46 protein-coding genes and 1 pseudogene are annotated in these 55,343 nt (G+C 37.8%); 38 read left to right on the top strand and 9 right to left on the bottom strand.

Going from position 1 to position 55,343, the window contains the following annotated elements:
- The 7 genes from IQ236_RS14795 to IQ236_RS14765 form a co-directional block, all read left to right on the top strand.
- Nucleotides 1-990, top strand: a 990-nt coding sequence (locus IQ236_RS14795; protein WP_193869944.1) for a VWD domain-containing protein, incomplete at its 5' end; no start/stop codon positions are given.
- Between the two features lie 262 nt (nucleotides 991-1,252).
- Entirely contained in the window at nucleotides 1,253-1,495 is a 243-nt protein-coding gene (locus IQ236_RS14790; RefSeq protein ID WP_193869943.1) for a DUF4926 domain-containing protein, read from the top strand.
- 87 nt (nucleotides 1,496-1,582) lie between these two features.
- Nucleotides 1,583-2,902 (top strand): DNA cytosine methyltransferase, encoded by a 1,320-nt coding sequence (locus IQ236_RS14785; protein WP_193869942.1) that lies wholly within the window; start codon nucleotides 1,583-1,585, stop codon nucleotides 2,900-2,902.
- 71 nt (nucleotides 2,903-2,973) lie between these two features.
- Complete coding sequence (deoC, locus tag IQ236_RS14780; RefSeq protein ID WP_193869941.1) at nucleotides 2,974-3,660, top strand: deoxyribose-phosphate aldolase; 687 nt, start codon at nucleotides 2,974-2,976, stop codon at nucleotides 3,658-3,660.
- 34 nt (nucleotides 3,661-3,694) lie between these two features.
- Nucleotides 3,695-4,639, top strand: coding sequence for a DNA repair protein RecO (gene recO, locus IQ236_RS14775; protein WP_193869940.1), 945 nt, complete (start codon nucleotides 3,695-3,697; stop codon nucleotides 4,637-4,639).
- 184 nt (nucleotides 4,640-4,823) lie between these two features.
- Nucleotides 4,824-6,341 (top strand): MFS transporter, encoded by a 1,518-nt coding sequence (locus IQ236_RS14770; RefSeq protein WP_228041651.1) that lies wholly within the window; start codon nucleotides 4,824-4,826, stop codon nucleotides 6,339-6,341.
- A 36-nt stretch (nucleotides 6,342-6,377) separates the two neighbouring features.
- A complete protein-coding gene (locus tag IQ236_RS14765) occupies nucleotides 6,378-7,487 on the top strand; it encodes an S-(hydroxymethyl)glutathione dehydrogenase/class III alcohol dehydrogenase (RefSeq protein WP_193869939.1) in 1,110 nt (369 codons plus the stop codon).
- Here the strand turns inward: IQ236_RS14765 and IQ236_RS28345 are convergent.
- Both IQ236_RS28345 and IQ236_RS14755 read right to left on the bottom strand, forming a co-directional pair.
- Nucleotides 7,484-7,609, bottom strand: a complete 126-nt coding sequence (locus tag IQ236_RS28345) for a YnfA family protein (protein WP_407676155.1) — start codon at nucleotides 7,607-7,609, stop codon at nucleotides 7,484-7,486. The two genes, IQ236_RS14765 and IQ236_RS28345, sit on opposite strands and share 4 nt — an antisense overlap.
- Nucleotides 7,610-7,626: 17 nt before the next feature.
- Entirely contained in the window at nucleotides 7,627-8,250 is a 624-nt protein-coding gene (locus tag IQ236_RS14755) for a ribonuclease III domain-containing protein (protein WP_193869938.1), read from the bottom strand.
- Nucleotides 8,251-8,409: 159 nt separating this feature from the next.
- On the opposite strand from IQ236_RS14755, the gene fghA reads away from it, so the two are divergent.
- The 5 genes from fghA to IQ236_RS14730 all read left to right on the top strand — a co-directional run bounded on the left by fghA (nucleotide 8,410) and on the right by IQ236_RS14730 (nucleotide 16,859).
- A complete protein-coding gene (fghA, locus tag IQ236_RS14750) occupies nucleotides 8,410-9,255 on the top strand; it encodes an S-formylglutathione hydrolase (protein WP_193869950.1) in 846 nt (281 codons plus the stop codon).
- Nucleotides 9,256-9,757: 502 nt separating this feature from the next.
- Nucleotides 9,758-12,532 (top strand): response regulator, encoded by a 2,775-nt coding sequence (locus IQ236_RS14745; RefSeq protein WP_193869937.1) that lies wholly within the window; start codon nucleotides 9,758-9,760, stop codon nucleotides 12,530-12,532.
- Nucleotides 12,529-14,385 (top strand): two-component system response regulator, encoded by a 1,857-nt coding sequence (locus tag IQ236_RS14740; protein WP_193869936.1) that lies wholly within the window; start codon nucleotides 12,529-12,531, stop codon nucleotides 14,383-14,385. Before IQ236_RS14745 ends, IQ236_RS14740 begins: the two co-directional genes overlap by 4 nt.
- A gap of 118 nt (nucleotides 14,386-14,503) precedes the next feature.
- Nucleotides 14,504-15,904 carry an ATP-binding protein gene (locus tag IQ236_RS14735; protein ID WP_322744180.1) on the top strand — a complete coding sequence of 467 codons (1,401 nt, stop codon included), beginning with the start codon at nucleotides 14,504-14,506 and terminating at the stop codon, nucleotides 15,902-15,904.
- Nucleotides 15,905-15,986: 82 nt separating this feature from the next.
- Complete coding sequence (locus IQ236_RS14730) at nucleotides 15,987-16,859, top strand: tetratricopeptide repeat protein (protein ID WP_322744179.1); 873 nt, start codon at nucleotides 15,987-15,989, stop codon at nucleotides 16,857-16,859.
- Between the two features lie 65 nt (nucleotides 16,860-16,924).
- Here the strand turns inward: IQ236_RS14730 and IQ236_RS14725 are convergent, their stop codons facing one another.
- The gene (locus tag IQ236_RS14725) at nucleotides 16,925-17,356 is read right to left on the bottom strand and encodes a response regulator (protein ID WP_193869935.1); all 432 of its coding nucleotides are present in this window, start codon (nucleotides 17,354-17,356) and stop codon (nucleotides 16,925-16,927) included.
- 148 nt (nucleotides 17,357-17,504) lie between these two features.
- Nucleotides 17,505-17,642: pseudogene (locus IQ236_RS14720) on the bottom strand (RRXRR domain-containing protein); the annotation flags it as partial.
- A 538-nt stretch (nucleotides 17,643-18,180) separates the two neighbouring features.
- Between IQ236_RS14720 and IQ236_RS14715 the strand changes: the two are divergent.
- The 20 genes from IQ236_RS14715 (at nucleotide 18,181) to IQ236_RS14620 (ending at nucleotide 42,495) form a co-directional block, all read left to right on the top strand.
- Nucleotides 18,181-19,380, top strand: coding sequence for a Fic family protein (locus IQ236_RS14715; protein ID WP_228041650.1), 1,200 nt, complete (start codon nucleotides 18,181-18,183; stop codon nucleotides 19,378-19,380).
- A gap of 244 nt (nucleotides 19,381-19,624) precedes the next feature.
- Nucleotides 19,625-22,174, top strand: a complete 2,550-nt coding sequence (gyrA, locus tag IQ236_RS14710) for a DNA gyrase subunit A (protein WP_193869934.1) — start codon at nucleotides 19,625-19,627, stop codon at nucleotides 22,172-22,174.
- 224 nt (nucleotides 22,175-22,398) lie between these two features.
- Nucleotides 22,399-23,739 (top strand): ABC transporter ATP-binding protein, encoded by a 1,341-nt coding sequence (locus tag IQ236_RS14705; protein WP_193869933.1) that lies wholly within the window; start codon nucleotides 22,399-22,401, stop codon nucleotides 23,737-23,739.
- A 334-nt stretch (nucleotides 23,740-24,073) separates the two neighbouring features.
- Nucleotides 24,074-24,409 carry a cation:proton antiporter subunit C gene (locus IQ236_RS14700; protein ID WP_190517641.1) on the top strand — a complete coding sequence of 112 codons (336 nt, stop codon included), beginning with the start codon at nucleotides 24,074-24,076 and terminating at the stop codon, nucleotides 24,407-24,409.
- The gene (locus tag IQ236_RS14695) at nucleotides 24,406-25,833 is read left to right on the top strand and encodes a cation:proton antiporter (RefSeq protein ID WP_193869932.1); all 1,428 of its coding nucleotides are present in this window, start codon (nucleotides 24,406-24,408) and stop codon (nucleotides 25,831-25,833) included. The genes IQ236_RS14700 and IQ236_RS14695 overlap by 4 nt, the downstream gene beginning before the upstream one ends.
- Entirely contained in the window at nucleotides 25,830-26,219 is a 390-nt protein-coding gene (locus IQ236_RS14690) for a Na+/H+ antiporter subunit E (RefSeq protein WP_193869931.1), read from the top strand. The genes IQ236_RS14695 and IQ236_RS14690 overlap by 4 nt, the downstream gene beginning before the upstream one ends.
- Entirely contained in the window at nucleotides 26,216-26,470 is a 255-nt protein-coding gene (locus tag IQ236_RS14685) for a hypothetical protein (protein ID WP_193869930.1), read from the top strand. The genes IQ236_RS14690 and IQ236_RS14685 overlap by 4 nt, the downstream gene beginning before the upstream one ends.
- Entirely contained in the window at nucleotides 26,467-26,742 is a 276-nt protein-coding gene (locus tag IQ236_RS14680; protein WP_193869929.1) for a monovalent cation/H(+) antiporter subunit G, read from the top strand. The genes IQ236_RS14685 and IQ236_RS14680 overlap by 4 nt, the downstream gene beginning before the upstream one ends.
- A complete protein-coding gene (locus IQ236_RS14675) occupies nucleotides 26,739-27,287 on the top strand; it encodes a DUF4040 domain-containing protein (protein ID WP_193869928.1) in 549 nt (182 codons plus the stop codon). Before IQ236_RS14680 ends, IQ236_RS14675 begins: the two co-directional genes overlap by 4 nt.
- Nucleotides 27,287-27,949 (top strand): Na(+)/H(+) antiporter subunit B, encoded by a 663-nt coding sequence (locus IQ236_RS14670; protein WP_193869927.1) that lies wholly within the window; start codon nucleotides 27,287-27,289, stop codon nucleotides 27,947-27,949. Before IQ236_RS14675 ends, IQ236_RS14670 begins: the two co-directional genes overlap by 1 nt.
- 233 nt (nucleotides 27,950-28,182) lie before the next feature.
- The gene (locus IQ236_RS14665) at nucleotides 28,183-28,365 is read left to right on the top strand and encodes a hypothetical protein (protein WP_193869926.1); all 183 of its coding nucleotides are present in this window, start codon (nucleotides 28,183-28,185) and stop codon (nucleotides 28,363-28,365) included.
- Between the two features lie 453 nt (nucleotides 28,366-28,818).
- Nucleotides 28,819-30,300, top strand: a complete 1,482-nt coding sequence (locus IQ236_RS14660; protein WP_193869925.1) for a hypothetical protein — start codon at nucleotides 28,819-28,821, stop codon at nucleotides 30,298-30,300.
- A gap of 84 nt (nucleotides 30,301-30,384) precedes the next feature.
- Complete coding sequence (locus IQ236_RS14655; RefSeq protein ID WP_193869924.1) at nucleotides 30,385-32,595, top strand: Hsp70 family protein; 2,211 nt, start codon at nucleotides 30,385-30,387, stop codon at nucleotides 32,593-32,595.
- Nucleotides 32,595-33,137 (top strand): LysM peptidoglycan-binding domain-containing protein, encoded by a 543-nt coding sequence (locus IQ236_RS14650; protein ID WP_193869923.1) that lies wholly within the window; start codon nucleotides 32,595-32,597, stop codon nucleotides 33,135-33,137. Before IQ236_RS14655 ends, IQ236_RS14650 begins: the two co-directional genes overlap by 1 nt.
- Entirely contained in the window at nucleotides 33,134-35,893 is a 2,760-nt protein-coding gene (locus IQ236_RS14645; RefSeq protein ID WP_193869922.1) for a tetratricopeptide repeat protein, read from the top strand. The genes IQ236_RS14650 and IQ236_RS14645 overlap by 4 nt, the downstream gene beginning before the upstream one ends.
- Nucleotides 35,894-35,905: 12 nt before the next feature.
- Nucleotides 35,906-36,262 carry a J domain-containing protein gene (locus IQ236_RS14640; protein WP_193869921.1) on the top strand — a complete coding sequence of 119 codons (357 nt, stop codon included), beginning with the start codon at nucleotides 35,906-35,908 and terminating at the stop codon, nucleotides 36,260-36,262.
- A 67-nt stretch (nucleotides 36,263-36,329) separates the two neighbouring features.
- The gene (locus IQ236_RS14635; RefSeq protein ID WP_228041649.1) at nucleotides 36,330-36,824 is read left to right on the top strand and encodes a nucleotide exchange factor GrpE; all 495 of its coding nucleotides are present in this window, start codon (nucleotides 36,330-36,332) and stop codon (nucleotides 36,822-36,824) included.
- Between the two features lie 82 nt (nucleotides 36,825-36,906).
- Nucleotides 36,907-37,089, top strand: a complete 183-nt coding sequence (locus IQ236_RS14630) for a hypothetical protein (RefSeq protein WP_193869920.1) — start codon at nucleotides 36,907-36,909, stop codon at nucleotides 37,087-37,089.
- 390 nt (nucleotides 37,090-37,479) lie between these two features.
- Nucleotides 37,480-41,028: a serine/threonine-protein kinase gene (locus tag IQ236_RS14625; RefSeq protein WP_193869919.1), complete on the top strand. Its 3,549-nt coding sequence runs from the start codon at nucleotides 37,480-37,482 to the stop codon at nucleotides 41,026-41,028.
- An 18-nt stretch (nucleotides 41,029-41,046) separates the two neighbouring features.
- Nucleotides 41,047-42,495: a phospholipase D-like domain-containing protein gene (locus tag IQ236_RS14620; RefSeq protein ID WP_193869918.1), complete on the top strand. Its 1,449-nt coding sequence runs from the start codon at nucleotides 41,047-41,049 to the stop codon at nucleotides 42,493-42,495.
- Between the two features lie 93 nt (nucleotides 42,496-42,588).
- Here IQ236_RS14620 and IQ236_RS14615 read toward each other — a convergent pair whose 3' ends face one another.
- The gene (locus IQ236_RS14615) at nucleotides 42,589-43,056 is read right to left on the bottom strand and encodes an SMI1/KNR4 family protein (protein ID WP_193869917.1); all 468 of its coding nucleotides are present in this window, start codon (nucleotides 43,054-43,056) and stop codon (nucleotides 42,589-42,591) included.
- A gap of 618 nt (nucleotides 43,057-43,674) precedes the next feature.
- On the opposite strand from IQ236_RS14615, the gene IQ236_RS14610 reads away from it, so the two are divergent.
- The 5 genes from IQ236_RS14610 to IQ236_RS14590 all read left to right on the top strand — a co-directional run bounded on the left by IQ236_RS14610 (nucleotide 43,675) and on the right by IQ236_RS14590 (nucleotide 48,939).
- Complete coding sequence (locus tag IQ236_RS14610; protein WP_193869916.1) at nucleotides 43,675-44,259, top strand: hypothetical protein; 585 nt, start codon at nucleotides 43,675-43,677, stop codon at nucleotides 44,257-44,259.
- A 128-nt stretch (nucleotides 44,260-44,387) separates the two neighbouring features.
- Nucleotides 44,388-44,774, top strand: a complete 387-nt coding sequence (locus tag IQ236_RS14605) for a hypothetical protein (protein ID WP_193869915.1) — start codon at nucleotides 44,388-44,390, stop codon at nucleotides 44,772-44,774.
- 27 nt (nucleotides 44,775-44,801) lie between these two features.
- Nucleotides 44,802-46,658 carry a MotA/TolQ/ExbB proton channel family protein gene (locus IQ236_RS14600; RefSeq protein WP_193869914.1) on the top strand — a complete coding sequence of 619 codons (1,857 nt, stop codon included), beginning with the start codon at nucleotides 44,802-44,804 and terminating at the stop codon, nucleotides 46,656-46,658.
- 2 nt (nucleotides 46,659-46,660) lie between these two features.
- Nucleotides 46,661-47,329, top strand: coding sequence for an OmpA family protein (locus IQ236_RS14595; protein WP_193869913.1), 669 nt, complete (start codon nucleotides 46,661-46,663; stop codon nucleotides 47,327-47,329).
- A 125-nt stretch (nucleotides 47,330-47,454) separates the two neighbouring features.
- On the top strand, nucleotides 47,455-48,939 hold the full coding sequence (locus IQ236_RS14590) for an EH signature domain-containing protein (RefSeq protein WP_193869912.1): 1,485 nt from the start codon (nucleotides 47,455-47,457) through the stop codon (nucleotides 48,937-48,939).
- 215 nt (nucleotides 48,940-49,154) lie between these two features.
- Here the strand turns inward: IQ236_RS14590 and IQ236_RS14585 are convergent, their stop codons facing one another.
- Both IQ236_RS14585 and IQ236_RS14580 read right to left on the bottom strand, forming a co-directional pair.
- On the bottom strand, nucleotides 49,155-49,367 hold the full coding sequence (locus IQ236_RS14585) for a type II toxin-antitoxin system HicA family toxin (RefSeq protein WP_193869911.1): 213 nt from the start codon (nucleotides 49,365-49,367) through the stop codon (nucleotides 49,155-49,157).
- Complete coding sequence (locus tag IQ236_RS14580) at nucleotides 49,364-49,621, bottom strand: type II toxin-antitoxin system HicB family antitoxin (protein WP_193869910.1); 258 nt, start codon at nucleotides 49,619-49,621, stop codon at nucleotides 49,364-49,366. The genes IQ236_RS14585 and IQ236_RS14580 overlap by 4 nt, the downstream gene beginning before the upstream one ends.
- 238 nt (nucleotides 49,622-49,859) lie before the next feature.
- On the opposite strand from IQ236_RS14580, the gene IQ236_RS14575 reads away from it, so the two are divergent.
- Nucleotides 49,860-50,045, top strand: a complete 186-nt coding sequence (locus IQ236_RS14575) for a hypothetical protein (RefSeq protein ID WP_190517613.1) — start codon at nucleotides 49,860-49,862, stop codon at nucleotides 50,043-50,045.
- 349 nt (nucleotides 50,046-50,394) lie between these two features.
- Here the strand turns inward: IQ236_RS14575 and rpoD are convergent, their stop codons facing one another.
- On the bottom strand, nucleotides 50,395-51,579 hold the full coding sequence (rpoD, locus tag IQ236_RS14570) for an RNA polymerase sigma factor RpoD (RefSeq protein ID WP_072717087.1): 1,185 nt from the start codon (nucleotides 51,577-51,579) through the stop codon (nucleotides 50,395-50,397).
- 899 nt (nucleotides 51,580-52,478) lie between these two features.
- Entirely contained in the window at nucleotides 52,479-55,097 is a 2,619-nt protein-coding gene (locus IQ236_RS14565; protein ID WP_193869909.1) for a M1 family metallopeptidase, read from the bottom strand.
- Nucleotides 55,098-55,343: the final 246 nt, after the last annotated feature.

Below are 55,343 nucleotides of genomic sequence, written 5' to 3'. Positions count from 1 at the left end.
CCCAGACCACAGGTTGTTCCTGGCGGTGGTGGCTCACACGGAGAGCCTCACCTAATAACTATGGACGGACAAAAATACGATTATCAAGCCGTCGGCGAATTTGTTCTTACCCGCACCAAAAACCGTCAATTTGAAATTCAAGTTCGACAAGCACCCTACAAAAACCGCAACAACGTTTCTATAAACTCCGCAGTCGCTATGAAAGTCGGTGATGCGAGAGTGGGAATTTATGCAACTGGTTTCCCCGATGACCAAACAAAAATTCCTCTGAGAATTGATGGTAAACCCGTTGAGCTTAAGGGCACACAAAACCTTGCGGGTGGAGGTAGTATTACTCAGAATGCAGGTACAAGTTGGACTATTCAATGGCCGACAGGAGAAGTCGCCACCTTTGAAATTGCAGACCCTGGTGGTTCTCCCATGATCGATCTATCGACAGGTTTAACAGAAAATGATCGAGGTCAATTAGAAGGATTACTCGGTAACTTTAATGGCAATCCTTCTGATGACTTTATGACTCGTGATGGTCGTGTTATTCCCCAAAATCAAGAAGCGATGGATACTGCCCGATCTGTATTAAATAACTTTAATATTAATCGCTGGATTCCGATTCCAATTGATCCCTTAACTGAAGCGTTCTTAGATACAATTCATAGTCAATTTGGCAATAGTTGGCGAATTTCTCAAACTGAATCACTGTTTGATTATGCCCCTGGAAAAAATACGGGTAGTTTCACTAATCCTGCCTTTCCCAATGGTTTTGTCATCTTAAGAATGCTGGCTCCTGATGCCGTTGCTAAGGCAGAAGAAGCTTGTCAAAAAGCTGAAGTTCCGAGCGATCGCTTAGAAGGTTGTTTATTTGATGTTGCGGTCACAGGTGAAACAGGTTTTGCCCGTGTTGCGGCTAACTTCCTGAAAAATAAAGTTCGTGAACGAGTCGAACGGGAAATTCGCAACCGAATTCCAATTCCAGTTCCTTTACCGTTCTAATTCTCACAGATAACCGTTATAAACCTTCCCCTACAGGCTTGTAGGGGCGGGTTCGCCGACCCATTTTGTCAACTATCAATAACCTTAATAAACCCGCCCCACCCAAAGAGGATATAGTTGCTTATTTGTCAACTATACAAATGAGCAACTATAAATTATTCTATGATAATAAATATTCTATTTTATCCTTAAAAAAAAATTATTAATAGTGAAACTGCCCAATGGTCATCTTGTTATCCCGTCAAAAAGTGAGGCAAAAACAATGCAAACAATTAAAGACCTAGATATTGTTGCTTTAACAGAAGACATAGAAGCAACCTATTTTGAAACTAAAGAAATAATTAAATTATCTAAAGGGCAAGTAGGAACAGTGGTGATGGAATTTGATGGCAGTGCCTTTGAGGTAGAATTTTCTCATCAAGATGGCACAACTTATGCAATGGAGACGATTCCCGCTACAATGTTAATGCTTTTACATTATGAATTAGTAGAATCTGTAAGTTAGCGCGAACCCTGCTCCTAGACCCTGATTTAATTATTGTTAGATGTAGAGGTGGATTAGTTTATAATAATATTTTGTTTCCCCGTTTGAATGTTAGAACGATTAATTGTGCAGACTCAACACCGACCTATTGCTGTCGATTTATTTGCGGGTGCTGGAGGAATGACCCTAGGCTTTGAACAAGCTGGGTTTGATGTTTTAGCCGCAGTAGAACTTGATCCGATTCATTGTGCAACCCATGAATATAATTTTCCTTTTTGGACGGTTTTATGTGGCAATATTGAACAGATAAAAGGATTAGAAATTAGGAATGATTCTGAAATTGGGGAGCGAGAGATTGATGTTGTATTTGGGGGGCCACCTTGTCAAGGGTTTTCTTTGATTGGGAAACGAGCGTTTGATGATCCTAGAAATAGTTTAATGTTTCACTTTATTCGATTAATTCAGGAATTACAGCCGAAATATTTTGTTTTAGAAAATGTTCCCGGTTTAACCATTGGTAAACATCAGCAATTTATGGCTGAAATTATTGAGACATTGCATAATAATGGGTATCAAGTCGTAGAGCCTTATCAAGTCTTAAATGCTTCTTATTATGGGGTTCCTCAAGATCGATCTCGTTTATTTCTTTTAGGATGTCGGCAAGATTTACCTTTACCGAGTTATCCCCCAGCCATAACTAAACCCCCAAAGGTTAACCCTAAATTAGAGGAGAAATTCAACCATCTTCTTCCCTGTCCGACGGTTTGGGATGCTATTGGAGATTTACCCGAAATTGAACAATATCAAGAGTTAAAATTAAAAGATTATACTTTTGTAGAGTATAAGAAACAGAGCCAATATGCTAAAATATTGCATAATATATATCGATCAAATAATGATTATTCTTATCCTCGAATTTATGATCGAAATTTATTAACTTGTAGTTTGCGATCGCAACATAACCCTACATCAATTGCGCGATTTGAAGCCACAGAATGGGGGAAAATAGAAAAAGTTAGTCGATTTTATAAACTCGATCCCAACGGATTATGTAATACTTTAAGAGCCGGAACACCGAGTAACCGAGGCGCGTTTACTTCCCCTCGTCCTATTCATCCCTATTCTCCCCGTTGTATTACGGTGCGAGAAGCCGCGCGGTTACATTCCTATCCTGACTGGTTTAGATTTCAGGGGACAAAATGGCATGGATTTCGACAGGTTGGAAACTCAGTTCCCCCGTTATTAGCAAAAGCGATAGCGGCTGAGATTATTCGTGTTTTAGGGATTAATTTAACTCCACCAATAGAAGAAAAACGATTAGGAAATGATACGTTACTGTATTTGAATCGATTACAAGCGGCCAAATGGTATAATGTTGATCCTAATATTATAGAACCCCGAAGAAGAGAAAATAAAAATAAAGTTTAAAAAATCAGGTAATCCCTGGTAAAATTAAAGAAGATAAAATAAAATTTAGTTCATCAGTTCCCCTAAATCTTATGGTTAAAACAATTAGTTATAGTGATTTAGATATTGCTCCCTATATTGACCATACCTTACTCAATCAAACCGCAACCCCGGAAGAAATTCAACAGTTTTGTTATCAAGCAGAACGTTATAAATTTGCTTCCGTTTGTGTATTTCCTAGTTATGTTAAACTTGCTAAAGAACTACTGCAAGGAAAACCGCCAAAAGTCTCAACGGTGATCGGGTTTCCAACGGGAGCCACAACCTCTAAAGTTAAACTCTATGAAGCTCAAGAAGCGGTTGAAAATGGAGCAACGGAATTAGATGTTGTGATTAATTTAAGTTGGTTAAAAACCAATAAAACCGAGGAATTATATCAAGAAATTGCTGAAATTTGTGAAGAAACGGGGCAAACGGTAAAAGCTATTATTGAAACGACAATTCTCACAGAAGATGAAAAACGCCTAGCCGTTGAAGTGTTAATGGATGCGGGAATTGCTTATATTAAAACCAGTACGGGTTGGTATGGAGGAGCAACCGTTGCCGATATTCAACTGATTAAATCCATTGCTAAAGGACGAGTAGGAATTAAAGCTTCTGGTGGAATTAGAACCTACCAACAAGCGGTTGATTTAATCATAGCTGGAGCGACTCGTTTAGGCACTTCTCGTGGTGTTGAGATTTTGACTACAAATATCCAAGAAGAAGATAGTTACTGATAACGGATACCCAATAACAGATTATCAAAATTCAATGAATAAAACTTATATTGCTACGGGGATTAATTTAAAAGGGAAACCTTTTGGAGAATCCGATCGCCTTTTAACCATTTTAACGCGAGAATTTGGATTAATTCGAGTGATTGCGCCGGGAGCGAGAAAAGCGAAATCGCGGTTAGGGGGACGCAGTGAATTATTTGTTGTTAATCAATTATTAATTGCTAAAGGGCGATCGCTTGATAAAATAACCCAAGCCGAAACTCTAACCACCTATTCAGGATTAGGCAAAAATTTAGGCAAATTAGCCGCGAGTCAATATTTAGCAGAAGTGGTGCTAAACCAAGCTTTAAGCGACCATCCCCAAGAGGATTTATTTGTTTTACTAAATGAACATTTAAACCGTTTACAAAGTCTCCCCAATTCTCCCTTAATCGCCCATTCTACCCAAATTATTGCTAGTTTAACTCAAGGTATTTTTCATCTTCTCGCCTTAGCCGGGACAGCCCCCCAAGTCCAATTGTGCTGTTTAACTCAACGTCTGCTGCGTCCTAATTTTACCGATGAACAGTGGCGAGTAGGGTTTAGCGTAGATGCGGGAGGAATTATTAACCTGTCTGAGTGGACAAAATTACACCGTCCCTCTTCTCCCCAACCTCAAAAATCGACTCCAGCCACCTCAAAATCCCCCACTGTTGCTGAGTCGGGGAACTCTTACACCATTGAAACAGTTCCTCAACCCAAACTCAAGATTAATACCAAACTCACCGCCCCGCAATTAGCCATTTTGCAACAGTTAGCCCAACCGCAACTCCTGGACACCGGGGCTTTATCTTTTTCTCCCTCAATTTCCGCCTTTGATTGGATGACGGTAGAACGGATATTACGACAATATACAGAATATCATTTAGGCTATCCGATCCGGTCAGGGTTACTGATTGATACCTTTACCCACCAATTTATTGTAGACCCACCGTTTTAAGAATTGGTTCGGATTTCTCTCCTGGGTTTTGCTCAGAGTGACGCGAGTGATCCAATTGATCATTAAACTGTTAAGGAGAGTGTGAAATCATGAGAAGCCCTGAACGGAATTTTCCGCCTCCAGGAATTCCCGTGATTTTTCCCTCAAGCCTGACTCCTTTGAGAATGCTGCTTTAATAGTATGTATGATGCGATCGCAAGATTTAGAAAAACAGTTTAAATTCCATCAACCCTGGGCCACCATGAAAGATTGGGAGACTGACTCCTTGTTAGAAATTCCCGCTTCTACCTCCGTAGAATTAGACCCAGTAAAAAATGGGCATTCAACGCCTTCTTTTCCCCTCGTTTCTCCAGAGGTCGAGGACACTGGAACTAAAAACAATGGGAGTCTTCCTGAGCCGCCCCAAGATGAGGAAAAACGAGGATTTTTACCTGTTCTGAGAAATAAGAATTTTCTGGCGCTTTGGAGTGGACAACTGTTCTCCCAATTGGCCGATAAAGTGTATTTAGTGTTAATGATTGCGATTATTTCCACCCGCTTTCAACAGGCTGATCAAACAATTAGTGGGTGGGTATCAGCCATTATGATAGCATTTACCATCCCGGCGGTTTTATTTGGGGCGGGAGCGGGGGTATTTGTTGATCGATGGTCAAAAAAAGCCGTTTTAGTGATTACTAATTTATTACGAGGGGGGTTAGTTCTGGCTTTACCCGTCGTTTTGTGGCTATTCCAGGGTCAACAATTGGGTCAATTACCCGTTGGGTTTTATATTTTATTAATCACAACTTTTTTAGTTTCTACTTTAACTCAATTTTTTGCACCTGCTGAACAATCAGCGATTCCTTTAGTTGTTGAAAAACGGCATTTATTATCCGCAAATTCTCTTTATACAACAACCATGATGGCTTCCGTCATTGTCGGGTTTGCGGTGGGCGAACCTTTATTAGCTTTGGCTGATTTCATGGGTAATTTACTCGGTTTTGAAGCCATAGGTAAAGAATTGATTGTCGGCGGAGAATATGTCATTGCTGGGTTAATTCTGCTGTTGTTAAATCCAAAAGAACAAAACAATAATTCTCCCCATGAACAACCCCATATTTTAGCAGATTTGCGGGATGGAATTCGATATTTAAGCAATCATACCTTAATTAGGAATGCGTTATTACAATTAATCATTCTATTTTCAATTTTTGCAGCCTTAGCCGTTTTAGCTGTACGTTTAGCGGAAATTATTCCTGAAATTAGTTCCTCCCAATTTGGCTTTTTATTAGCGGCTGGAGGGGCGGGAATGGGGATTGGAGCAACCATTCTCGGTCATCTCGGTCATCGGTTTGCCCATTTCCAACTGGCGTTAATGGGTTCTCTGGGTGTGGCAAGTTCCTTAGTTGGGTTATCCATTTTTAATCAACAATTATGGCCGACTTTGAGCTTGATTTTATGCTTAGGAATTTTTGGGGCTATTGTTGCTATTCCCATGCAAACCACTATTCAAGCTGAAACCCCGGAAGAAATGCGCGGGAAAGTTTTTGGACTTCAGAATAATGCGATTAATATTGCCTTAAGTTTACCTCTCGCCTTAGCGGGATTTGCTGAAACTTTAATAGGATTATCTAATGTGTTTTTAAGTTTAGCAGGATTAGCGATCGCCGGGGGTTTCCTGACTTGGTTAATCTCTCGAAATGCTCCCCATCTTGCTGAATAATGGATAACTAACTGCTCACTTTATTAAAGGTCAATTATGGACGTTAAAGCCGCCGTTGCGTGGGAAGCTGGAAAACCTTTAAGTTTAGAAACGGTTCAACTTGAAGGCCCAAAAGAGGGAGAAGTTTTAGTAGAAATTAAAGCAACCGGAATTTGTCATACCGATGCTTATACCCTTTCCGGTGATGATCCTGAAGGGTTATTTCCGGCTATTTTAGGTCATGAAGGCGCCGGAATTGTTGTTGAAGTGGGTGCTGGCGTTAAAAGTCTGAAACCCGGAGATCATGTGATTCCTTTGTATATTCCCGAATGTCGTCAATGTGAATATTGTTTAAGTTTTAAAACCAATTTGTGTCAAGCCATTCGGGGCACTCAAGGCAAAGGTTTAATGCCGGATGGGAGTAGTCGTTTTTCTAAAAATGGTAAAATTATTCATCATTATATGGGAACGTCTACCTTTTCTAATTATACCGTTTTACCCGAAATTGCCTTAGCCAAAATTCGAGAAGATGCCCCTTTTGATAAGGTTTGTTATATTGGTTGTGGGGTAACAACGGGTCTGGGTGCTGTGATTAATACCGCTAAAGTTGAACCCGGTGCAAATGTGGTGGTTTTTGGCTTAGGGGGGATAGGATTAAATGTGATTCAAGGGGCAAAAATGGTAGGAGCTAATAAAATTATTGGTGTCGATCTTAACCCTGCTAAAAAAGAAATTGCTGAAAAATTTGGGATGACCCATTTTGTTAACCCAACAGAAATTGAAGGGGATTTAGTCTCTTATTTAGTTGAATTAACCCAAGGCGGCGCGGATTATAGTTTTGAATGTATTGGTAACGTTAAGGTGATGCGTCAAGCCTTAGAATGTTGCCATAAAGGTTGGGGCGTGAGTGTGATTATTGGGGTCGCAGGTGCGGGTCAAGAAATTAGTACCCGTCCGTTTCAATTAGTGACGGGAAGAGTTTGGAAAGGAACAGCTTTTGGCGGCGCAAAAGGTCGGACGGATGTGCCTAAAATTGTGGATTGGTATATGGAGGGGAAAATTAATATTGATGATTTAATTACCCATATTATGCCTGTTGAGCGAATTAATGAAGCGTTTGACTTAATGCACCAAGGAGAATCAATTCGGACTGTAGTAACGTTTTAAACGGGATTTCGATGGGGAGCAAACAGAATAATCATAGTACCCACCAGACAAATTGTTGCTCCCAGTAAATCCCATTGATCGGGTTTGACTCCTTCAACTTGAAGCCAAAAATATAAGAGAATATTAACACTTTTATCGGTTATGAGCAGGAAAGAGAATTGGATTTTGAGGATGAGTTTTGAGAAGGACAGGTTAAATGATTAGAACCAAACCAGGGATAAAAATTAGCATCCCACTCCGCAGCCGGGACAAACTCAACAAACAAATCCATTAAAATTTGATTCACCCTTTCTGCCAAAAATTGATTGGCTAACCAATTATAGGTTTTTTCAAAATCTCGATCCCACTCTAAATAAACAGCACCGACCACCGCTTCAAATAGTTCCGCTAATATTTTTTCTTGTTCAAAGTCGGGTTTTAACGGATAATTTTTCCCCAAATCACTTCCCTGATCAAGATTGATTTTTATCGTTAATTGTGCTAAAATAGCAGGACTAACCAAATCACTTTTGAGGAGAATCCGGGTTGCTGATCCTAAATGGGAACAGTGCAGATATAAATAATCATCCACCATCTGACTAAATAAGTTAGAACCTAAACGATTAATTCCCAAATATTCTAAGGTTCTCGACTTTTGTTGTTCCCGGGTTAACTCTACGCTTTCTGCAATAGCATCAGGATGAGTTAAGGCAATTTCTAACAATTCTTGATGATGAAAAGCCTTGATTCCAAGTTGGTGTTTGACAAAATTTGAATTAATCATGATTCGAGAAAAATTTAAAGGTTAATTAAAAGTGATCTACAGGATATTAAAGAGAAGTTACGGAAAACCAGAGTTTGCTTTTCCGATTGATAAAATAAGTTTGGAATTATGCAGAGGGTTATGGTCAACCGCCAACCTCTACCTATTGGGAGTTTACAAATGATTGCTGTCCTGAACCCCATCAGTGAAAGTTTATGCTTTGGCGGTAAAGTAGGCTTCTATCGCCATTTTTCCGCAACTTGTGATAGCGAGATGGGATTTTCCGTCTATCAACCGCCCCAAGCTCAATCTCACCCTGTTCCCGTACTTTACTACCTTTCAGGGTTAACCTGTACGGAAGAAAACTTTACGATTAAAGCCGGTATCCAACGATTAGCTGCAAAATACGGCTTAATGGTGGTTGTACCCGATACCAGCCCCCGCAATACGGGAACCCCAGGGGAAGATGAGGACTGGGACTTAGGAACTGGGGCGGGATTTTATCTCGATGCGACGGTAGAACCCTGGAGTCGTCATTATCAAATGTACAGTTATGTCGTCGAGGAGTTACCCCAACTCATCGCCGAACAGTTTCCAGCTATTCCGAATAAACAGGGGATTTTTGGTCATTCTATGGGGGGACATGGGGCTTTAGTTTGTGCGTTACGCAACCCTGAACAATATTTATCCGTTTCTGCTTTTGCTCCCATTCTGGCGCCGATGCGTTGTCCTTGGGGTCAAAAAGCGTTTAAAGCTTATTTAGGAGCAAATCAAGAAGAGTGGCGTAATTATGACGCCAGTGAATTAGTCCAGCGAGGACAATTTAATCAGCCAATTTTAATTGATATTGGTACGGCTGATCCGTTTTTAACTGAACAATTATTACCGGAAGTCTTTGAAAGAGCTTGTGCAGCCGTTGGGCAGGTTTTAACCTTACGAATGCAGCCCGGATATGATCATAGTTATTATTTTATTGCAACGTTTATCGAGGATCATATTCGTCACCATGCGAGTTCATTAACTTAAATTTCTAAATTAAACCCGAAATAATATTAATACTCATCGCTAAACCAGGAGGGAAGCAGAAACGATGAGATTAAAGAAAATAGAGCCGATAAAAGCAGCCGCGAGCGAATTCTCCATTGGTGGGGAAGTTTCCCTCTCATCAGAGTGGGTGTGGATTTTTCAGGTAAGGTCATCAGCGATAGAATTTATTTAAACCTACCTATTTTCTCTTAAATTTAATTTTTATTCTGTCATAGCAAGTAACAGAACACAGAGGAAAAGATTTTACTGTTTAGGTTGGTTACATCAGCATGAGTTAATCACCGTGTTGGTGGGACTGCTGGCTACTGACTGTACCGTTTAAATCCTTCCTGACTCATCCGTTTGATTCCTCATTGTAACTTTTTAGACTAATAATTGCTGTTTAGCAAAGCTTTTGCTTTATGATCAAACTAAGAGTTAAACCTTGATCAAAATTTTAATAAAAGTTAACAATTCTCCATTTATTTATAAAATTCATTCAATGACTGTTTTATGGCTTAAACTACCTTTACGATGGGTACTAATAGTTCCCTTTATTGTACAACTTTTTACAACCGTTGGGCTGGTTGGGTGGATGTCCTTTCGTTCCAGCCAAGCTTCTGTAGAAGATGTTGTGAATCAAATGCACCGGGAAACTTCAGATCGAATTGAACAAAAATTGAATGAATTTTTAGAAGTTCCCCATCTAATTAATCAACTTAATTTAGATGCGATTAATAACGGTTATATTGATATTAATAATCCCCAACAGTTGTACCATCACTTTTGGCTACAAGTACAACGGTTTAAAACAATCAATTTTGTATTTTTTGCGAGTGAAAAAAATGAATTTATCGGAAGTGGGAGATTTCATCAATCTCCTTTACTGATGATGAAAGCAGGTAAATCTACCCAAGGGGGGATTCAATTTTTTGAATTAGATGGTCAAGGAAAACCTAAAAAATTAGTTCGAGAAACGCCTAATTTTCCCATTCGTCAACGACCTTGGTACAAAGCAGCCATCACCAGTAACCATTCGATTTGGAGCTCGATTTTTACTTATCATGCTTATCCCGAAATCGCCTTATCTGCCAGTGTAATTGTGAAGGATAAACAAGGCAAAATTTTAGGCGTATTAGCAAGTAACGTATTTTTAAATCAATTGAGTGACTTTCTGAAAGATTTAAAAGTTAATAAATCTGGGCAGACTTTTATGATTGACCGTCAAGGATTAATTGTGGCAAGTTCCACCTTACCTCGACCTTTTTTAATTGATCAAAATGGCAAAACTCAACGAATTCAAGCTCTGAATAGCGCCGATCCTCTTTTACAAGCTTCCTGTGAATATTTGCTAAAAACATTTGACAATTTTAAAAGGATTAATGCGGGATATCACTCTAGTTTTATTTATCAAAAAGAACGACAATTTATCCAAGTTATTCCTTACTCAGATCAACGCGGACTAGATTGGTTAATTATTTTGGTCGTTCCCGAATCTAACTTTATGGAACGAATTCAAAAAAATAACTATCAAACTATTTTTCTATGCTTTTTCGCCTTATTTATGGCTCTAATTTTCGGTTTTTTAACAACACGATGGATTATGAAACCGATTTTAGAATTAAATCAAGCCGCTCAAAAAATAGCCCAAGGGGAATTAGAACAAATTCAACAAGAAATTCACTCTCCAGGAATTTATGAGTTAGAAGTGTTATCCCAATCTTTTAATCAAATGGTATCTCAACTCAAAGATTCCTTTGAAACCCTGGAAGTTAAGGTCGAAGAACGAACAACGGAACTCAAACAAGCTAAAGAATCGGCGGAATTAGCCAACCGTGCTAAAAGTATATTTTTAGCCAATATGAGTCATGAATTAAGAACACCCTTACACGCCATTTTAGGCTTTACCCAATTAATGCTGCGTCAGTCCGAGGCTGAGTCTAAACAATTAGAAAATTTAGAAATTATTAATCGTTCTGGCGAACATTTACTCAAGTTAATTAATGAAATTTTAGACTTAACCAAAATTGAATCAGGAAGAACAGTTTTAAACTTAAGTTCTTTTGATCTCTACGCTTGCTTAACGTCCTTAAAGCAACTGTTTGAATTAAAAGCCAAATCTAAAGGAATAGATCTGATTTTTGAATGGGATACAACCTTGCCTCAATATATTCAATCGGATGAAGGAAAACTTCGTCAAGTTTTAATTAATTTATTAGGAAACGCGATTAAATTTACATCCGAAGGACAAGTTATATTAAGAGTAAAAATTCAACCTCCTTTAGAACCAAACATTTTAGTGTTTGACTCTTCTTTTTGGGAGCAAAATGAATCCGAACAAACTTATTTATATTTTGAAATTGAAGATACTGGCCCTGGGATAGCACCGGAGGAACTCACTCAATTATTTGAAGCCTTTATCCAAACCGAAACGGGAAAAAAATCCCAACAAGGAACCGGATTAGGATTAACGATTAGTCAAAAATTTATTCGCTTGATGGGGGGAGAAATTCAAGTAGAAAGTAAGCTCAATCAAGGAACCTTATTTCGGTTTTATATTCATATTTATCCCGTTCATTTTTTGAATTTAAAACCCTTAATTTCTACTAAACAGGTGATCGGAATCGAACCCAATCAACCCAATTATCGAATTTTAATTGTGGATGATCATCTAACAAATCGACAACTGTTACTTCACTTATTATCGCCTTTAGGGTTTGATCTGCGTGAAGCTCAAAATGGTCAAGAAGCTCTAGGAATTTGGAATCATTGGCAACCCCATTTAATCTTCATGGATATGCGAATGCCTGTGATGGATGGTTATGAAGCCACCAAACAAATTAAATCCCATTTAAAAGGTGAAGCAACAGTAATTATTGCCTTAACAGGAAGCGTTTTTGAAGAAGAACGGACTGTTGTTTTATCCGCAGGGTGCGATGATTTCGTCAGAAAACCTTGTCGAGAAGAACAACTTTTAGAAACCATTGGTCACCATTTAGGGGTACGGTACTTATATGCTCCTGAAATTGACTGTTCCGAGTCAGGTCTCAAAATCGACCCTCCTATTTTAACTCCCGATGCTTTGAAAATTATGTCTTCCGACTGGTTAATAGCCCTGCGCTACGGTGCAGCCGCCGCCGATGGAGAGCAGATTTTACAACTCCTGCAACAAATTCCCCCATCCCATCGCCATATTGCTCAGTCTCTCATGGTGCTGGTGAATAATTTTTCGTTTGATCAGATAATAGATTTAGCGCAAACAGCAACCCAGCAATGAATTATTCTTTCCATCGATCTTTTAAAGCAGATATTTTAATCGTAGATGACACCCTAGAAAATCTACGGCTTTTATCTACGACTTTAATGCAGCTAGGATATAAAGTTCGCGGGGTGATGACCGGACAAATGGCAATTATGGCAGTGCAAACCCTACCGCCGGATTTAATTCTCCTGGATATTAAAATGTCGGATATGGATGGGTATACGATTTGTCAACATCTCAAAAGCAATGAGCTATCTCGTGATATTCCGGTGATTTTTTTAAGTGCTCTCAATGAAGTCATTGATAAAGTTAGAGCCTTTGAAGTCGGGGGAGCCGATTATATTACTAAACCTTTTCAATTTGAAGAAGTGATTGCTCGGATTGAAAATCAAATGGCGTTACAAATGGCGAAGGCAGAAATTCGGCAATTGAATGAAGAATTAGAACAACGAGTTCAAGAACGGACTCAAGAATTAGAATCGGCAAATTTGCAATTAAAAACCTTAAACCAACGGTTAGAACAAGAGATAACAGAACATCAAAAAACTCAAAAACGATTACTGCACATGGCTTCCCATGATGCGCTCACCAGTTTACCCAACCGGGTGTTATTTATGAATCGATTGATTCAAGCTTTACAACGAACCCAACAAGAACCCAATTATCAATTTGCGGTGTTATTTTTAGATTGCGATCGCTTTAAAGTGGTCAATGATTCTTTAGGACATTTTGCCGGAGATCGGTTATTAATTGCGATCGCACGTCGTCTTAAAACCCATTTAACCCCTACAGATATGTTGGCTCGATTTGGGGGAGATGAATTCACAATTTTATTAGAAAATATTCAGGGTTCCGAGGATGCCAGCCGTTTAGCTCAAAAAATTCAAACCTCCATGAGTTGGCCGTTTCAATTTGATGATCAAGAATTATTTATTAATGCCAGTATTGGCATTGTTGTCGGGGATCAAACCTATGAACAGCCCGAACATTTGTTAAGAGATGCAGATATTGCCATGTATCAAGCTAAAGCTTTGGGAAAAGCTCGGTATCAAATTTTTGATACTCAAATGCACTATCACGCCCAACAACGCTTAGAATTAGAAACCGATTTAAGACGGGCTTTACATCGTGAAGAATTTCTCTTATATTATCAACCCATTATTTCCTTAACAACGGGCAGAATTAATGGATTTGAAGCTTTAATCCGGTGGTATCATCCCCAAAAAGGGTTAGTTTCTCCGGGGGAATTTATTCCAGCAGCCGAAGAAACCGGATTAATTATTCCCATTGGGTTATGGGTGTTAAAAGAAGCTTGTCAACAGTTAAAAACGTGGCAAGATCAAGGTTTATTTAAAGATAAAATTAAAATGAGTGTTAATCTCTCTGTTAAACAATTTTCTCAAGTTAATTTAATTCAAAATATTGATAAAATTCTTTTAAGGACTCAGTTAAATAGCAGTTATTTAAAATTAGAAATCACCGAAAGTGCGATTATGGATCATCCTGAATCAGCAACGGAACTTTTACAACAACTCCGAGACCGAGATATTCAGTTAAGTATTGATGATTTTGGAACCGGATATTCATCCCTGAGTTATTTACATCGGTTTCCCCTGCATAATTTAAAAATTGATCGCTCCTTTATTAAGCGAATTACTGAAACTCGCCAAAATTTAGAAATTATTCATGCGATTATTACCCTGGCTCATCATTTGAATATGACAATTACCGCCGAAGGGGTAGAAACTGAAGAACAGTTATCCTTACTGAAAAATCTAGGATGTGAAGAAGGACAAGGTTATTATTTTTCTCCGCCAGTAGATGCTAATGCTGCTCAAGCCTTACTCCAGGATAATCCCCATTGGTAATAGAGATAAATGAATTCGTTAAAATTCATTGATTTTTTGGCAATTTTTTTAAACTTAATGTTAGTCTAGGCTATAGGTAACTGTGTAATTCATACTGCGGGAAACTACCTTGACGAGAGTGTCTATACCGTATTTATGGGAAAATCAAACCGGGGGAGATTTAGGTTTAGAGTCTACCCTAGAAGATTTACCGTTGTATGATTTTCAAGTGGTTTTGGGGTGTTCTGTTCGAGATCTAGTTCAACACTTTGAACGACATCCCTTACTTCCGGGTGTGATTATTGTAGATCCAAAAGAAAATGACACTTCAGAATTTTTGGGGATGATTTCTCGGCGAGGTCTTTTGGAATTTTTTTTACGTCCCAAGGGGTTAGAATTGTTTCTGGATCAATCCCTGGATGTGGTTTATAGCTATATCCGAACTCCGGTATTAGTGTTACCTGCACAGACTTCTATTTTAACCGCAACTCAACAATCTTTGAAACGCTCCGCACCGGGATATGCAGACCCAATTGTTGTACAGGGAAATTGGCTTGCTTCTGCGGATTATCCTTGGATGGTGCCCTATCGTCTTTTAAATAGTCATGAACTGAATTTAGCTTATTGGCAAATTCGAGGAATTGAAACCCAAGTTCGTTATGAACGTACCCAAGTTCAATTATTACAAAGTGAAAAAATGGCAAGTTTAGGGCGATTAGTGGATGGGGTCGCCCATGAAATTTTAGATCCCGTTGGATTTATTTGGGGAAATTTAACCCATTTAATTACCTATAGTGATAGTTTAATTGAGCTTTTGGATGCTTATGCAACACATTATCCTCAACCTGTTGTTGCTATTGAAGCGTTGAAAGAAGAGATTGAATTTGATTTTTTACGCCAAGATTTTCCCCGACTTTTATCTAGTATTAAAAGTGGAACCGAACGACTCAGTAAATTAGCCACCAGTTTACAAAACTTTTGCCATATTGATGAAATACATCCCAAACCTGCGGATATACATAGCCATTTAGATAGTATTTTACTCTTGATGAAAAGTCGGATTAATCGGGATATTAAAATTATTAAAAACTATGGTCATTTGCCTCCAATTACCTGTTATATTGGACAATTAAACCAAGTATTTATTAATGTTTTGATTCATGGATTTGATTCTCTTCTCAATCAAGCCATTAAACAAGATTGGGTGGATGAATATGGAAATACTCAAGGAATTGAGCCTTCTGAGCTTCCCCAAATTATAATTACCACTGGAATGATTAATTTAGATTCATCCTCGACGGATCAGGTTAATGCCCCTGAACGTTGGGTTTCAATTTGCATTGCTGATAATAGCCCCGGACTTTCTGCTGAAGAACAACAAAAGATATTAGACTCCTTTTCTAATCCCAAACGCCCTCAAAAAGAAACCAGTTTATCCTTGAGTTATCATATTGTCACCGCTAAACATGGCGGACAGTTAAAATTGCGATCGCAACCGGGAATCGGGACAGAATTCGAGATTTTATTACCCTTTATTTAGTCATTAGCCTGGGGGTGAAGAAGGGATTGTTCGGGTCTGTGGTATAAAAGTAAAGGAAACGCATTGCATTAAGGCTCTTACTGTGCCCAATCGAACTCTGATTCTGTCCGTTGCCGTCACCCTTAGTTTGTGGAATGTCGCTCAACCCGTGATGGGACAAGCGTTAGTTCCCTATACCCCCCCCATAGACTCAGAACAACTTGAACAAACCGGATTAGGATTGCTGGAAGAAGCGGCTCAGTTAACACGATTTCAACAATATCAATTAGCTGTACCCAGGGCTGAACTCGCCACGCAATTGATCCCGGAAAATTATCAAGCTTGGGCGTTATTAGGCAGTTTATATCTGCAATTGGAAGAACTCGATAAAGGAATTGAGTTACTGCAAAAAGCCAGTAACTTAGCCCCCAAGGAAGCCGGGGTTCAGTTTATTTTAGGAGAAGCTTACTTTAAAAAAGGAGACTATCAAAAATCAATTCAATCCCTAGAAACGGCTTTGAAACTTGACCCCAATGTTCCAGGGGCGTTATTTGATTTAGGAAATGCTTATTATAAATTGGGGCGATTTGAGCAGGCAATTTTGCAATATGAGAAAGCCTTTGCTCAAGAAAAAAATCTTTGGCCAGCGATTAATAATGTCGGCTTAGTCAAGTATGAACAGGGAGAAATCGACATCGCCATTGCTAAATGGCGACAAGCTATTAGCGTTGATCCCAAAGCCGCAGAACCCATGTTAGCTTTAGCCGTTGCTCTGTATAAACAAGGTAAAACCGAAGAAGCTTTATCTCTGGGAGAAGCCGCTTTACGTCTCGATAGCCGTTATGCTAATTTTGACTATCTCAAAGAAAATCTTTGGGGCGATCGCTTATTAAACGACACCCAAAAATTCTTAGCCACACCTCAAATGCAAAAAACCTTAACTCAAGTTAAAGACACTCAACCTCAGTCTCCCTAGTTTTCCCTAGAATGCAAGGAAGGGGTAGGCAGTGGAAAAAAAGGTGAGTCTAGTTTATCCTATCCTCATTTATTTCCCAGTTCCCCTGTTGCAGCCTCCTCCTCTGGTGGTAGTAAAGATTTGATTTTATCGACAAACTTTTGATGATCAATAACAGGTTTAGAGATATAGTCATCTGCCCCACTTTGAGCTAGAAAATCTTCACGATCTCCGGCCATGGCGTGGGCTGTTACTAAGATAATGGGAAGTGCCGCTGTTTCGGGGTCAGCTTTCAACAATTGTGTAATTTTAATTCCATCAACTGCTTTACCTTGATAGACACTGCGTGCTAGGGAAACATCCATTAAAATTAAGTCTGCTTCCCGAGTTCGAGCGATTTGCATCACTTCTTCCACATTTTCCGTATGTTTAACGGCTAATCCTCCCCGTTTTGTCAAGATTTTTGAAAAAACACGAGCATTAACTTGATCGTCTTCTACAATTAGAACGGTCTTCATCTTTCTTCCTCCTTAGAGAATTCCAAATTACCTGCGCTCAGATTAGGGGTAAGAGAAAAAGGGGGGCAAAGTTTATACTGGATTGTTGTTCCCATCTTTTTTATCAATAGGGTTGCATTATTTGTGGCTAACTTGATCTCCGAAATCATTCACCTTGTTGATATTCAACACCCGTGATTTCAGGATTTTCAAGTTTTTGCAAGTCTAATCGAACCAACTCTTGAGCCATACTTTTAATCAAAGTTAATCGAATTAATTTATTTACCCAAGTGATTATTGTTTGAACTCATTTAAGATCAGCGTAAAAGGGTACCTCCTCAATATTGCTGCTTGGCCAGAGCTTAATCATTTCCCCGCGATCAAGGAAGGGCTGGGACTTCAGGATCGTTTACTTAAGTTTTCCACCCGATAAACTCTCCCGTACCGAGGTGCTATCATACCATGCCCTTTCAACGGGTTGACAAGAGTAGCGAGATAGAAAAAGCCAAAGGCTTGAAGGATCATCGCTTTTGTTCAACTGTTTTCCAGGGGAAGTTGACAGCAGATTCGGTATGAGTCTGATCTTAGGGTAAAAGACTTTTCCCTTAAAAAACACCGAGAAAATGCTGAATTTTGTTGAGAAACCAGCCTGAACTTTAAGCAAAATGGCTCTAAAATCCCCAATTATCCGTAAAATTACTGAGATTGTAGATCCTTAGCATCCGTCTCTCCTTCTGTACAAGGCTTTAACGGTTTATCGGCAAAAACATCGGCAAAAATCTGTATGTGTAAAACTTGAAAGCTATAGCTTATAATCAATACATAGGGTTTTAGAAAACGGCAAAATGTCTAGTTTCACCGAATTTAGCGAATCGGTTAGTTTGATGGAACCCATGCTCCCATCGGTAGGGAATCAGTTGTTGGACGATTTAGCAACTGAGTTGATTGCTGTCAGCAGGGCACTTAACGCACAGGTAACTCCCAATGTTGCCTTAAGTCTGGGAGAGCTTGTCCGTTCCATGAATTGCTATTACAGCAATTTGATTGAGGGGCACAACACACATCCTAGAGATATAGACCGAGCTTTAGCAAATGACTTTTCCAATGAGCCGAAAAAACGCTCTCTACAACTGGAAGCTAAAGCTCATATCGAAGTTCAACGGATGATTGATAACCGGGAAGAAAAAGATTTTGCAGTAGTCACAACTGATTACTTAATCTGGATTCATCGTGAGTTTTGTCAACGACTTTCTTCTGAGTTGCTCTACGTTGAAGACCCCCAAGGCAACAAACGGGTTGAAGTCAAACCCGGAGAATTACGGACTGGGGATGTCAGTGTTGGTTATCACGTTCCCATTAGTGCTCCAGCAATTCCACGTTTTTTACGGCGTTTTGAAGAAGCCTATAATCCCATACGTTTATCTTTAATTCAGCAAGTCATTGCTGTGGCTGCTTCTCATCATCGGCTGCTGTGGATTCATCCTTTCTTTGATGGTAATGGTCGAGTGACACGGCTGTTTTCTCATGCTTTCTTAAGGCAAATTGGGGTAGGCAGTAGTTTGTGGTCTGTCTCTCGTGGTTTAGCCAGAAATGCTAATTTATATCGAGATTTATTGATGGCAGCCGACAAGCAACGGTGGAACGATTTAGACGGTCGTGGAAATTTAACGGCGGCTGGTTTGCAGAAGTTTTGTCAGTTCTTTTTAGAAACTTGTATCGACCAAGTGACATTCATGCAGTCACTACTAGAACCCTCCCAACTCTTAAATCGTATTGAACTCTATGTTGAGGAGGAAATTCGAGCCGGACGGTTACTTAAAGGTTCTTTTCCTTTACTGAAGGAAGCCCTGTATTCTGGTTCTTTTGAGCGGGGTCAAGCTGCTACAATCACAGGTTACAAAGAGCGACAAGCTAGAACAGTGCTCAAGAAATTAGTTGAGGTGGGTCTTTTAGTTTCAGATACTCCCAAGGGTGCTGTCCGCTTAGGATTTCCTACTGATGTTGTCGAGCGCTACTTTCCCAAACTCTATGTTCCAACTGTTTAAGGTCGCAACATCCGAAAAGCGCTAAGGACAAATCTACTCCTGCTATAACCATCCATTAGAACGGCAGAACTTATCACTGCTATACAAAACTTGATTGACTCCTCAAATTGATCGCAATTCGTTATCCTCAAAACAGCAAGGAGATTGGTAGACCCTTGTTAGATCATGATGATGGAAACACCCTGTCACGACATAATCCATAATCTAAGATCAGAACCCTATCGCTGTAGACTCACCTAAACTCATGGCTAAACAGTTAAACCTCTTTTCTGGGAAAGTAATCGCGACATCGCTTCATACGGAGATGCAACAGTCGTACCTCGAATACGCCATGAGTGTGATCGTTGGACGGGCGTTGCCAGATGTCCGGGATGGGTTGAAACCGGTTCATCGTCGGATTATGTACGCGATGCACGAGTTAGGGTTAACGCCAGACCGACCTTACCGTAAATGCGCGCGGGTGGTGGGGGATGTGTTGGGGAAATATCATCCCCACGGCGATCAATCAGTTTATGATGCTTTGGTGCGACTGGTTCAGGAGTTTTCTAGTCGTTATCCGTTGTTAGCGGGTCATGGCAATTTCGGGTCTGTGGATAATGACCCCCCCGCCGCCATGCGTTACACCGAAACCCGTCTGGCTGCTATTGGTCATGAAGGGTTATTGTCCCAAGTCGGGGAAGCAACGGTTAATTTTATTAGTAATTTTGATAATTCTCAACAGGAACCGACGGTTTTACCTGCCCAACTTCCGTTTTTATTGTTAAATGGATCGTCGGGAATTGCAGTGGGGATGGCGACGAATATTCCGCCTCATAATTTGGGGGAAGTTGTTGATGGATTAATTGCTTTAATTGATCATCCTGAATTATCGGATCAACAATTAATGGAATTGATTCCGGCTCCTGATTTTCCCACTGGGGGGGAAATTATCACCACAGAGGGCATTGCTGAAGCTTATAGCCAAGGAAAAGGCAGTATTGTGGTGAGGGGTGTTGCCAAAGTTGAAGAGGTTCCGACCGCCCAAAAACGCCGGACTAAGACCGCCATTGTGGTGACAGAATTGCCGTTTCAAGTGAATAAAGCCAGTTGGATTGAGAAAATTGCTGGCTTGGTTAATGCGGGAAAATTAGACGGGATTTCGGATATTCGAGATGAAAGCGATCGCGAAGGAATTCGGGTTGTAATTGAATTAAAACGAGAAGCGACCCCCGAAGTGGTTTTACATCATCTTTATCAACAAACGGAATTAATGACGAAATTCGGGGCGATTTTTTTGGCAATTGTGAATGGACAACCGAGACAATTAAGTTTAAAACAAATTCTGCAAGAATTCCTGACGTTTCGGGAACAAACCTTAACTCGTCAATATCGTCATGAATTAGAAGTTGCCGAACGCAGATGTCATTTAGTGGAAGGGTTATTAATTGCCTTAGAAAATTTAGATAATGTGATTGAAATTCTGAGGAATGCGCCCGATGGTTCTACAGCAAAATTAACCTTAGAAAATCAATTAGGATTTAGTGATGATCAATCTGATGCGATTTTATCCATGCCCATGCGTCGATTAACGGGGTTGGAAAGGCAAAAACTACAAGATGAATTTACCCAATTAACCGCTCAAATTCAACAGTTACAACGGTTATTAAATGAACGTCCTGAATTGTTGAAATCCTTGAAAAAAGAATTGCGATCGCTCAAGCGAAAATATGGTGATCAACGACGAACTCGGATTATTTCTCCCAAGGGTCAGGTGACTCTTGAATCTGAGGATAAAACCTCTAAAAAATCCCCAGAAAAAGTTTTAGAACTTTCAGCATCTCCCGATTTATTACAACCCTTACCTCCCCTTGATGAAGAAACTGTTGTAGAAGTCACTCATCGGGGTTATATTCGGCGAGTGTCCCCGAAAACCAACGATTCTAAACGCAATCACAGTGAAAGTGCGACGGCTATTAATATTGAAGAAACGGATGATTTTACTACCCAAATCTATAATACTCGCACCCGTCAAAATCTAGTGATGATTATGCGAACCGGAAAAGCCTATCCCTTGAGTGTGGCGGATATTCCGATGGGTTCTAATCGTTCTAAAGGCAAACCGATTATTACGTTATTATCTCCTTCCGCTTCTAAGGATACATCTGTTAATCCCCAAGACTTAATTATCGCTGAATTTTTATTATCGGCGTTTCCCGATAAAACGGATTTAATTACCTTAACTCAACAAGGAAGAATTAAACGTTTACCCTTAACGGAATTAACCGAATTAACTAATCGAGGCAGCACTATTGTTAAACTAAAAGAAGATGATGAACTCTGTTTTGCTACTCTTTCCAAACCTGATGAAAAAGTGGTATTAGCAACATCTGGAGGACGACTGTTACGGTTTGATATTAATGATGAACAACTCCCCCCGATGGGGAAAGCCGCCCAAGGTTCTCAAGCCACCCGGTTACGGCAAAAAGAACATTTAATCGGGTGTGTTACTTTATCACCCAAAGGCAGTTTATTATTAGTCACAGAACAAGGTTATATTAAACGTATTTCGATGGAACACATTCGCAGTAGTAACCGAGGCGGAATTGGAATTTCCATGCTCAATTTTAAATCCCCCAATGATACCTTAGTGGGAATTGCACCTGCTAAACCCCATAAACAGGTTCATCTTTTAACCAGTGAAAATCGCATTGTTCATATTCCCACCGATGAAATTCATCTCTCACCCAAAGATAGTACAGGAGATCGCCTTTTTAAACTCAAACCCGACGAAAAAATTATCTCCATCAAACCGTAGGGTGCGTAAGCACAGCGCACGCACCAAAAATTATCTCCATCAAACCGTAGGGTGCGTAAGCACAGCGCACGCACCAAAAATTATCTCCATCAAACCGTAGGGTGCGTAAGCACAGCGCACGCACCAACAGATCATCAGCTAAAAAAGGCAGGTTTAAAACAGTTAAAGGTTTATTCCCTAAATTGAGAAGAACCTGCCCAGACATAAAAGTAGGTTAAATTAAAATGGCAGAAGTTATTTTAGATAATATTTATAAAAGTTTCCCCACTCGTCGTCAAACCGTCTCCGAGGAAACAAAATCATCAGAACTTCAAGAGTCAACCCCAACCCGTCAAGCGGTTTTAAAACGAGTTTATCTGCAAATATTCGATGGCGAATTTATGGTTTTAGTCGGGCCATCCGGTTGTGGAAAAAGTACCTTATTACGATTAATTGCAGGATTAGAAACCATTACCGGAGGTAATATTTATATTGGGAATACCTTAGTCAATGAATTACCCCCGAAAGCCCGTGATATTGCTATGGTCTTTCAAAACTATGCGTTATATCCTCATTTAAAAGTCTATGATAACTTGGCTTTTGGCCTGCGTCGTTCTGATCGAGAAACCGAACCTAAACAACCTTTAATTATTCAAAAAACAACCTCTGTAACTTCTTCCCATCCACAATTATCCGTTACCGTAGGAGACTATCAAATCTTTGCTCCATTGTGGTTAGAAGATATAATCGTTAGAATAACGCGATCGCTTCCTGCTAAATTTCGCTATATTTCAGAACGAGAAAAAGCCGTATCCGAAAGAGTCTTAACCGTTGCCAAATTATTACAAATTGAATCGTTATTAGATCGATATCCCAAACAATTATCTGGGGGACAAAAACAACGGGTTGCATTAGGTCGAGCTATGGCTAGAAATCCTCAAGTATTCTTAATGGATGAACCCTTATCTAATTTAGATGCAAAATTAAGAACGGAAACCCGCGCCCAAATTGTAGAATTACAAAAAAAATTAGGTACAACAACTATTTATGTCACCCATGATCAAGTAGAAGCCATGACAATGGGTTCTCGAATTGCTGTTATGAACCAAGGACGAATTCAACAAGTTGCCCCCCCTTTAGAACTCTATAATCGTCCGGCTAATCGTTTTGTGGCGGAGTTTATTGGCTCTCCCCCCATGAATTTTATTCCCGTTGAATTCACTGCACCCTTATTAATTACCCATCCTCAATTCCGTTTAACCTTACCCGATATTTGGGAACCCGTTTTATCTCGCTATAATAACCAAAAATTACTCTTAGGAATTAGGCCGGAACATTTAATCGTTAGTTGTCCCGCCACTAAAAATTTACCCGTCATTGTTGATCGCTTAGAAGCATTAGGCCATGAAACATTATTATGGGTACATTTATTAGGAGAAAACAACCTAAATTCTTCCTTACAAGTAAGAATCCCAGCCGAAACTCAACTTATACCCGGTGAAAAAATTTGGTTAACCATAACACCTGAAAAAATCCATTTATTCGATCCAAAAACCGACTTAGCTATTGTTCCTGGTTCCTACTAACCTCTTTCTCCCTGTATCTCATTATTCATAGTCTTTTTTCTAGTACAAGCAAGAAAAATAGAAAAAATTGAGTCGGTATGGCCAACGGTCTTGACAATCAGACTGTTGTTGTTATAGAGTTGTATTTAATTTAACTCGTTTTTTTAGAGCCAGATATATTTTAGCATTTTTTGGGGTTCATGTATCAACACCAAACTGTGCAAACATCAAAATGATTATTTGCAGTTCAATCAGGGAGGTTGAATCCTTGCAAATCACTATCGCTGATCCAAACAAATCAGCCCTCCTGTCTTTCAAATTTAATTAAAAATCACCCTTAGCCAAACTGACTCTCGTGTTAGAAGCCTTTGTTTTTGCAACAATATTGTGCGGGTTTTTCGGAATTATCTTAAAACGAAACCTGCTGATGAAGATCATCGCAATGGACATCATGAGTACGGGTGTAATTGCCTACTATGTACTGATTGCATCACGAGGCGGTTTATTAACCCCGATTTTTTCCGATGTCCGAAATGGCACTTATTCTGATCCTGTTCCCCAAGCTGTTATTTTAACCGCTATTGTTATCGGTCTTTCAATTCAAGCGTTAATGTTAGTTGGCGCGATGAAATTGGCACGAGATAATCCTACTTTGGAAACCAACGAGATCGAGAAAAATAACACCCCATGATTACCCCTACCATTGTTTGGATTGCGTTACCTTTTTTGGCTGGATTTACAATTTATCTAGTTCCCAAACTAGATAAATTTTTTACGTTATTTGTAGCTTTAATTTCCATCGCTTATGGCTTATATCATTGTGTTAATTCCTCTCCCCTAGCCCTCCAGTTACTTGATAACTTCGGTGTTTCCTTACTAATCGATTCCCTAAGTGGTTATTTTATCTTAACCAATGGGTTAGTCACCGCCGCCGTTATTCTCTACTGTTGGCACACGAATAAAAGCACGTTTTTCTACACTCAAGCGATTATTTTACATGGCAGTGTTAATGCCACTTTTGTTTGTGCTGATTTGATCAGTTTATATGTGGCATTAGAGGTGATTAGTATTGCCACTTTTCTGCTGATTTCTTATCCGCGATCGGATCGATCAATTTGGGTGGGGTTGCGCTATTTATTTGTTAGTAACGTCGCCATGCTGTTTTATTTGATTGGGGCGGTGTTAGTGTATCAAACCCATCATTCCTTTGCCTTTAAAGGGTTACAGGGAGTTCCACCGGAAGCAGTGGCTTTAATTCTTCTGGGATTATTAGTTAAAGGAGGTATTTTTGTATCGGGGTTGTGGTTGCCCTTAACCCACTCGGAATCAGAAAGCCCTGTATCGGCGTTAATGTCAGGGGTGGTGGTGAAAGCGGGAGTGTTCCCGATGGTGCGGATCGCTCTAACGGTGGGTGAACTTGACCCGATTATCCGTATCTTTGGGGTCGGAACTGCGTTGCTGGGGGTGTTCTATGCCATGTTTGAAAAGGATACGAAGCGGATGCTGGCGTTTCACACCATATCCCAATTAGGGTTTGTACTCGCAGCACCGGAAGTAGGGGGGTTTTACGCCCTCACTCATGGGTTAGTTAAATCTGCTTTATTTCTAATTTCCGGGGTTTTACCGAGTCGGAGTTTTAAAGAATTGCATCACACCCCGATCAATACTCGTTTGTGGGTAGCACTGGCGATCGCAAGTTTCTCAATATCCGGTTTTCCCCTATTGTCCGGTTTTGGGGCGAAGGTATTAACGATGAAAAATCTGTTACCTTGGCAAGTAATCGGCATGAATCTTGCTGCATTGGGAACCGCGATCTCCTTTGCCAAATTTATCTTTTTACCGCGTGGGGGAGAAGATAAAATCCAGCCCGGTTTTTGGCCCGGTTTGATTTTGTTATTGGCGGGGTTGGTAGTAGCAAATATAGCTTATTACGACGCTTATACGATTGCTAATATTATCAAACCTCTGGCAACGATTTTCCTAGGATGGTTCGTTTATTGGTTTGTGATTCAAAAAATATCCCTCAAACTTCCCCGGATGCTTGAACAAATTGATCATTTGATGGGGGTGATGAGTGTGATGTTAATCCTATTATTTTGGATGGTATTGGCATGATTGGATATCTGAATCTAATATTACGATTAACCATTTGGTTTCTGTTAACAGCAAATTTCACTGTCACCAATATTATTATTGGAGTAGCGATCGCTTTTTTAATACCCGGACTCAAAAAAACACCCACCGCATTAAAAGATTGGATGGGGGTTTTGGGGAAAATTGTGGTCGCAATTCCTCAAGCTTATTTGGAGGCGATCGAAATGATTTTTCGTCCCCATAACGAGGAAGAGATTATCAGGGAACGGGTTAAACCGCAACGGACACCCGGACTGATCTTTTTAGATATTTTTCTAATTACCTTTACCCCAAAAACTATTGTGTTGAAATATCACGAAAACGGATGGTATGCCGTTCATCGGGTGCAACGGAGGAAACTGCCATGAACTGGGTTGTGATTGCCATGATTATCGCGTTGTTAATTCCCCTTTATGAAGCCTGTTGGCAAGAAGATGATGTCTGGGAAAAGATGTTAGCCTTTGCCAGTATCGCCACCAAGAGTTCGATGATGATTCTCGTTGTCTCTGTTTTGCGAGATGATTGGATGATTGGAATTGCCGGAGTGATCATTCTCACCGTTGGCAATGCCGGATTTATGTTACTTGCTCAACTTCTAAAAAGGATAAAATACCGATGATTGATATCTTAAGTTATGGGTTAATGGCTGTCGGTCTGGTGTTCTGGTTTTGGGGAACCTTACCGTTATTGGGTTTGCGATCAGTGTTATTTAAACTCCATACGCTGACTGTCGCCGATACCCTGGGCTCAATGCTGATTATCCTGGGGTTGTTGGTGAAAATTCCCAGAGAATGGCCGTTGCTGATTTTGGCCCTGATTTCTCTGATGCTATGGAATACGATGCTGGGTTATGTGTTGGCTTATTGTTCCAGTAATGAGGAGGAATCATGAACGATAACTATGTTGTTGTGATCGCGTCTTTGTTACCCTTAGCCGCGACGATGTTAGTGTTTGAGGAGAACCCTTATCATGCTTTGGTGGTGCGGGGGATTTTGGGGGCGATCGCAGCCTTACTTTACACCGTTTTAGGAGCGCCGGACGTCGCTTTAACCGAAGCATTAGTGGGGACAATGTTGGCTATTACCCTGTATGCGGTGGCGGTGCGTTCCTCCTTGGTTGTGCGTTTGGGGGTGTTGGAAGATTTGGAAAAAGAAGCCAAAGAAGGGAAATTTAGCCAACTATTAGAACAGTTTAGAAAAGTGTTTAACAAATATCATCTGCGTTTGGAGTTAGTAACCTATCCCGATGAAAAAGCGTTAAAACAAGCGTTGATGGATAAAGAAGTTCATGCGGTTTGTATGAATGATGATCAACCGCAATCTTATCACACCTTAACCCGAATTCAACGGCTTTATCAGGTGATGCAAACTCAATTGTCCTTGTTAGAGACTCGTTTAACTTATTTTAATTTATCAAAATCAGGGGAGGAACAGTAATGAAATGGGTTTATATTTTAGCGGTGATTGCCATTTATATTAAGTTTTTAGTGATGCCGAATCCCGTTGGAGATTTACCAAGTTTGACAATTGTAGAATCGATTATTAAAGATAGTGGAATTCCTAATGCGGTAACGGCTATTATTTTAAGAAATCGGCTTTACGATACAATTTTTGAAGTCATCGTTTTTACAATCTCAATTATGGGGGTTTATTTTCTTTTAAAAACTGATCAACCTGCCCCTAAAATCTATCAGTTTACCGATGAAGCTTCAATTGTTTTAGCGCGTTTAGGAGCAACAATTAGCGCGTTAGTTGGGGTTGAATTAGCAATTCGGGGTCATCTCAGTCCAGGGGGCGGTTTTGCAGCAGGAGTGGCGGGGGGAACTGCGATCGGTTTAGTAGCAATTACCTCTTCTCCTGAGTGGATGCAAAAGATTTATAAACGGTATTTAGCCGCAGATTGGGAGAAGATTTCGGTGTTAACTTTTATTGTATTATCGGTGGTTACTTTAGCAGGATTCGAGTTACCACACGGAGAGTTAGGAGGGCTTTTTAGTGGGGGTGCTATTCCATTATTAAATATTTTAGTAGCAATTAAAGTCGCGTTAGGATCATGGGCGGCGATTTTATTGTTTATTCGGTATCGAGGTTTATTGTAATTAATGAAAAACCAACATTTTGAAGTTTCATAAATGGCGATCGTAGGGGCGAGGTTTTCTCGCCCTTACATTGATGAGTAAAAAAAGTGGACTGGCTAGAGGCGGTTTTAGAGGTGAGCGAGGGAGGACGATCGCACTACTTTACCAACGCCCAAAAAATTTTTTGAAAATTTGCGTAATTTTGTTCGCAGGTTGCAATAGGTCAGTAGAACTGATCATGAGGGATTCTGACCATGCGTTACAAAAATATTGGCCCTGGTGAGGACGGTTACGATAACGACGACCACGACTATGATTACGACCGCGACGTTCAGGATAGTTACGATGATTACCGAGAACAAAATGCCTTAGATCGAGAATTAGAACGAGATTCAGAACGGGAGATGTGGGAGGGAAACGAATCAGATTCGGACTGATAGGAGCATCACCCCTCGGTTTTAGAGAGCAGATTTCAGCAACATAGCTCGACTAACCAGGGGGTAGAAGGAACCGGAACATTAAAAAAGATGAAAGTCCCGTAATTTCACGGATTTACAAAACATTATGTGAGGTATAAACTTCTATTATATCGATCAAAAAATGGTGGATGCGATCGCCCTAATTCAGCCTAATTTTTGAGTATCTATTTTTTGGATCACCCCAATTTCATCAGAGTATCGCTGTCAAAGCTGTTTTGATTGTCTCAATTAGAACTGACAGAAATTTTAAGCAGAAGATTACAGGTCAAATCATGTCCGATTAAATCAAGCATGATTTTGTAGGGGCGGGTTCTGCAAGCTACCTGAAACTTCTCAACAATCTCACTAAACCCGCCCTATTCTATTCCTATTACTTGATTGCTCCTTGATAAAAATTAGGACAAATTACTTATGGCACGTCTTAAATATTCCTTAGAACCCGGTGGAGAAAAAAGGTTGGTAATTACTCATTCTTGGTTTTTCAAAAATATAAAAATTCGGGTTGATGGTGAAGAAATTGGGAAAATTGCCAAGTTAAAACTTGATCAAAAAGAATATTTTTTCATCTTGAATGATGGTTGTAAATTGGAAATAAGATTAGTAAAAGTTCATAATTTCCCCCCTATTGTACAGTTAGAAGTTTTGCTAAACAATCAACCTGTTCCTGGTTCACCAACTGATCCTCATCAACAAGTTTTAGAGGCTTGCAAAGCAATTGACTTATTAATTAAAATCAATTTATTAATTATTGCTTGGTTATTTTTTATTGTTTATATTGCGATAAGGAGAACGGACGTTGAAGAATTCGTATTAACAATACTTTCAATATTGATCATATTGTTTTTTGGTGTAATAATTACCTTTTTTATTAATTCTAAAATTAAGAAACTGTCTAAAACTGCTTTAAAAATAATGATATTTCTTTGTATTGTTTCTATTTTAGATCGTAACTTATTTAGTTTCTGGGTTTTGTATAAAATATTTCCGGCTCTTGGCGCAATAGATAAACTGAAACAAGCCGGTTTTACAGAATACAAAAAACCTAATTCTGCTCAATCAAACTCTAAAACCCGTAAAACACCAAAAGTTAAACCGAGTCAATATGAATCTACTTCTCGATCCGTCGAGACTTCACCATCAAACGAAAGTTCCATCAAAAATCATAATTTTGGGAAGGAAAATCCAAATTTTAATAAATCTAATAATAATGTATATGTTGAAGATATTGAATTTGATATTTCTGTAGAAAATAATGCCGAAGATTTAATCAGTGAAGCGATTATCAACCGGATGAAAAAACTTAATTTGCCAGGGTATCAACTTTATGAAACCGCTAAACTTCAATCGAATTGTGAACAATATTATCAAGCTGGAGAAGCTTATGATCACAGTTATGATTCCTTTTGGGGAGATGGCATTTTTGCCGGACAATATGATCGGCATTTCTTTGAACAACTGGGAATTTCTGCTAAAAATGGAGGTGCAGAACAAGCCCAAGAAAGTGCTAAAAGAATTATGGCTCACGCCAGAGAGTCCTTAATGATTAGTTGTCAATGTTATGTGCAAGCCTTGAGTTTAAATCCCGATCATTATTGGGCTAACTTAAAATTAGCAACAGCCCTAACCGCCGCCCTGCAAATTAATGCTTCCTTAAGCTATTGGAAACAAGCTTTAAAACTAAATGAAAGCGATACTTCCCGCGCCCTTTTTGCCGACTCAATGGGGTTTGATTATCGCTCCATTGCAGCGAAAGAAGTCATCTACCGTTTAGGTTTAGGAGGTTCATCTCAAAATTTATCCCCCAACTTTATCCAAAAACAACAACTCGCTCGAAAACTATTGCGGAGTAATGCGTATTTGATCCAAAAAATTCCAGAGTTAAGTAGGGGGTAAAACATGAATTAAACATAATCCGAAGAAACCGAGTTTCTACACTCAAAAAAATCATCAATATTAGATTAAATTAGGACAAACATCATGGGTAACATCGTTGGAATTGATCTCGGTACAACCAACTCAGTAGCAGCTTTTAAATTAGCCCATACTGATGTCGTAACGGCAGAGGATAACACCCCGCCAGATCGCAAATTAACCCGTTCAGTCGTCGCCTTAGATCAAGGTAAAATTAAAGTTGGAAATAGCGCCTATAATCAATTGCAAAACGATCCCGAAAACGTGATCATTTCGATTAAACGTCTCATCGGACGAGGGTTTAATGATCCCGTTATTCAAGAACAATTATCTCGCTTTGGTTATAAAATTACTAAATCCACTCAAGGAACAGATAATAGTCTTTCCGTGTGGTTAGGAGGAAAAGAATATCAACCCGAAGATATTTCGGCAGAAATCCTCAAAAAATTAGTTCAAAATGCTCAAACTCACCAAGCTAAAACCGGACAGAAAAGTATCATTAATCAAGCCGTTGTTACTATTCCTGCCTATTTTAATGACAAACAAAGATATGCTACTCAAATCGCCTCTCAAAAAGCTGGATTAAGTTTGCGAGAACTGCTTCCCGAACCGACGGCGGCTGCTATTTCCTATAGTTATAGTGCTAATTCTGATGACGTTAAAACCCTTTTAGTGTATGACTTTGGGGGTGGAACTTTAGATTGTTCAATTGTGACGGCGGTGGGAAATCAATTTATTGAATCCGCTAAAGCCGGGGATTTATGGTTAGGAGGGGATGATTTTGATCACTCGATTATTAAATTTGTTAAAGAAGAAGTCGCCCGTCAAGAAGGTTTAAATAATGTTGATCAATTAATTGCAAAAATGCCCCATTATCAACGGGTTCGTTTATTAGGAGAACTGAAAATTGAAGCAGAAAAAGCCAAAATTCAACTCAGTAGTCAGCCTTCAGCCGAGATTATTACTTCCACACCTCTATTAGATGAATTAGGAATGGCGGTTCCCATTCAAGTTACCATTACTCGTCAAAAATTTGAACAATTAATTACACCTTTAATTGAGCGTTCAGTTAAAATTTGCTATGATGTGATCAAATATTCTGATTATCCTTTAGATCAAATTGATGTAATTTTGTTAGTGGGAGGTTCCTCACAGGTTCCTATAGTCCAACAAAAAATCCGAGAAGCTTTCCCAATCAATCAAGTTTTAGTACATCCTAATCCCATGTATGCAGTCGCAGAAGGGGCGGCAATTGTAGCAGCCGGATTAACCGAAAAAGTCACAACCGTTTCCCGTGATTATTGTATTGAATTAGTCGATGATCCTCGATTTATAATTATTCCACAAGGTGAGATTCTTCCCGTTAAAAAATTCCATAATTTCAAAACAGAAGCTGACGGACAACGTTTAATTCATTTTAAATTTTTTAGTCCTGATCTGGTGAAAAAAGATTTAGATAATACTGACCGAGATGAACGCATTGGCGATATGTGGTTAGCCTTAGATCAACCCTATCCACGCGGAACAGAAGTGTTAGTCACGGTCGAATTAGATGAACAAAATAACTCCTTACAAATGATGGCTGCACTCAAAAATAAACCAGAGGTTAAAGTTAGTTGTTCTTTCTCACGGGGAGGGATCAATGAAGAAATCTCTCGACAGGTTGAACAACGAATTAAAGAACTAAATGCGGCTGCTAATTTAACAGAAACGGGTGTCCAAAATGCCAATGAAATTGCTGGAGAGGTAATCAAATCAGCGAATCAAATTTATCATAATGATAAGATTCAATCAGATCGCTTAGAAGCGGCTCAGAATAAACTCAAAGAATTAGAGAATTTTGCCTCTGAAGAACGAGATATTGCTCAATTCTATCAAACTATGTTTGAGTTTGTCCTAGAGGTTTGTGATTCCTTAATTCATCCCGCCCAAAAACAGCGATTACAGACCTTAGTGCGAGACTTAAATCAAGCCCTAGAGCGTAATGATAAATCAGCCCTGCAAAAACTAGCAGAAGATGCAAAACGGGAGTATGAAAACCTGCCAGATCCAGTTAAGTTAATCTGTCTAACTCGTGAAGGAATTGCACAAGCTTATCGGATTAATCCTAGTCATGCTAGGGTCATGGAAGGTAAGTTTTTGCAACTAATTAGTGCTTTAAAACAGGGGAATGAATATGAAATTAATCGTATTTTTGATGAACTTCGTCCTGATATTATGAAATATTTAGGTCAGGATTTACCCGCCGGAACTATTGCTACAGGATTAACACGCTAATGATTAAATTAACTTGTCCAGTTTGCGATCGCACCGAAATCGAAGACAATATTTGCCCGAATTGCGAAACCGATTTATCCCTAATTCGTCAACTACAAGAACTCCCTATAGTTGACGAAAAATCAATAGCAATTCCCGTAGAAAACTCGTTAAATACTCAACCTAATATTTCGGGAAAATTGGTGATTTTAGCCATTTTAATTCTGGTTTTAGGGTTCGGTTTAGGAGCAATGGGAACCTCCCTATTGTCTCAAAAACCTCCTTCAGTCTCAACGGCAACTACTATCACCGATTTACCCGAATTAAAGCCTGCTGCTATCAAATCAACTCCAAAATTCACTCGATCTCAATCATCCTGTGGGGGTTTTTATTACACCGTTAAACGAGGAGATTCTCTGAATAGAATTGCTGCTCAATTTTACGGTAACAGTCAGTTATTGTCAAAAATTGTTGCAGTTAACCCCACCCTGAAAGGCAGAGAAAGCTCAATTGAGATCGGAGAAGTCTTTTTTGTTCCTAATTTAGAGGAAAATTGTCCATGAAATCAATTTTGAACGGGATTAATTATTTAAGCCTAATCATTTTTGGAGTCGGTGTTGTTGATGTTTTTCTAAAAGCAGCCCAATCTAAAAAAGATATTCAACAAGCCCGAACATTAGCGCAACGGAAGCAACTCCTAAAAGCTGTTCAAATTGGTAAAAAAGTCATCGCTCAATGGCCATCATCGCCTACTTTTTTTGAACAAAGATTTAGATATATGGCGATGGGAGATTTACTAGAAAAATTTAAACCCCAGGTTAACACATGGCATAGTCAAGTTAAAATGGTTCAAAAAACCTTGGCTTCTGCGAGGAAACTTGAAGCCTCTGATCAAAAGAATCCAATGGATATTACCGTCTTATCACAGGTTGTACAACTGTATCAAAAATGTACAAATCTGATTGATGACCCGAAGTTAATTCAATCCATTAATAGTTGTCAAAAAGAAATTCAACGTCGCCATCAATTTCAAAGTTTTTTCGCCACAGGTCAAGAGCAAGCTAAACAAAAACAGTTTAAGCAAGCCTTAGCTTATTTTGCACAAGCCCAAGAATTATTTGTGACTCCTGAGTTACAAACAGCAATTCAAAATTGTTCTGTTCAAGTCAAGCAAGAAGAACAATATGAAGTAACCTTAAAAAAAGTTAGATTGATGGCAAAAGCAGGTCAATTTAAAGACGCTTTGGCTGTATTAAACCCGGCTCAAGCTCAATTTAATCGTTCAGATGGACAAGAGTTAGTCAAACAATTAAGTCGGGTTATTCGGGGTAAAAAATTATTTAATCAAGGACTATTAGCTGAGAAAGCGGGAGATTTTAAAAAAGCAGATACGCACTACCAAGAAGCTTTAATGTTATTACCAGAGTTAACAGAAACTCGGATGCGGTTAAGTCTTTTATCAGTCAAAACAGAAAACTGGAATCAGGTGATTCATTATTTAGAAAAAATGCCTGGACAACAGGCGAATTACTTGCGAGGTTTTGCCTATTTTAAGCAGAACAATTTGCAACAAGCGGATCGAGAATGGCAATCTTTGACTCATCCTAACATTAAAGAGCAACGTCTGATTCTCCAAAATATTACTCAACGTCAACGTTTGTTAGAAATCAGAGAAATTGAGGAATATGTTAATAATAATAAGCTGAAATTAGCTCTGTCTAGTAGCAGTAATTTTATCAAAAAACATGGTGTTGATCCTATAGTTAAATCTAACTTAGAAGACCACATTCAACCTCGTTTAGAGTCAGAAATTTGGCAACAAAAAGATTGGTTAAGAATTGTTGAAAATACAGAAAGTCAATGGATTCAAAATTGTGATATTAAATCCTTGCATAATTGGGTTGTTGCTTGTTACTATCAAGCTCAAATCTATCCTAATAAACGCGGAGATTGGTTAATAGCAGGTGCAACAGCTTTAGCAAATTTTAATCTTGACCCATCCCTAAACCTAAAAAATATCTCTTGGTTACAAGGCAAATCCATAAATTATTCAGAGGTTTCTACTCGTTTACAATCTTTGCTATCAACTTCTATTGATACCCTCAAAGATGATCATCCTCAAGAGTATTTACAGTTACGCGATCGCTTCCGCCGAGATACCCTGGCTTTACAATTAATTCAAAAGTTTCCTAACTTTAGTGCTAAAATTAATTATCTTTTGATCTTACCAGAATGTTATGAACGTCATCAACATTCTTTAAAAACATTACAACTTCCAAAAGTTACAAATTCATCAGTTTTAGAAGTTAAAACTCTGGTAGCTCTTTATAGTCCTTTTGGTATAGCGGTGGCGGCGGCTTTTGAAGGAGATTTAGAACGAGCTATCAAAATTAAACCCTCTGGGATATCTCCTAAAACAGAAGCTGAACGTTTTGCTCAGGGGTTTTTATCCTATTCAGAAGGCTATTATTATCTCCAACAAAACCGTTGGAAACAGGCTGTTTCTGTGTTGAAATTAGTTAAACATGAATTTCAAGCTAATTCTGAATGGTTTAATCAAATTGACAGATTATGTAAAAATCAAAGGAACATTATATCAAATATAGATGAACAGTTGAGTTTTGCTGAATTTTGGTATGAACTTTTAAACAGCCAAGAATCTCGGAGTTATTTGATTGAGCATAAAACGGAAAAAATTCGTCAAAATTTACTCAATAAAACCATTAATTCTACTCAAGCATTACAACAACTCAAAGATCTCCAAAAAATCGAAGCTCATCATCCAATTATTATTGATTTAATTAATAGAATAGAATATACAACAGTAGCAGAAGAAATTGATAAACTCTGGAAAAATGGTAAATTTGAACAGGCAGTTAGTCGGGCTAAAAACTCAAACAATAAGGATCTTAAATTCCAAATTGGTAAAATCTGCTTAGAAGTTTTTGCTGAGGGATTTAATCAACATAATTTAAGTTTTGAAGATTTATATAATTTTAGTCGATGGGCCTATGAACTACTCCCCCAAGAATCAGAGATTAAAGAAATCTATCAAATGGGTCAAGAATTAAATGAAATTCATAAATTGATGAAAAAAGATCGATATGAAGATGCTGTTAGACGAGCCAAATCTTGTCAATACGACCCAGTTCGTCGCTATCTGGCTGAACATTTCATTATCGTTTTAATCAAGGGTGCAGAAAGTCACCAATTACCTCACGAGCTAATTATGCAACTGGCACGGTTTGCTTATCAACTTTGTCCCCATGAACCTGCATTTAAGCCGATTTTCTCTCAGTTAGGAATTACTTATTATTAGGAAGATTTAATCATGGATCATCAATTATCTAATCCGAATCCTTATGATGTATTGGAAGTATCTCCGGGTGCTTCCAATGCTGAAATAACCAAAGCGTTTACTTTAGCAATGAAAAAACGCAGCTATTCTCCTGATATAATTGCTAAGGCTAGAAAAACCTTAATGAATCAGGAAGAACGAATTTTAGCCGATTATCTTCGCCCGATTTTACCGCCTATTCAACGATTTAAACGCACTGACTTTTCCGAGTTAGAAAATCCAGAACCTCAAGTTGAGTTTTTATCAGAATTTGATAATTTAGAAACAATGATTCAGCAAATTAATCAAATTTCCGAAGTCGATAAACATCTAGGAGCAACTTTATTTTAAAATAGAATAGAAACCCGGTTTCTTCGAGAAACCGGGTTTCTGGGGAACTAATTAGGATAGAATAACTATGAATCACCCAACCAGCAATCATCAAATGAGTCAAGTTAAATTAGGTAGTGAAATCCGCGATCGCATCGTTAATGAAATCGGGACTCTCCTCAAACAACAAGTTTCACTAAAACAAACTTTACGCGAACAAGACTCTCAAAATCAATCTGCTAATGAAGAATTATTTTTAGAATTATTAGAAGTAGTCGATGCTTTAGACTTTTTAATGGAATATATGGTTAATAATCCCGATCTTAGTCCCCAGTTTATTCAACGTTTACCGAAATCAGTCGGAAGTATTCAGAAAAAACTATTAAATATTCTCGGAAAACGAGAAGTAAAATCCATTGAATTAGAAGGAAATCAGCTTGATTTTGAAGTGTGTAAAGTTGTTGATCGAGAAGTTAGACCGGATCAGTCGCCTCAAACCATTACAAAAGTTGTTCGTCAAGGATTTCGAGTTAATAACAAGCTATTGCGTCCGATTGAGGTGATTACCTCTAAATTAGAATGAATAAAAAATTTTTTTAGAATTTGCGTAATTTTGTTCGCAGGTTGCAATAGGTCAGTAGAACTGATCAAGAGGAATTCTGACCATGGGTTACGATAATTTTGGCCCCGGTGAAGACGGTTACGATAACGACGACCACGACTATGATTACGACCGCGACGTTCAGGATAGTTACGATGATTACCGAGAACAAAATGCCTTAGATCGGAAATTAGAACGAGATTCAGAACGGTATTTATGGGAGAGAAACGAATCAGATTCGGACTGATAGCAGCATCACCCCTCGGTTTTAGAGAGCAGATTTCAATGACATAGCTCGACTAACGAGGGGGTAGATTGAACCGGAACATTAAAAAATTAAAGTTCCGTAATTTCACTGATTTACAAAACATTATGTGAGGTATAAACTTCTATTATATCGATCAAAAAATGGTGGATGCGATCAGATAGCGACGGCATAAGCAGATATCCTAAGTTGACAATCTGTTTTCGTTGGCTATTTGTCAGCTACCCCCTAATTTAATTGCAACATGGCTCACAGTCCCATGATTTATAGCATGACTAAGACAGATGTTTGCTGTTGAATGTTTTATAAAGTCATTAAAAGCTGTAAAAAAGTTCCTATTTTATTTTAACTCGGTAAAAGGAAAACAAAATAATGTCGATTTGTCTTAAAGATGAAATTATTGGTGGCAAATATCATATCCAAGCGAAAATCGGAGAAGGTGGCAGTGGTATTGTCTATTTAGCTAAAAAGTTAAATTCTACAGAACGCTATGCCATTAAAACCCTTTCCACAGAAGAAGAAAATGCCATTAAACTTTTAGAGAGAGAAACTCAGACTTTAAAGCGTTTAAATCATCAAAATATTGTAAGGTTTATAGAAGAAGGTTATGAAGAACGCCATAAACTCGTTTATTTAGTATTGGAATATTTGGATGGTCTAAATATAAAAGACTATTTTGATAATGGCATTGACTTAAAAACTCAACTAGATATATTTTTGCAAATTATTGATGGCATAAGCCACGCTCATTCAAAGAATATTATACATAGGGATATTAAACCTGACAATATTAAAATTGTTGATACAGGTGAGAAACCAGTAGCAAAAGTTCTCGATTTTGGTATAGCAATTATCACTACCACTATTCTGACCAATACAATCAGAAGCTATCATACTCGTCTATTTTCTCCTCCCGAACAAATTAATAGTGAAGGAGTATCCAGAGATTCTGATGTTTACTCTTTGGGAATGACATTTCTGTATTTGTTATCCTCTCAACAAAGTAGAATTGATTCTCAAGAAGAACGAGATAAAACTGTTCTTTATAAGTCTGCTGAGGAGACATTAGCTGGTTCTAATGCTTCATGTATAATAGACATTTTCAAAAAAGCTACAGATAAAGATAGAGAAAAACGACCTAAGATTGATGAAATCAGAAAAGCAATTGCTAACCTGAAAGAAGATTTATCTGAAAGAATAAGAGTAACATTTAGCATAACAGACTCATTTCAAAAGCAAATTTCAAACAAATGTAACTTTCAACAACAACTCGTAAAAATCAAAAGATATATTGAATTTGAATTAAAAGCGGATTCAGGAGTTTTATATATAAACAAGAGTCCCAAACAAACCAGAGAAGATAGATTAACTGTCGAAATCTTCATAGAAAGTTTATCTCAAGTTTATTATGGTTTTATTGACCATAATGATCCTAGCGCAATAGTTTTATATAATGCACCTGATTTTACTAATCCTAAAACACAGGAAATCATTATAGAAAAGGGAGTTGCTGTTAAAGTAGATCCAATAGTTAATGTTGGTGATAGTCCCAAAAGAAAAACTGATCTGAGTGAGTTAGTTAATCTAATTTTAGAGAAAGAGCAAGAAGTACAAAATGAAAAGTCAAATAGTGAAGCTCTCAAATTAACTTTTGAGCAATGGCAAGATGTTATTGAACTTGAAAAGAAAATTATTAGCGATAAAAAACAAATTTTTCAATATCAACAAAAATATTATGATAGCGAAAGGCAAATTCTTATTCTAACCTTAAAAGAACTAATATCTCTTGAACAATTTGATCGAGTAACATCCCCGGCATTGGATGTTACAATTTCAATAAATAGATTATCGCGTTCTAATCAACAAAGAACCGTGCAATGGGCAATCGGTAAAATTGTTGAGGGTGAAAGGTCAAGCAATGGAGAATTAATTGAAAAACTATATATCAGTATTGGGGACTTTTGCGCTCCTGAAGTTTTAGCATCTATACTAGATAAGGGAACAATAGAAACCAATTTCAAAGCTCAAGAGTCTGAGGTAGAGCGCAGACGTAAAGCTTTGAGAGAAATTCGACATGGTGATTCTGAAAATGCTGAATTATCTAAAGTCATAGTTGATCCAACAAATGTTAAACAAATTGAACCTTTATTGATTCATCGATTTTTCAATGAAAAACTTGATGAATCACAACAACTTGCCGTATGTAAAGCACTTGCAACTGAAGATATTTTTCTCATTCAAGGGCCACCAGGTACAGGAAAAACTTCTGTGATTACTGAAATTATTTTGCAAATTCTTGATAAATACCCCAAGGATAAAATTTTAATTTCATCTCAATCTAATGTAGCTGTAGATAATGTATTAACCAGATTGTCCCGCGTTGCTAGTAAGGAAATTAAATGCGTAAGAATTGGGCGGGAAGAAAGAATTCAAGAAGATGCTAGACAATTTGAAATAGAAAAAGCTATTTTGAATTGGCAAAAGTTAATTCAGTCTAAATCATTAGCGTATTGGAAAAGTTATCAGCAACAAAATGAGCAACTGTTATCAGGTGTGAAAAAGATTGCTAATATAGAAGAAATTAAAGAACAAAATAAAGAATTACAAAGTTTGACCAAGAAACTAACACAATTAATTGAAAGATTAAATTCTGAATTAGTCATTTCCAAAGATAATTTGGCTTCTCAAGAATTTTCTGATATTTCATTAGAAATGATCTATGAAAAACTATTGTTAGAGCAGAAAATTTTAGAATCAATTGAAAAATATGTGGCTAAATTTGGGATCGAATATCCTGAGCAAAAACAGCTTAACGATTGGATTAATGAGGAATACAAAGGATTACAAGATATTCTTGGCGAGAACCGAGAATATCATGAAAGATATATCAAGTTGAAAAAATTAAATGAAGATTGGAATGAAAGGCTTAAAAGGAAGCAACAGGATCTAATTTCCTTTTTTATAGAGGGTGTAAATGTAGTTGGGGCAACTTGTTTAGGTGTCGCTAATTTCAAAGATCGTAACTTTGATTGGGTAATTGTCGATGAAGCTGGACGTTCAACTGCTCCTGAAACTTTCGTTCCCATTTCAAAAGGGAAGAAAATTATACTGGTAGGGGATCATAAACAACTTCCACCAATTATCGATCAGGAATTACAAGAAAAAGCCTTGAATGAAAAAGAAATTCAAAAAAAATCTCTAGAAATTAGCTTGTTTGAATATCTTTATGAAAATCTCCCAAAGACTAATAAAATTACTCTTAATCATCAATATAGAATGCACCCTGATATCGGAAATTTAGTCAGTCATTTATTTTATGAAGATCAAGTTTCTAGTCAACGAGTAAATCAAGACGAGAAACAACATCAATTGAAGCAATTCGATAAAAATGTTTATTGGATTTCAACTAGCGATGTTCCAATAAAAGAGTCTCAAGAGAGGGAAAATGGCAAAAGTCGTAGTAATCCCTATGAAGCAAAAGTGATTAAAGCCGTTCTTTTAAAAATTCAACAGGATTGTGAAGATCATGATTTGTCTAAAGAAGTGGGTGTTATTGCTGCTTATCGTTCGCAAATTGGCATTTTAGAATCGTCTATTGCTCCTAATGATCAACAACTATGGAAAAATCTTCATATCTCCATCCACACAGTTGATGCTTTTCAAGGGGGTGAATGTGATATTATTATCTATGATTTAGTTAGAAATAACCCTCTGAGGAAACTGGGTTTTACTGCCGATGATAGACGGCTTAATGTCGCTTTATCTCGTACTAGACAGTTACTTATTATCGTTGGTAATGATAACATGGCTTATGAGGGACGAACTCCGAATGGAATCCCTAATCCTTTTAAGCCATTAATAGAATATATCGATGAAAAAAGTGATTTCTGTTCTCGAATCACTTCTGGAAACTTTCTGTAGATTTTAGGAGATTTAATTATGAACACTCAAGTTAAAGATGAAGATTTTGAAAATAAGATTCGTAAATATCATTCACTGCCAGAAGCCCTAGTTATTGACTGTCAACCAATTGGATATCCTTTTCATGTGTTAAATGTTGATTTAACTTACTTGGCCGATAGACAGCTACAACTCGCTGAAGAATTTGTTATGAAGTGTATTAGCCAGGAATTAAATAACCAAAGAGAAATAGCTTTTTTCTTAGGAATGGATGAAAATTTGATAGAGAAAGTTTTATCAGAATTACTATCTAAAAATTTAATCAAAAGAGAAGATTTTTTCAAGCTAACAGAGTTAGGTTTAGATGGTTTAGAAAAGCAAACGATATTAGCTCCCATATCAGAAACAAAAACTTTTTATATCGATGCTTTAAATGGTAAATTGAGAGAGATGAGAGAGAAATCACTCTTAAAATCCTTTGATTCAAAAAATAATAATTTTGGCTTAAACAAGATTATAAAAAAGCCAAGAAAAGGTCATATCGAAGATATAGTTGACTATTATGAACAGATTGAAAAATTATTGCAAAATTTTAATAGCTCTAATCGTATTGAGTTGATTCAGGTGAACAATATAGAAAAAGTCTATACTCAATGGCATGAACTTTTCTTGGTTTTGTATCAAAGAAATCCTGATGATAAAGAAATTGAATATGAAATTTTTTCGAGAGGCAATATTCAAGTTGAATATAGAACAACTATAGAACAACTATATGCAGGGGGTAACAAGATACTCGATCCAATTTTTAAAGAAATTGAACAAGATAAATTGAGCCATGATAACTTAGCAGAAGGAAAATTTTTGAGTCCTATTAATGATGAACATATAAAAGCTGTAGAAAAGCTCAGTGTGAAACTTCATTCTCTTGATGATGATGCTGACTCTTTTACTGACTCAAAAAATCCATCAATTAAAAAAGAAGAACGTAGAAAGCTAAAACAACAACTTGACCAACTTAAAACACAAAGCAAAATCTCAGAAATTATTCATACCTATGAACATCGCAACTATTTATTTAAGGCTTTAAAAGAAGCCAAACAAAGACTAATGATTGTTTCGCCTTGGATTACAGGATATGTTGTAGATCAAAACTTTCTTGAGATGTTGGAAGAAACTTTAAAGAAAAAAATACAGGTTTATATTTTTTATGGAATCAAAAGCTCAAGCCAACAAAATAATCCCATATCAATTCAAAAATTAGAAGAATTATCTACTCAGTACAAGAATTTGAGATTTGAAAAAGTTAAAAATACTCATCGTAAAATTTTAGTTTGTGATGCTGAGTTTGGGATAGTTACCAGCTTTAATTTTTTGTCATTTAGAGCAGATCCTAATTTAACATATAGAGATGAGTTGGGCGTTATTATTAGAGACTCAGCAACTCTTGAGGATTTGTTTAATAGTGGGATGAATCTGGCTGAAAATTGAATTATTAAAAATTACATTTTACTGTGTTTAACCCCTATTACAAATTTCAGGTTGGTATTTTCTGCTCTCTCTCTAACAACACAACCTCCAATTTCAAAAGAAAGTAGGAATATTAGGAGTTAAGGATTCTAATTTAATATTGTAACGTTTGCCATATTCTGATCGCAGTTCATCTCTATACCAATCGTCTAAACTCTGGAATTGATCAATTTCTTGATAACTCTCATCAAGTTTAACATAATACCCATCAGTTAAACGAACAGCACTCAATCCTGTTCCCAGATGAAACAGTAAATATTTTTTTGACATTCCTTGAGAGTAGTGAAACTCATTCACACCCTCAATATCATCTCCCAAACTATCATCCCCAAATGGACTAAGAATGGTTTCACTCTCGAACAAGTCACCCCCATTCGTCTGTTTCCAAAGTTCAATTAAATCCTGGGGTAAATTCAATTGATGCTCTTGTAACCAAGCTTCTAATTGACTAGATTCAATTGTACCATTCCACACAAATAGTTGGGGATGACGTGCAGCATCTTGCATTAGTATATTATTCATTGTCTTGCTAGGGACTCCTCTAAAAAAGTAATAAATGCGTAAGTATTTTTATCAAAGCGGACACCTTGTCCAAGCTCATTATAAACATCAGTAACTTTGTCACCAATAAACTGTCTTTTGGGGTGAGTGAGAATATTTTGAATTAACACCTCAGCATTAAGTTGAGTTGGTTCAATACCCTGAAAAACTGAAGCATATCCTCCTGAATTGGCGTGTCCTTGTTTTTTAGCAATAGCCCTCGCTCCCTCCGTTGTTTGACCTCGAATTTTTCGAGAACTGACGACAACTTGTTCAATTTCCGCTTCTGTAATAAATAGCCACTCCTTCTCAAATTAACTTCAATATTAGCATATAGCTCTAGGTTTCATCAAGGGCGATCGCTCTCTAACAAAACAACTCTGATCTCAAAACTATTCCATATCAGCCACCTCAAACCATTACAAAAGTTGTTCGTCAAGGATTTCGAGTCGATGATAAAGTATTGCGTCCGATTGAGGTGATTACCTCTAAATTAGAATGAATAAAAAATTTTTTGAAAATTTGCGTAATTTTGTTATTGGGCAGCAATAGATGATTAAAGCTAAATTCACAACATTGATATTCAAGGGAAGGATAATCATGAAATTCCAGTTAAAATCGACTCTAGCAGCTTGTTTGACCGTGACTTTGCTACTAATTCAAGGATGTAATCGCAATTCAACCAATGCAATGCAAGAGGGGGAGATCCCCGGAAAAGAGATCACCACGATTAAAGTTTTACAAAATCCTCAATGGTATGTTTATACCAGTCAAAGATTAGGATCGCCGATTCCCCAAGATATTGTAACGTTAGATAATGGTGAAGAAGTTGCTAAATTTTCTGAACCTAAAACAGTCGAAAAGCTGAAAAAATTTCAAGCAGAAGGTAAAATAGAACTGAATCGAGTACAACCCATGCAAATAATTAATCAGCAGAATTTAGTTTATGTGGCTGATGTTCAAGCTCGAAGTTTAAATGAGGCTTATATTTTAACGAGCTTAATCAATAATTGGTCACATCCTCAAATTAAAGTTTTACAATCTCTCCCTGGACGTTCTCACCCTCGGAATGTGACAACAGGAGATGTTTTTGAACTGCAAGATGGATCACGTTATATTGTTGATTATGTCGGATTTGAACCGATACAAGATATTATACCCGCAGAAACAAAAACGATTCGTTAGGATATGTAACCAATAAAAAAACATTAAAGTTCCGTAATTTCACTGATTTACAAACCTTGAATTCTGAATTATTATCAATCTCAGATTCATAGATAGCAATGTTTATAGGAGTATCACCGATATTAAAAATGTCTTCTCTCCCAGATAACTGTTTATTACAACCTAGCTTAGAACAACTTCTTGCAGAAATTGTAGCCATCAATCATGCTTGGAAAGAAGCCCGATTTATGTTCGGAAATTCTGCGGGTTTAACAGTTTCTTTGCGTAATTTAAAAACGCGATCGCAAGTTCGACTTTTACGCCATTTTGCACCGGAAAAAGTCTATCTCAAAATCGATGAAGAAGCACTAGAACCTTCTTTAGAAGTTGATAACGATATTGAAACAGGAGAACCCCTTTATGGCCTAATTCTGCGAAAACCTATTAATGGTGTTACCGATGCGGCGCACCTTCCTCTGCGAGTTGCTCAGGAAGTTTTATCTGAGTCTGAGATTAAAAGATTTACCCAAAATTAAGTTAATTAAATATTAGGAGAATTAGCGATGTGGGAATGGTTTAGAAATAGTTTAAACTCTGGAGATTTTGTTAGCGATACTTTTATTCGGGTGATTTTTGGGCTAGCTGTATTAGCTTTCGTATTAGAAGCTTGTTCTATTTATCAATATTGGTTCAAGGATTGTCGAGAAACCCAAGATGGTATTGATTTCTTAAACGAAAACAATAAATCCGAAATTGATATAGGATTAATAACCCATACAAAAATAAAAAAATGGTTACAAAGACACTTTTTGATTCAAAATGGACAACTAATCAAAGATAAAAATGATCAGCTAAAATTTATTATCCTATCAGCCCCCTCTATTCTATCCCAACCTATACCGCGCGGCCCTGTTTATTTTGCACCGACTTTATTAACAGCATTAGGGGTTTTAGGAACCTTTGCGGGAATTTATTTAGGACTGCAAAACATTAATCTTGATAATATTTCAGAAGCCGATAACCTGCTGAAAGCTAGTACCCAACTCATGGAAGGAATGAAGTTAGCCTTTGTTACTTCCCTATTCGGTTTAGGAACTTCTAGCTTTTTTATGTTATTTCTTGCTGGTGGGAAATGGTTTCGGGAACAACGACGAGATGATTTGAGAAATAAACTTAGAGAGATTGCAATTTTAGAAACTCCGGTTAGAGTTCTTTCTCGTTTAGATAATCAACAATCTAATCAAACAGAATTAGTAGAAACATTAAAGAATGTTGCTGATAGTTTAAAAGGCATTAGTAACCTTAGTGCTGATCAGATTGGTCAAGCAACTGGCAAGTGTTTTAGAATAGTTGTTCAGCAAGATATAAAACCTTTATATCAAGATTTATATCAGGAGTTACAACAACTACGGACAACCCAAGAAAGTCAAGGTCAAACCATAGAAACCTTAATTAAACAACAAGGTCAAACGGTAGAAACTTTGATTCATCAAATGGAAACCCAATTAATTGAACCTGTTGTCAAGCGGTTAGATGAAAGTGCAGCCTTAACGAAAGAAGCATCATTAGCCGTGCGAGAATTAAGAGAATCTTTAGGAGGAATTTCAGCAAGTTTATCGAGTGCTATTTCTACTATTCAAGAATTCCAGAAAACTACATTAGTAGAACTTAAAGACTTTGCTGTTAATTTGCAGGAGATTTTAGGACAATTCCGCACGGATACAGAAGGGGTAATGCAGAAAGTTTCTTTTGAAATTGAACGGGCGGTTAATACCAGTATTGAAGGAATGGAAGCCCAGCGTCAAGCGTTTGAATTAAGTGCAGAAAAAGCCGCAGATACCTTTAAAGGAATTCGGATTGATTTTGAGGAAGAATTGAGAAAATTCCGTAATGAATATCAAGAGTCTCTGAACACTTTCTTTACCGAACAAAATCAACTGTTACAGGAAACTTTGGGACAACAACGGGACGGTTTAGCGCAGGTTGTAGACTCTTTAAAAACTGTTTTTATAGAAGATTCCCAACACATGAGCGAAGAAATTAAAACCAGTATGAACACCATTAAGGAAACCGTTGAAAAGGTTTCTAAATTATCAAATACACTCGGTTTAACCTCCGGTGAACGTCTCGCACAATTACAAGAATTAGCTCGAACAATTGGGGATGAAGCGAATCAAGTTTCAGGTCATTATCAAAATATGGCAACTCAATTTAATGCAGCTTTACAAGCAGGAAACCAACAGTTAGCAGGTTATCTCCAACAAGCAAATGAAGTTTATAGTAACCGCATTCAGGAGTTCGATACAGCAACGGCTACCATTTGCCAACAATTGAACTCTACTTCTCTTGAATTTATGGGGGTGGCTCAATATCTGGTTTCTGCGGCTGACGATCTTAGAAATACTAATGAGAGAAATTAATCATGAGTGATTTATCAGAATTAGAATTAGAAACAGAACTTCAGGAAGAACAAGATTCTGGAGTTTATCTCTCCATCGGGGATTTAATGTCTGGGTTGTTGATGTTTTTTGCTCTATTATTTATTACGGTAATGGTGCAACTGAAACAAGTTCAAGATCGAGTCAGTGAACTTCCTCAACAATTAATTGCCGTCTTAGAAGGATTACCACAAGGAAATATCATAAAAATTGATAAAAAAACTGGGGATGTCAGTATTCCTGATGCGATTCTTTTTGATAAAGGGAGTGCAGAATTAAAACCTGAAGGAAAAAAGTTTTTGCGAGAATTTATTCCGAAATATAGTAAGGTTATTTTTTCTAACCCTGCTTTTGAGGATACTGTAACTCGCGTGATTGTTGAAGGTCAAACCAGTTCTTTAGGAGATGATCAATATAATATGGATTTAAGCTTAAAACGCTCGTTATCTGTTTATAACTATATCTTCTCAAAAGGATTTACCTTTGAAACTAAATCTAAATTTAAAACAAAACTCATGGCAGCAGGACGAGGAGAAGTAGAAGCTAATCAAAAAATTGATGATCCACGAGATCGCCGGGTTGTCTTTCGCTTTCAACTTAAACAAATTGATTGGAATAAGTTTTTAAATTCATCAAAATCTCAATCAAAGTAAATAACTATAGCAAGTCTAAATCAGTTGTACATCTGGCTTAAAATCCAATTCATCGTAGGGGCGAGGCGCGCCTCGCCCCTACAAATCTACAAAGACTAAATCAATTTTTAGGAGTTATTACAAGGATGATTTTTTCAAGTTTAAGTTTACCAGATTTTTCTCCACTAAAACCTTCTGAACTTCTAAACTTTTCAAAGTCGCTAGGTGAACCAATAGGTGAACCAAATAGTTTATCATCTATTGATATACAGAAGAATATTAAACCCCGAGCGATAGAGGAAATATTAAAAGATATTGAAACTAATAAAATAGATAATATTAGTAATTTAGAATGGATTTATTTAGTTTACTTTAAATCTGATGGTAATTTAAAACTATGTCAGTTAATTTGGAAGATAGCCAAAGAAAAACAATGGTTAAAAAATCGTTTAATTTGGAATTTAGTTTTATATCATGGAAATGAGAGCAATAATCAAAAAAGAATTTTATCAGAATCTTTAGTTAATTCTTTTTCTGTAGATGTCTTAGATCAATCGGATTTTAAAGACTTGGTAGTGATCGAAATTATTGATAGTTTACAAAAAACTCCTACTGATTTAGCAAAATTAAGTTTAACGTATAAGAAAACCCCCAAAGATTTATTAAAAACCCATCAGTTACCCTACTGGATCAAAAAAGCTGAAGATGCGCTAACAATGGTTGCAGAAGTTTTTGTATCTTCTCGTGATCTTCAATACGAGACTTGGTTGCTCAATTGTCTTGAAGAAATGCTGTCTGAAGATCAAATTAAAGCAACGGATTATTTACTAACTAACATATCATCCGAAATAGCTGGAGATTTGCCGAACTTAGTAGAGTGGGTAAAATTAAATTTTAAACCTAAAAATTCTAATAGTAAATGGCATCAGCTTTCAGGACAAGCTAAAGAAGCATTACAAAAATGGATCGGTGCAGTTAATTATAAGGATTTTGAAAATATTGTTGATCTTTTATTAGAAAAGAATCATGAATTAAATATACCAGATTGGCAAAAAAATCAGTTGCGCGCAAGAAAAAACTTTTGGGCAAATTATAGCGATCGCTTTGAAAGAATTCGGATTTCATTACCTCAAAAATCTATTAATGCTCTCGGTCAATATCTTCCTGAGAATGTTGACCTTTTAATAGAAGATGGGAGCGATACAGAAGTTTGTATTTTTGATTTTGGGGATTGGTTTATTGTTGAGTTTTTCCGAGGGGGAGGAAGTGAAACTCGTTTATTTAACAGTTCTCAAAATCCTGACCTTGAGCAAAAACTATTTAGTTCTTCTCAAGTTTCTGTTAAATGTTTGCGTTGTCTTAAACCTTGTGAAATTCATGATCATGTTTTTTGTTGGCAAACCTACTGTGAAAAATGGTTAAAACTCAGCCATATTCTTCCCAATGAAGGGACTTTATTTTTCAAAGGGTTATCACGGGAATATGGTAGATATGGTTCAGATGGACTTCCTCTCCCATCAGACCAAAAGCAACGAGATCGCAATTACAACTTAGAAAAATGGGAAAACACGATTAGGAAAATTAAATCTGAAGCTGAAGAATATGTTAGACAGCAAGGATGGCGATGCTAAAAAAACAAAGAAACTTTCTGGGTACACGCCAAAACCCCGGTTTCTCAAAGAAACCGGGGTTTTAATCCCCACAGTTCATCTAATTTATAAGGTTAGTGACTCTACCTAGTGGGCGTAAAGCGATCGCATCCATTTCTCAACACACCCGAAAAAAGAAGAAATACAGACGATAGTTATAATTGCATAGAGATTTAGAATCCTAAGATTGTTCAATTTTATAACTTCTTAAACTCATCCCAATCCAGATCTAATTGTCGGATAATTTGCCTCAAAGTCCCCAATTTTAAATCCTTATTTCCCCAATCAGGAATCGGTACGATTGTCCCCTTATTGGGATTGTACCATTTTCGATGAGAACCACCACCTCGCCTTGGAATTTCTTGGCATCCCATTTGTTTTAATTTTTGTGCTACCTCTCTATATTTCATTTTGTACCAATGGGAATTAAACTTTCTGTCCACAGGATCATATCTTCTCCTATCGGTTTTAAAACAGCAGGTAAGGGTTGGTTTAAATCTTGATAGGCTTCAATTAAAGCTTGTAAAGCATCGGATACATTAGGAATAACGTCTTCTAAAGTATCAGCTTCAGTAATTAAATTGGGTAACAAAGGACAAGTAATTGTATAACCGCCTTCGGGTTGAGGTTCTAAGATTAAGGGGAGTTTATAAATGGCATTCATAAGTTAGTCATTATATTTACAGCATATTCCTTCAATTCCTATACTAACCTACCCTACCGAAAGGTAGAAACTAAGCGATCGCATCTATTCCTAAACACACCCGAAAACAGAAGAAATACAGACTATTTGTGAAATTTCAAGTCTTCTGACATTGAAGAGATCGTCACTTGCCGTTTTTTTACAGGTTAGTTACATTAATTTACAGAACGTTACATCAAGCCAAACAGGAGTAACAACCATGCAAAACACACAAACACAATTAACCAATAGCCCTGAACAACAACAGCGCAATCATTGGGACTGGGGATTTACCCCAGGTGCAGAGAACTGGAATGGCCGTTTGGCGATGATTGGATTTCTCAGTGCGATTATTGTTGAACTGATGTCAGGCCAAGGCTTTCTTCACTTCTGGGGTTTGATGTAATGGGATATCCCACTACATCACCCTAGAAACCAGAAGCACTTAAAACCGGATGATAGCCGGATTAAACAACGGAATTTAATTCGCAAGAAGATTTTAACATAACTTGAGAGGATTTTATACAAACTCTCAAGTTTTTAATATCGGGGAACAGAGAACAGAGAACATAAATATACAAAATTCTGCCGAAACTCAATCTTTTTTAAAGTTTGTTTCAGCAGACTAATGTATAACTGTGATGTTTAAATAAACGGGTTGATAAATTGCAGCCTGAGTTATCCTCCGTTGAGGGTAATTAAAAAAATTATTTCCCAGGATCAAATTGTTTCAACCCGAATATAAACAACAGCAACTAACGAATATATTCTTTCAAAATACTATTACGGTTGGGATGACGTAGCTTTCTGAGTGCTTTCGCTTCGATTTGACGAATGCGTTCACGGGTGACATTGAATATTTGACCAATTTCTTCTAATGTCTTCATACGGCCATCATCTAACCCATAACGCAACCGTAATACATCACGTTCACGGGGACTAAGAGTGTCTAATACATTTTCTAAATCTTCTCGTAATAGATTCTTAGAAACTTGATCTTCAGGGGTTTCGCCATCGGATTCAATAAAATCTCCTAAACGAGAATCCTCTTCTTTCCCAATGGGGGTTTCTAAGGAAATGGGAAGTTGAGCAGATTTAGCAATAAACCGCAGTTTTTCGATGGTCATTTCCATACGAGTTGCGATTTCTTCTTCAGTCGGTTTACGACCCATTTCTTGAGACAGTAACTTGGTGGTCTTTTTTATTCGAGAAATGGTTTCATAGAGGTGAACGGGTAGTCGAATCGTTCGAGATTGATCAGCAATGGCCCGTGTAATGGCTTGACGAATCCACCATGTAGCATAAGTTGAAAATTTGTAGCCTTTTTCGTGATCAAATTTCTCTGCGGCACGAATTAACCCTAAACTGCCTTCTTGAATCAAATCTTGGAAAGACAGACCTCGATTCATGTATTTTTTGGCAATGGAAACCACCAGCCGTAAGTTCGACTGTACCATCTTATCCTTTGCCCGACGACCGATATACAGACGGCGACGGAACTCTGGCAATCTCATATCAACGGCGCTCGCCCATTCCTGCTCATTGGGTTCTCGATGGTAATGTTCCATCAATTTTTCCCGAATTCGCTCTAGTTCCAATAAGTCAGCAATTTTTCGAGCCAGTTCAATTTCTTCATCCGCCCGTAATAATCGAATCCGACCTATTTCTTGCAGATAGAGGCGAATTGAATCTTCTGTGTAATGCTTTTTCTTGGCTTGAGTGCGACGTCGAGATTTAGCAGCTTTACCCGCTTTGGTCTCATCATCTTCATCCGCTATCACATCTTCTAGGATGTCTTCTTCATCAATTAAATCTTCTTCATCCGGTTCAAAATCATCCAAATCTAGGGGGGTGATGTTGCTAGGGGTTGGAAGGGGAAGAAACGATAATGTTTCTGTCTCAGGCTTTGTGGTTGCGAGTCCGTTGTTAATCTGGATCATGCCGCGTTCCTCATGCTCCTCAATTAGTAAAAATCAATCACAGAATAGAGATGTCTATCAGTAGACTATTGAACCAGTGGCATACTGTTTCAAGTTTTAACATTTGCCCACCGAGTTACTGAGTGAATGATCATAACTCACTTCAGTCCTAACATAGGAAGACAAATATTCAAAGGTGATCATTGGATTGTGCCAAGACCTTTCCGATTGTAGCCTTTCTGACAAAAATTGTACGATTTGTCACAAAGGAGATTTGATCACCTGAATTCACCGAGGGGAGATTAATCAAGTTAGGGGTTAAGTACAAAGACCCCTTTTACATCCTTATGTTTGACTGATCACATTGGGGTGATCATTTTTGTTTAGGGGATCTCAGAAGGGATATCGATATCCTGATTCACTAAAATCTTAGCGAAATCTTTTCACGTTGGGTTGTAATCCCACAAATAAATATTGAAGGGAGTGTAAATGAAGGCAAGTCACCTTAATACACCCTGGTAGAATTTGTAGTTTCAGTTGAGGCATAGATGAAGTTGTAATTCACTCAAAATTGATTGCTGAAGTTTCCCCGCAGTGATTCTAAAAGAAACGGTAAGCTTTTGCTTCTTGGAAGCATCACTGTTTGTGTAACAAAAGGTATCCAATTGAAAGGGGGTTTGGGTTGTTTGCCAGGAGTTTCAGTCGGGAGTTAATCACCTTTTAGGGTTGTTCTTTATTGTAAGTTAACTTAAATCCCTGTATTTGGTGCGAGATCAAAGGTTAAATCACGTTAAGTTTTTGACGTCGCCGAGTTGAGCTATTCTTCAAAAGAAGTCTGCTTCAAGGACGGTCGGGGATAGAAGGTTGGATAAAAACCCGTTTTCTTCCCCTCATCCATTACCCTGTAAGGTTTTAATCCTTTAATGCTTACTCGATTTACTTTTGGCTTCTAAGGTTTCGAGACGACTGCGAAGGTCTTGATTTTCTTTTTTAATTTTGTCAAGTTCTTCCCGTAGCTTTTTCAAGGCGGGTTCGGAACCGATTTTTCCCTGTACGTTTTGAATGGCTTCTTCGGCGCGACGGCGAACTCGCCCGTCTAGGGTTTGGTCGGCTAAAGATTCCAATACATCCATCGCTTTTGGCGTTTCCATTTGTTCTAAACAAGCGACAACGGCGACTTGAGTGAGGAAAAAGGTTTCATTGGATAATTCTTCTAAGCGTTGTAAAATTCGCTCGGTGTTGGTTGGGGTTTGACCCGTGGAAATACTGCCTAAAGCCCGAATGGTAGTTAACCTCAAAGCTTGGGGAATACCGGGGGCGGTATATTTTAAAATTACGTTTAAGGCATCTTCTGAGGTTTTCATTTTACTCAGTCCTGAAATAGCCCCAGAACGCACGACTTCATTCCATCCTTCTCGTTCTTTGAGAACGGATTTTAAGAGTTTAATCGTTTGTTCAATTAGATGTTTATCTTCACAGTGAGTGGCTGCAATTTCTCCTAATGCTGTTGCGGTTGCAGCTTCCACTAAATAACTCGCATCTCCTTTTTCTAAAAGGGGTTTTAACACTTGATAACTTTCGGTGGTTTTCAGTTTCGCTAAACTATTGATCACGGCTCGTCTGACGCGGGCATCGTTATCGGTTAAACCTGCTACTAATCCCTCAAAGACTTGATCTAATTTGACTCGAACTAATTGTTTAGCTACTTCAAAACGCACTCCCCAAAACTTATCATTTTTTAAGGCGTTTGACAAGGCTTTAACGGCTTCTAATCCTCCTTTTTTAGCTAAGGCTTTGGCTGCATAAATTCGAGAAATAGGGTCAAGATCATATTGCAATTGTGCCTTTAATTCAGCGATCGCATAATCTAATGTTACGGTCTTTAGAATATTATTATCAACATCAAAGCTAATAAAAGCTGGCTTTTCTTCTAAAGGGAAATAGAAGGTTTGTTCCCGTTCATGGACTCTAACCGTAAAGGTTTTAAGGGGAACAGGAGTTTCAGGAGATTTTTTATCGGGTTTATATCCAAAGCCAATGGGAATTTTTAAATCAAATAAGTTTTGCTCACTGAGTTTATCGCTGTCTTTAGCTTGAGTTTGTTTAATTGTAATTTTGGCTAATTTACTATTATTATCCCAACTGTAGGAAACTTTATAATCAGGATGTCCGCCTCGAAATACATATTGATCAAATAGGGGGAGTAAATTAGATCCGGTTGATTTTTCCAATGCTCGTAATAAATCAATAGTTTCGACAGTTTTATGAGCATTATCTTGAACAAAGGTTTGAATTGCTTTTTGAAACAGTTCATCCCCTAATTCTGTTCTGATCAAATGATAAACACAAGCGCCTTTTTCATATAAATGGCGGTCATAAAGTTCTATTGCTTCTCGATAAATATGGGTAACAATGGGACGACGATAACGGGAACTATCCTCAGAAAAATAGTTTCTGGCTTGGTTTAAACGGTAATATGCTGCCTCTTCTTTGCCATATTCTTGTTCTGTCCATAACACTTCAGTATAGGTCGCCATTCCTTCTTTTATCCAGGCGTGTGACCAATGTTTAATTACGACTAAATCTCCGAACCATTGATGGGCTAATTCATGGGCGACTAAACTTTCTGTGTTACGATTATCTAAGGTAGCTCGTTCGTCTAATAAACAGCGATCGGTTAATAATGTTGTTGAGGTATTTTCCATCCCGCCAAAAATAAAGTCATCCACACAAACTTGAGCATATTTCGGATAGGGATAGGAATAGCCAAAATATTGAGAGAAAAACTCAATCATTTGCGGGGTTTTTCCCATACTCCGAAGAGCATCTTCTTTGCGGTTTTTCTCAACATAATATAAAACCGGAATTCCATTCCATTCGTCTTTGATTTCTGCAAACTCTCCCACTGCTAAGGTCATTAAATAAGTGGGATGAATTTGTTTTTGTGACCAATGGTAAATTTTGGTTTTGCCTTTGGTTTCGCTATGAATTAATTCGCCATTGGAAATCGCTAAATATTGTTTCGGAACTTGTACCCTTATTTCTGAAGTGGCGAGTTGTCCGGGGTAGTCAAAACAAGGAAACCAGAAGCGAGAATCTTCATCTTCTCCTTGCGTCCAAACTTGAATCGGTTTGTTAGGATAATCTTTATTAGGACTAATAAAATAGAGTCCCCGTTGAGGATGGGTGACGGAATAACTAATCACCAATTTAATTAACTGATTAACCGTTGTGGGTTGATGTAAATGAATCTGTAACTGTTCTCCATCATAATCAAACTCTTGCTGATTTTGCTCAATTTTTACGTCTTGTATTTCTAAGTTAACGGCATCTAATATTAAAGTTTCAATTCCACTTTTAACAGGATTCAAATGTAGGGTACAAGTTCCCTGAAAACTTTGATTAGGAATATCGAGAACTAAGTCCAAAAAAATATGTTCCACTTGACCGGGACGGTCAGGGTTATAATGGGGGCGAGCCCCGGGTAACTCAAAGGACTTGTGGGTATCCGTTTCCGTATCAAAGTAAAAATTCAGCATCGAGTACAATCAAACTCAAGAATAAAGGATAGCAAAACGCGCTATGCGTATCGCTTCATTATATAGCGAGTCTCAATCCCTTGTCTAAATTAGTGTTTTTGGGGTAGAGACGCGCTAACAGAGACGCGCTAACAGAGACGCGCTAACAGAGACGCGCTAACAGAGACGCGCTAACAGAGACGCGCTAACAGAGACGCGCTAACAGAGACGCGCTAACAGAGACGCGCTAACAGAGACGCGCTAACA

The organism is Planktothrix mougeotii LEGE 06226 (assembly GCF_015207485.1).
GTDB lineage: Bacteria > Cyanobacteriota > Cyanobacteriia > Cyanobacteriales > Microcoleaceae > Planktothrix.
Note: the sequence above shows the minus strand (reverse complement) of the source record. Positions and strands in the feature narration are given on the sequence as shown.

Coding starts and splice junctions, on each gene's coding strand:
- IQ236_RS14790 (WP_193869943.1), top strand. CDS start 1,253: ATGCAAACAATTAAAGACCTAGATATTGTTGCTTTAACAGAAGACATA.
- IQ236_RS14785 (WP_193869942.1), top strand. CDS start 1,583: ATGTTAGAACGATTAATTGTGCAGACTCAACACCGACCTATTGCTGTC.
- deoC (WP_193869941.1), top strand. CDS start 2,974: ATGGTTAAAACAATTAGTTATAGTGATTTAGATATTGCTCCCTATATT.
- recO (WP_193869940.1), top strand. CDS start 3,695: ATGAATAAAACTTATATTGCTACGGGGATTAATTTAAAAGGGAAACCT.
- IQ236_RS14770 (WP_228041651.1), top strand. CDS start 4,824: ATGATGCGATCGCAAGATTTAGAAAAACAGTTTAAATTCCATCAACCC.
- IQ236_RS14765 (WP_193869939.1), top strand. CDS start 6,378: ATGGACGTTAAAGCCGCCGTTGCGTGGGAAGCTGGAAAACCTTTAAGT.
- IQ236_RS14755 (WP_193869938.1), bottom strand. CDS start 8,250: ATGATTAATTCAAATTTTGTCAAACACCAACTTGGAATCAAGGCTTTT.
- fghA (WP_193869950.1), top strand. CDS start 8,410: ATGATTGCTGTCCTGAACCCCATCAGTGAAAGTTTATGCTTTGGCGGT.
- IQ236_RS14745 (WP_193869937.1), top strand. CDS start 9,758: ATGACTGTTTTATGGCTTAAACTACCTTTACGATGGGTACTAATAGTT.
- IQ236_RS14740 (WP_193869936.1), top strand. CDS start 12,529: ATGAATTATTCTTTCCATCGATCTTTTAAAGCAGATATTTTAATCGTA.
- IQ236_RS14725 (WP_193869935.1), bottom strand. CDS start 17,356: ATGAAGACCGTTCTAATTGTAGAAGACGATCAAGTTAATGCTCGTGTT.
- IQ236_RS14715 (WP_228041650.1), top strand. CDS start 18,181: ATGTCTAGTTTCACCGAATTTAGCGAATCGGTTAGTTTGATGGAACCC.
- gyrA (WP_193869934.1), top strand. CDS start 19,625: ATGGCTAAACAGTTAAACCTCTTTTCTGGGAAAGTAATCGCGACATCG.
- IQ236_RS14705 (WP_193869933.1), top strand. CDS start 22,399: ATGGCAGAAGTTATTTTAGATAATATTTATAAAAGTTTCCCCACTCGT.
- IQ236_RS14695 (WP_193869932.1), top strand. CDS start 24,406: ATGATTACCCCTACCATTGTTTGGATTGCGTTACCTTTTTTGGCTGGA.
- IQ236_RS14690 (WP_193869931.1), top strand. CDS start 25,830: ATGATTGGATATCTGAATCTAATATTACGATTAACCATTTGGTTTCTG.
- IQ236_RS14685 (WP_193869930.1), top strand. CDS start 26,216: ATGAACTGGGTTGTGATTGCCATGATTATCGCGTTGTTAATTCCCCTT.
- IQ236_RS14680 (WP_193869929.1), top strand. CDS start 26,467: ATGATTGATATCTTAAGTTATGGGTTAATGGCTGTCGGTCTGGTGTTC.
- IQ236_RS14675 (WP_193869928.1), top strand. CDS start 26,739: ATGAACGATAACTATGTTGTTGTGATCGCGTCTTTGTTACCCTTAGCC.
- IQ236_RS14670 (WP_193869927.1), top strand. CDS start 27,287: ATGAAATGGGTTTATATTTTAGCGGTGATTGCCATTTATATTAAGTTT.
- IQ236_RS14665 (WP_193869926.1), top strand. CDS start 28,183: ATGCGTTACAAAAATATTGGCCCTGGTGAGGACGGTTACGATAACGAC.
- IQ236_RS14660 (WP_193869925.1), top strand. CDS start 28,819: ATGGCACGTCTTAAATATTCCTTAGAACCCGGTGGAGAAAAAAGGTTG.
- IQ236_RS14655 (WP_193869924.1), top strand. CDS start 30,385: ATGGGTAACATCGTTGGAATTGATCTCGGTACAACCAACTCAGTAGCA.
- IQ236_RS14650 (WP_193869923.1), top strand. CDS start 32,595: ATGATTAAATTAACTTGTCCAGTTTGCGATCGCACCGAAATCGAAGAC.
- IQ236_RS14645 (WP_193869922.1), top strand. CDS start 33,134: ATGAAATCAATTTTGAACGGGATTAATTATTTAAGCCTAATCATTTTT.
- IQ236_RS14640 (WP_193869921.1), top strand. CDS start 35,906: ATGGATCATCAATTATCTAATCCGAATCCTTATGATGTATTGGAAGTA.
- IQ236_RS14635 (WP_228041649.1), top strand. CDS start 36,330: ATGAATCACCCAACCAGCAATCATCAAATGAGTCAAGTTAAATTAGGT.
- IQ236_RS14630 (WP_193869920.1), top strand. CDS start 36,907: ATGGGTTACGATAATTTTGGCCCCGGTGAAGACGGTTACGATAACGAC.
- IQ236_RS14625 (WP_193869919.1), top strand. CDS start 37,480: ATGTCGATTTGTCTTAAAGATGAAATTATTGGTGGCAAATATCATATC.
- IQ236_RS14620 (WP_193869918.1), top strand. CDS start 41,047: ATGAACACTCAAGTTAAAGATGAAGATTTTGAAAATAAGATTCGTAAA.
- IQ236_RS14615 (WP_193869917.1), bottom strand. CDS start 43,056: ATGAATAATATACTAATGCAAGATGCTGCACGTCATCCCCAACTATTT.
- IQ236_RS14610 (WP_193869916.1), top strand. CDS start 43,675: ATGAAATTCCAGTTAAAATCGACTCTAGCAGCTTGTTTGACCGTGACT.
- IQ236_RS14605 (WP_193869915.1), top strand. CDS start 44,388: ATGTCTTCTCTCCCAGATAACTGTTTATTACAACCTAGCTTAGAACAA.
- IQ236_RS14600 (WP_193869914.1), top strand. CDS start 44,802: ATGTGGGAATGGTTTAGAAATAGTTTAAACTCTGGAGATTTTGTTAGC.
- IQ236_RS14595 (WP_193869913.1), top strand. CDS start 46,661: ATGAGTGATTTATCAGAATTAGAATTAGAAACAGAACTTCAGGAAGAA.
- IQ236_RS14590 (WP_193869912.1), top strand. CDS start 47,455: ATGATTTTTTCAAGTTTAAGTTTACCAGATTTTTCTCCACTAAAACCT.
- IQ236_RS14585 (WP_193869911.1), bottom strand. CDS start 49,367: ATGAAATATAGAGAGGTAGCACAAAAATTAAAACAAATGGGATGCCAA.
- IQ236_RS14580 (WP_193869910.1), bottom strand. CDS start 49,621: ATGAATGCCATTTATAAACTCCCCTTAATCTTAGAACCTCAACCCGAA.
- IQ236_RS14575 (WP_190517613.1), top strand. CDS start 49,860: ATGCAAAACACACAAACACAATTAACCAATAGCCCTGAACAACAACAG.
- rpoD (WP_072717087.1), bottom strand. CDS start 51,579: ATGATCCAGATTAACAACGGACTCGCAACCACAAAGCCTGAGACAGAA.
- IQ236_RS14565 (WP_193869909.1), bottom strand. CDS start 55,097: ATGCTGAATTTTTACTTTGATACGGAAACGGATACCCACAAGTCCTTT.